The following is a 56384-nucleotide window of genomic DNA, read 5'->3' on the forward strand; positions in this document are numbered from 1 at the left end:
TTAATTGGAAAGCCCTGACTTAACGGTCAGGGCTTTTTCCATTGGTGCGAATAACGTTGGCGAAGTTGCGCAGCGCTGCCGTAAAGCCACGCCAGCGCAAATACGATCGGGCCAGTTAAGGTAATTCTGCAGTCGAACGATCCTCGATCCGCCAGGGTTGATCGGCAGTCCACTCACTGAGAAAATCGATAAACGCGCGCACCCGCTGACTCACGCCAGTGTCTCTGTAATAAACGGCATTAAACGGCATCTCGACCGGCAAACGCTGTTCTGCCAGCAACTCAATCAATTTCCCCTCGGCAATTTCCCGATCGATCATATAATCAGACAGGCAGGCAATACCGTTACCGTTCAGGCACAATTGCTTGATGGTTTCGCCGCTATTAGACGAAATTTCCCACCGGATATCGTAAAGTTCACCATTTTCCTGAGAGACAGGCCAGCGGTTGAGTCGTGAGGGATCAGCGAAGCCGAGACAGTGATGTTGAGCCAGATCCGCTACCGTTTTCGGTATGCCATATTCAGCCAGATAGCCTGGCGACGCAACCAGCTTACGGAAGCTATTGAACAGCAGTCGCGCGCGCAGCGTTGAGTCCGTCAGATTGCCTGCGCGAATGGCCACATCAACTTTGCGTTCAATAAGGTTGATAAAGCTCTCTGAAGAGATCAAAGAGATCGTAATTTCCGGATAGCGCGCACGGAACGGTTTGATCATCGGCATCAGTAAATGCAGGATCACCGGCGTTGCGGCATCAACACGTAACAACCCACCAGGTGCCTGCAGGCTTTCAATCAATTCGCTTTCCGCACTGGTCATCTCTTGCAAAAAGCGTTGCACATGGCGGAAATAGCGCTCGCCCTCCTGAGTCAGTGCCAGTTGACGGGTAGTCCGGGTCAGTAATGCAATGCCCAGTTTACCCTCAAGCTTTTTTATCGTCCGGCTGACAGCAGAGTTAGCCATCTGCATCTGCTCAGCAGCACGACTGAAGCTGCCACTTTCTACTACACTGACAAACACTTTCAGTTCGTCGGAAGACGCCTTCATGACTCCTCTCCGTATGGTGACGTGAATCGGTTACCGGGCCAATATACTCTGTGGCGTGAGGTCATTATTTGTCATCATTATAGGGGGTTGATGGCCCTCTGGCTGAATTGCGCGATACCTTTTACCGCGAAACTGAGTCAGACCGGATAAAAAAGGCGGATTTGCAGATGAAAAGTGGCATGGATTCCGACAATGCTCAGCATCCATTGAAACCCCGGTCTAAAATCCCTATAACAGATCAGTGTTATCTGTTTTTGAATCATCAGCCAGGCGGGAAAGTGCGCAAAAAAACTTATGCAATGCGATATGTTGCGGGACAACCAGCGGAACAGATTTTTCCGCCGGGCGCGATGCTACATCTCGGTCAGGGACTGCCACCCGGCGCGCCATTGCCCGCTCATCCCAACCTGAAAGTTCTGGTATGGAATATCTTCAAGCAGCAGCGTGCCGACTGGATGTCAGTGCTGGAAGGATTCGGCAAAGACGCTCATCTGGTGTTGTTGCAGGAGGCGCAGACCACACCGGAGCTGGTACAGTTCGCTACCAGCAATTATCTGGCTGCCGATCAGGTGCCCGCCTTTGTGCTGCCTCAGCACCCCTCAGGCGTGATGACGCTGGCCTCAGCTCACCCAGTCTACTGTTGTCCGCTGCGCGAGCGTGAGCCGCTTCTCAGGCTGGCAAAATCGGCGCTGGTCACCGCCTACCCGTTACCGACCGGCGATATGTTGATGGTAGTGAACATCCATGCGGTTAATTTCAGTTTAGGCATCGATGTCTACAGCAAGCAGCTGGGACCGATTGGCGAACAGATCATGCACCATCGCGGACCAGTGATCATGGCGGGTGATTTCAATGCCTGGAGCCGTCAGCGTATTAATGCGCTCTATCGCTTTGCCCATCGGATGAAACTGGAGGAGGTGATGTTTACCGCCGATCATCGCCGCAAAGCCTTTGGCCGCCCACTGGACTTCGTATTTTATCGCGATCTGGCGGTGAGTGAAGCCTCGGTGCTGGTCACGCGTGCGTCTGACCATAATCCGTTACTGGTGGAGTTTAACCCGAGAGGCTAATCGGCGCGGAAGAATGAGTTAACCCGGCTGGCGCGGAAGGGCAGGGGAGGGCGAAGAAGCGGGGCAAATAAAAGAAAAAGGCTGACATTTGTCAGCCTTTTCAACGTATCAGGTATCAGGATTCGCGTTATTATTCACAAACAGCGTTAAGTTATCGCCGGGCTGAATATTTTTCGCACTGTCCAGCACACTGTTCCAGCGCATCACGTCTTTAATATTGACGCCGTGATGCCGTGCAATACTGGCAAGAGAATCACCTTTACGTACGCGATAGGTGATGCTGTTGCCGTTATCAGCCAGTCGGGTGCCATTCGAACCGATAGTCAGGGTCTGACCCGGTCGGATATCAGCACCGCGCAGGTTGTTATCCTGCTTCAGTGTACTCACGCTAACGCCAAGTTTCGAGGCAATCCCTGACAGGGTATCACCCCGTCGCACTTTGTAACCGCCACTGGCGCTGGCTTTCGCCAACTGAGTCGGTTGCACCGCTGCGATATCACCGGATGCCAGTGAGTTACGCAACTTCGCGACGTTGGACTTAGGCACCATAATATAGTGCGGTCCGTTTGGCGCTGTTGCACCGCCTTTGTAACCGGTATTGAAGCTCTTGAGTTTAGTGAGCGACATACCCGCCATTTCTGCGGCCTGCGTCAGTTTAATCTGCTGACCCACTTCCACGCGTGCCAGAGCGCGGCTTTCGTTCGGGGTCGGCAGTTTGATACCGTAACGCTTGTTATTTTTGAGCAATTCACTCAGAGCTAACATTTTCGGCACATACACCGTGGTTTCGCGTGGCAGCGATAAGTGCCAGAAGTCAGTCGGCTTACCGCGCGCCTTATTCTGCTTAATCGCTTTGAGCACCCGTCCTTCACCACTGTTATAGGCGGCAATAGTCAGTAACCAGTCACCGTCAAACATTGTGTTGAGACGCTGCATCATATCCAGCGCAACCTTAGTGGATGCAACGACATCACGTCGCCCATCGTAATATTGGTTCTGTTTCAAACCATAGTTTCGACCCGTTGCCGCAACAATCTGCCAGATACCAGCGGCATTGGCGGATGAGGTTGCGCGGGGGTCAAAAGCGCTCTCCACTATGGGTAGCAGTACCAGTTCCATCGGCATTTTACGTTTCTGTATCTGCTCGACTATCCAGTACATGTACGGCTCTGCCCGTAATGTTACATCGTGGAGATAGCTCTTATGTTTTAAAAATTTACTTTTTTTGTTCGCGGATTGCCGGGTTTTCCGGAATCCCCATCTTCAACTCGTCACTAATGAAACTCCAGAGATCTGCGTCTGCTGCGAGGCCAGTTCCATCTTCCTGCCAACGCGGCGACAAAAACTCGTCTCCGTACTTTCCATTTTCACCTTGACCAGCTGAAGACAGACTCTGGGCATGCTGTTCGGGGATATTGGCGTCATTCCGTGATGCCTGACATCCCACCAGCAAGACCGAGGCGAGTAATATCGCTTTAGCCTTCATGTGTGTGTCAATAGTTCGCTTAAAAGACGAGCAACTATACGTGACGACTTTTCACAACACAACCCGAAAAATCAAAAAGCGTCTTTCTTCTCGCGTAGAACGGCAAATGTTTGCCATACCGGCTCTGCAGGCGAATTAACGCTTAAAGCCCTTTGCAAATCAGGATCTTGCGTACGGAGAAATAAATTTATTGACCGTTCGTGCGCCAGTTTTGTTGGCAAACTAATGCCATTTTCGGCGCGTAAGTCCTTAATTTTCTGATATTCAGCCGTTATTTGCGGGTCATGGGGCAGAATAGCCGCAGCAAACTTCAAATTGGATAAAGTATACTCATGTGCGCAGCAGACCAGAGTCTTCCCTGGTAACTGATTAAGCTTTTGAAAGGAATGGTACATTTGCTCAGCGGTTCCTTCAAAAAGACGTCCACAGCCGCCTGAAAACAGCGTGTCACCACAGAAAAGATAAGGTGCGCTGTAATATGAGATATGTCCTAAAGTGTGTCCCGGTGTGGCGATCACCTCAAAGGACAAACCCATTACCTCGACCCGATCACCTTCACGAACCCGGGTTTTCGCCCCTTTACTGGCGGTTTCCTCTGGACCGAAAACCTCAAGCTGCGGGAACTGCTCACACAGCGCTTTTACCCCACCGGTGTGGTCGTTATGGTGGTGGGTTAACAGAATGGCGACCGGTTGCCAGCCGTTGGCGGCCATTTTTTCTAACACCGGTTGTGCTTCGCCGGGATCGACAATCAGGCATTTCCCGTCATCATCTGTCAGTGTCCAGATGTAGTTATCCTGCAACGCAGGAATACTGGTAAGATTCATCATCACCTCTCGCAGGCCATAGGAAAAGGAAGAGGGTAAAGCATGAAGCCCGCTAAAACACGCCAGATTCTGAATGCGCCGCTCTCATGGCGCGATATGCCATGGGGAGACTATTTTCGTGACGCGCTGACGCAGCAGCTTCAGCCTTACCTCGGAAAGCTTTATGGCTTTCATATGCTTAAGCTTGGCAACCTGAGCGCAGAAATCAACACCGAAAACTGCGCTATTTCACATCAGGTTAATGTCGGCAGTGAAGGCGAGCTATTACAGGTGCTGGCAAACCCCATGCAGCTGCCGTTTGAATCGAAATCCATTGATGCCTGTTTACTGGCCCACACCCTGGCATGGAGTCAGGATCCGCATCGGGTATTACGTGAAGTCGATCGGGTCTTGATTGACGATGGCTGGATGATCATCAGCGGCTTTAATCCCTTTAGCCTGCTTGGCGTCAGTAAATTTGTGCCGGGTCTGCCACGTAAAGCGCCGTGGAGCGGCAGGATGTTCAGCCAGATGCGATTACTCGACTGGCTGGGGCTGCTCAATTATGAAGTGGTCTACCGCACCCGCTTTCAGGTGCTGCCGTGGCACCGGCAGGGCGGAAAATTGATCAGCGCCCATCTGCCGGCGCTGGGATGCCTGAATATTGTGGTGGCGCGTAAGCGAACATTCCCGCTGATTCCGACACGGGCGAGGAAAAGCCTCAGTACCAGTAAAATTCGTCAGACGGTCAACGCCACGCGCCAGTTCCGGCAGAAAGAGGATCAGGATTCGGTTTTATAACCGATATCCTCAAAGGCAGGATTCTCAGCGGCACTGCGCGCCAGTTCATCACAGCGCTCATTCTCAGGATGTCCGGCATGGCCTTTAACCCATTCCCACTCAATTTTGTGGGTGCTGAGCGCCAAATCGAGACGCTGCCAGAGATCGACATTCTTCACCGGTTTTTTATCGGCCGTTTTCCAGCCGCGTTTCTTCCAGTTGTGGATCCAGCTGGTAATACCCTGACGGACATACTGACTGTCGGTGCTGAGCACCACGTCGCACGGCTGCTTCAGCGCTTCCAGTGAGACAATCGCCGCCATCAGCTCCATCCGGTTATTAGTGGTAAGGTGATAACCGGCGCTGAAGGTTTTCTCATGCTGGCCGTAACGTAAAATGGCACCGTAACCGCCGGGGCCGGGATTTCCAAGACAGGATCCATCGGTGAATATTTCTACCTGTTTGCGCATCTCTGGTAGACTTCCTCTCAAAAACGCCAAGTCTGACATAAAACGGGTCTTATGAGCACTGCAAATAACCGCCAGATCGTACTCGATACTGAAACCACCGGCATGAACATGATCGGGGTGCATTATGAGGGGCACCGCATCATTGAGATTGGTGCGGTCGAAGTGATTAACCGCCGCCTGACCGGTAACAATTTTCATATGTATCTGAAGCCCGATCGGCTGGTGGATCCGGAAGCCTTTGGCGTGCATGGCATTGCGGATGAGTTCCTGGCCGACAAGCCTGCGTTCAGCGAGATTGCGGATGAGTTTCTTGATTACATTCGTGGTGCTGAATTAGTGATCCATAACGCCCCGTTTGATATCGGCTTTATGGACTACGAGTTTTCAAAGCTGAACCGCGGCATTGAGAAAACTGAAACCTTCTGCAAAATTACCGACAGCCTGGCCCTGGCGCGCCGGATGTTCCCGGGCAAGCGCAACAGCCTTGACGCGCTGTGTTCACGTTATGAAATCGACAACAGCAAACGAACCCTGCACGGCGCACTGCTCGATGCCGAGATCCTGGCTGACGTTTTTCTGACCATGACCGGCGGGCAGACTTCACTCTCGTTTTTATCAGAGAGTGAAAGCGCCCGCCAGGCGCAGGGCGAAAGTATTCAGCGCATCGTGCGTCCGGCGTCCGCCTTACGGGTGGTAACGGCCAGTGATGAGGAGATCGTTGCGCATGAATCACGTCTCGATCTGGTGATGAAGAAGGGCGGCAGCTGCCTGTGGCGCAGCTGAGATCGGCGATTTTGCGGGTAAAATCAACGAGAAGGTGAAAAAACCAGCAAACGATTTCCGCCACCGGAAAAAGCGTTGACGTGTTAACAGCCTGCCATTAATATTCGCCTCGTTCTCGACGGGGAACAAAGCGCGGAGCGGTAGTTCAGTTGGTTAGAATACCTGCCTGTCACGCAGGGGGTCGCGGGTTCGAGCCCCGTCCGTTCCGCCAATCTCTTTAAAGAAGCCGATTCAGAAATGAATCGGCTTTTTGCTGTCTGCGCGCCAGGTCTGTCAGCGTGCTTAATCCTTCTGCACTGCCACGTGATTGCGCCAGGCTGCAACCTCTTCTCCTTCACGCTCGTCACGGGCGATAAAGCGATAACAGCCTGCCGCCAGACCCGCACCGATAAACCAGCTAAAGTTCGCGACCTCATGCAGTGACGGAATAAAACTGATTACCAGACAGATCGCCACCGACGGTAGCAGGGCGCCAATCGCTTTCGGATTAAAGCCGCCGCGATACCAGTAACGGCCTGCCGGGGTATCATTGAACAGATCGTCGACATTGATACGTCCACGCTTAATCAGATAAAAATCGGTCAGCAGAATACCGAACAGTGGTCCGATAAAGGAGCCCAGTACGTCGAGCGTGTAGTGAATCAACTCCGGTGACTGGAATAGATTCCACGGCGTTAACAGTACCGACCCTACCGCGGCGATCATCCCGCCCGTGCGGAAGCTGATTTTTTGCGGCGAACAGTTGGAGAAGTCGAAGGCGGGTGAAACAAAGTTGGCGACGATATTGATGCCGATGGTAGCGATGATCATGGTCAGCAGGCCAATCGCCACTGCCAGGTCATTGCCGACCCGGCTGACCGTTTCGATCGGGTCGGTGATCATTTTGCCGAACAGGGACTGCGTACCCGAGACAATCACCACTGTCACAATCGAAAACAGCAGGAAGTTGAACGGTAAACCCCAGCGGTTGCCGCGACGGATCTCCGACATGCTTTTACCGTAGCGTGAGAAATCACCAAAGTTCAGTAACGGACCGGAGAAGTAGGAGACCACTAATGCGGTGGCGGTAATCATCTGCCACGTCTGCTCGCCAGCCGACAGCGACTTGCTGGCAAGGGTAAACGAGATACCATCAAAACCGGTCTTGTATACAATCCAGCCTGCCAGCGCCACCATCACCACATAGACTGCCGGTCCGGCAACATCAATAAAGCGTTTAATGGCGCTCATGCCGTGCCAGAACACCATGGCCTGCAGCAGCCACATAGTACCAAAGCAGCACCAGCCCAGCAGCGACAGTCCCAGCCAGCTGCTTTCGGTCATGGACGACAGCGATGGCACAAACTTCAGCAGGACCAGCATCAGGGCATTGGCCGCTAAATAGGTCTGAATGCCATACCACGCAAAGGCGATCAGGCCACGAATCACTGCCGGAATATTGGCGCCAAACACGCCAAACGCCTGACGGCAGATCACCGCATAAGGCACGCCCGCCATCTGACTCGGTTTCGCCACCAGATTGGCGCAGAGTTGCACAATACAGATGCCGACCAGCAGACACAGCAGCACCTGCCAGCTGGCTAACCCCAGTGTAAAGAAGCTGGCCGCCACCACATAACCGCCCATGCTATGCACATCTGACATCCAGAACGAAAAGATGTTGTACCACGACCAGTTCTGGTCGCGGGTGGGTGCCAGGTCGTCGTTACACAGCCGGGGGCTGTAGCTGGCGTTGGCTTCAGAGGCCTTGCTGGCCACCGTTGAATGATTTGGCATGAAACCTGCTCCTCTACCCGAGAGTGAAATGAATAATTGCGTGAAACGCTATTGCAGGATTCAGGCCAGATTTGTTTTCTTGTATACAAAAATTATTGTTCACGTATACGATACGTTGCGCACAGCCACCGACCGGAGCGGGTAATGAAGAGTGAAACAGGCCAGAGACAGGCTGCCGAACTGCATCAGAAAGATGAGGCTATTTACCAGGCGTTAATGAACGCTATCGTTGAACATCAGCTGCCGCCCGGCAGTAAATTACCTGAAGAGGCCCTTTCCGCGGTGTTTGGCGTCAGTCGCACCGGGATCCGAAAAGTGCTGCAACGCCTCGCGGCAGTGCAAATGGTGACGCTGACGCCCAAACGCGGTGCACAGGTCACGACCCCAGGCGTGGATGAGGCGCGCGATATTTTTCGTACCCGCAGCTTAATAGAGTGCGCCAATCTGCCTGCGGTGCTGGCGCATCTGCAGGCCCCGCATCTGGCGGCGCTGGCACAACTGATTGAGCAGGAGAATCAGGCGCACGCCGATCGTGACGGCGCAGCCGCGATTCGGTTGTCGGCGGCCTTTCATATACAGCTGCAGGCGATTTCGGGTAACCAGGTGCTGACCGGGATCGTAACCCGCCTGACACAGCGCTCATCGCTGGTGATTGCCGCCTATGGCGCCCCGTGGCAGCACGGCTGCCGCTGCGACGATCACAGCCGGTTGCTCAGCCTGCTGCGGGATCGCGCCTTAGCGCCGCTGACCCAGGCCCTGCAGCACCACTTTGATCATATCGTCTCCAGCCTGCACTTTGAGCGCAGCGGCGAGACGCTGCCCGATTTCAGCCGGCTGTTTGGCAGCGACAAAGGAAACGCATCATGAGCCTGATTCAGGTCATTAACCCGAATACCAGTCTGGCAATGACTGAAACCATCGGCCAGGCGGCCCGTGCCGTAGCGGCACCGGGCACCGACATTCTGGCCGTCTGTCCGGCGCACGGCGTACCGTCAATTGAGGGTCACTTCGACGAAGCGATAGCCGCTATCGGCGTGCTGGAGCAGATCAAACTGGGCAAAGCACAGGGTGTCAGCGGCCATGTCATCGCCTGCTTCGGCGACCCGGGCTTGCTGGCGGCGCGGGAGCTGGCCAGCGGTCCGGTCGTCGGCATCGCAGAAGCGGCGATGCACACCGCGACGCTGCTGGCGACGCGGTTCTCGATTGTCACCACGCTGCCACGCACCCTGGTGATTGCGCGTCATCTGCTGCAGCAATATGGCTTTACCCATCACTGTGCGGCGCTGCATGCCATCGATCTGCCGGTGCTGGCGCTGGAAGATGGCAGCGGTGTTGCGCAGGAGAAGGTACGCCAGCGCTGCATCCAGGCGAAGCGTGAAGATGGCAGCGGGGCGATTGTGCTGGGCTGTGGCGGCATGGCAACGCTGGCCGCTTCGCTGACGCAGGAACTCGGTTTGCCGGTGATCGATGGCGTGGGCGCGGCGGTAAAAATGGTGGAGTCGCTGGTGGCACTGGGTTTTGGCACCAGTAAACATGGCGATCTGGCCTGGCCTTTGCAGAAACCTCTCTCAGGTGCGTTTCAGCATCTAAACTAACGGAACTCTCCCGATTGATCACAGGAAGCGAGTAATGACTGACGCTGCAGAGAAGAAAGAGTACAGCTTTAACAAAAACTATCCGCGCGATTTAATCGGTTATGGCGCTAACCCGCCGCACGCCGCCTGGCCCAACAACGCCCGCGTGGCGGTGCAGTTTGTCCTGAATTACGAAGAAGGGGCGGAAAATAGCGTGCTGCACGGCGACGCTGGCTCGGAGCAATTTCTTTCCGACATCATTGGCGCGGCCAGTTACCCGGATCGCCACATGTCGATGGAGTCACTGTATGAGTACGGCTCACGCGCGGGCTTCTGGCGCATCCATAACGAATTTCAGAAGCGGGATCTGCCATTAACTGTGTTTGGCGTGGCGATGGCGCTGGCACGTCATCCGGAAATTGTTGAGGCGATCAAACAGGCGGATTATGACGTGGTGAGCCACGGCTGGCGCTGGATCCACTATCAGGGAATGGATGCAAAAACCGAACGCCAGCACATGCAGCAGGCGGTGGACGTCTTGCTCGACCTGTTTGGCAAAGCGCCCACCGGCTGGTATACCGGCCGTGACAGCCCGAATACCCGTCGTCTGGTGGTGGAGCAGGGCGGATTCAGTTACGACAGTGACTACTATGGCGACGACCTGCCATTCTGGACCCAGGTCACCTGTCAGGATGGTACGGTCAAACCGCACCTGATCATCCCTTATACTCTGGAATGCAACGACATGCGCTTTGCTTCGCCACAGGGCTTCAACACTGCCGAACAGTTCTTTACCTACCTGCGCGATACCTTTGATGTGCTGTATGAAGAGGGCGAAACCGCACCGAAAATGATGTCGGTGGGGATGCATTGCCGCCTGCTGGGACGTCCGGGGAAATTCCGTGCCCTGCAGAACTTCCTCGATCATATCCAGCAGCACGATGACGTCTGGATTTGCAGCCGTCAGCAGATTGCTGACCACTGGATCAAAACGCATCCGGCACCCGACGCGCCCTGATGACTGCAAGGCGTTTCATTCAGCCGTCAGGCCGGATGAAACGCCTCGCCAGCCCGCTTAACTCATCAGGCTTACCTGCGCCGCAACGATGCACCAGCCGTGCGGCAACCGCACCCAGGTTTGCTGCTGGCGGCCGATTTTATCGCTGCCGGCGCGGGTAAACTCGGTGCTGCACACCGCGTAATCTTCGCCAAAGGTGGTGATCACCGTGTTGCGCAGCGTCCGGTCCAGCCCGGCGGAAGGGCGGGCCGCCCGGAATGCGCGGATCTCATCAATGCCATACAAATTCTCACCGGCACCCAGCCGCACGGTACGGGGATCATGCCAGAACAGCGCATCCAGTTCGGCGATATCGTTGCCGATCAGCGCCTGCTCGTAGCGGGTAAACTGCGCCGTCACTTCACTGACTATCTGCGGTAAATTGATCTGTTGAATATCCATCAGGCTCCTGCCATGTTGATTTGCGCCACGGTGAACCCTTGCTGTTCCAGCAGCCAGGCAGCACGCAGTACGGCGGCTTCATTAAAGGGACGGGCGATTAACTGCAGGCCAATCGGCAGACCGCTTCGGGTTGCCAGCGGCACGGTACAGACCGGCAATCCCAGGAACGAGATCGGCTGCGTCAGCATACCCATGCTGGCTTTGGCGGGCAGTTCCTCCCCCTTTATCGTGATAGTTTGCTGACCAATGGTGATTGCGCTGCACGGCGTCGCCGGGGCGATCAGCAGGTCAAATTCGCTGAACAGCGGCAGTACCTGCTGCTGGAAATGGCGGCGGAAACGCTGCGCCTGCAGATACCAGACACCGGGCATCATCGCCCCCGCCAGTAATCGCTCGCGTGAGTTGGGCTCAAACTGTTCCGGCATCTGGCGCAAGGCGGGCAGGTAAGCGTTACCGCCTTCCGCCGCCGTCATGATAAAGGCCGCGGAGCGTGCCAGTTCGGCTTCCGGCATCATCACCTCGTCCTGCGCGTTGAGCGCGGCGGCGACAACCGCCACCGCAGCCCGCGCCTCCTCATCACACCATTCACTGAAAAAGCCGCCCAGTACGCCGCAGCGTAGGCCTTCCAGACCGCGGGATAAGGTTGGCAACGTTGCGGCCGCGGGACGGCTGGCCTGAAACGCATCGTTGCTGTCTGCGCCCTGTAGCTGGTCATAGACCAGCGCCAGATCGTCGACCCGACGGGCAAAGGGGCCGATGTGGTCGAGGCTGGCGACAAACGGATGGCTGCCGCTACGCGACAGGCGGCCAAAGGTGGGCTTCAGGCCAAAGGTGCCGCACAACGAGGCAGGCACCCGAATCGAGCCGTTGGTGTCGGTACCAAGCGAAAAATGGACCAGACCGGCCGCGACTGCCGCAGCCGATCCCCCCGAGGAGCCACCGGCCACGCGGCTCAGATCGCGTGGATTATGGGTGGCACCGTAATGGCTGTTTTCGGTGGTAAAGCCATAGGCGTAGGCATCCATATTCAGCATGCCCGACAGCGTTGCGCCCGCCTGTCGCAGCCGGTCGATGGCAAACGCATCGGCACGCGCAGCGGGCCGCTGGCTGAACAGACTGGCACCGGCCAGCGTGCTATAGCCTGCAACGTCAAACAGGTTTTTTACCGCGTAAGGAATACCCGCCAGTGGCGGCAGATCTTCACCGCGCTGCCGCCTGGTATCGATACTCTCTGCCTCTTTCAGCATCCGTTGCCCGGTCACCTCAGTCCATGCATTGAGCTGCGGATTGTATTGCTCAATCGCCTGCAGTGTGGTTTCAGCCACCTCTCTGGCGCTGATCTCACCGTTGTGGATCGCCAGTCGTAATGCCTGAATCGAAACGTCGCTCAGTTTCATGCCTGATACACTCCCGCGACATCCAGTCGATCGTCCAGCGGATAGGCCATCAGCGGCTCCGCCATCTGCGCAATTCGCGTTAGCTGGGTTAATAACTCTGCGCGCCGGGCATCATCCAGCTCCAGTTGCAGCATCTGCTCCATATGAGCGATGTAGTGGGTCCAGTCGGGTGGGTTCATGGTGGGCTCCTGTTAAAAACCGGCGGCGCTGCCGTTGCTGCGTGGATCGCTGGCGCCTTCAAACATGCCATTGCTGTAGCGCACGATAGCGCCCGCATGGCCGACAAATTCACTGAAGGCCGGCAGCAGCTCGACCTGATGTCCCCACTGACGCAGCTGCTCCACCGTTTCCGGTGCGAGGCGGCTCTCCAGTTTGAGCGAGTCGGAAGACTGACCCCAGGTGCGGCCCAGCAGCCAGCGCGGCGCGCTCACCGCCTGTTGCAGTGGCAGGCCCTGAATCACATGACGGGTAAAAATTGCCGCCTGGGTCTGCGGCTGACCATCGCCTCCCATCGAGCCATAGACCAGCGTGCGGCCATCTTTCAGGCGCGCGGCTGCGGGGTTAAGGGTATGGAACGGCTGCTTGCCGGGGGCCAGCGCCAGCAGGTGCTCGGGATCGAGACTGAAAGCCGCACCGCGGTTCTGCCAGGTGATGCCGGTGCCGGGCAGTACCACGCCGCTGCCAAATTCGTGATAGATACTCTGAATAAACGACACCGCAAGGCCACTGCTGTCCATTACGCCCATCCAGACGGTGTCGCCTGGCCCGCGGCCGTTGCCCCAGGGCGCCGCCTGGCGATCGTCGATCTGACTGGCGAGCGTGCAAAGATGATCGCTGTCGAGCAGCGCCTGCAAATCTTCGGTAACGTGACGCGGATCGGTGATGTATTTATCACGCAGCGCAAAGGCTTTTTTGGTTGCCTCAACGATGCGGTGGATGGTCTGCGCTTCAGTGGCGTTGCCCATCTCCAGTGCGTCGGTGATGCCCAGGATCGCCAGCGACACCATGCCCTGGGTTGGCGGCGTCATATTCCAGATATCACCTTCGCTGTGTGACAGATGCAGCGGCGTACAGCGGCGGGCGCGCTGCTGTTGCAGATCTTCAAGGGTGATTGGCATACCCAGCGCTGACAGCTCACTGGCCAGGTGGCGAGCCAGCGGACCGCGATAAAAACTGTCGAGCCCCTGTTCCGTCAGCTGGCACAGCGTTTGTGCCAGCGCCGGCTGGGTAAAGCGGCTGCCCGGCTGCGGCACGTCGCCATCAGGCATAAACGTGGCGGCAAAGCCGGGCTGATGCTGTAACTCATTGCGGAATGTCGTCGTGGCGGCCGTCTGCGAAGCGGTCACCGGAATACCATCGGCGGCGTAGCGAATGGCATCGCGCAGCAGACGCGCCAGCGGCAGCGGCGTACCGCCCAGCTCCGCGCCCAGCTGTAACGCTTCCTGCCAGCCGCTGACCGTGCCGGCGACGGTTAATGCGGCTTTCGGACCCCGGTGCGGGATCTGGTGATGATCGGCATAAAAATCGAAATGGGCCAGCGATCCGGCTGCGCCACTGGCATCAATCGCGACAGGATCGCCGCCTGGCGGCATAATCAGCCAGAAGCCATCGCCGCCAAGGCCATTCATGTGCGGATAGACCACGGCGATGGTTGAGGCTGCCGCCACCATCGCTTCAATGGCGTTGCCGCCGTCACGCAGCACCGCCAGCGCACTTTCACTGGCCAGATGGTGCGGCGTCACCGCCATCCCCTGCGGGGCCATATTGCTTTGAATCATGCTTTTCTCGTTCTGTGATCGGGTGACAGAACGGTATACAAAGCAAGAGCTGTTCCAGTTTTCATTCCGGCCGCCATTACAGCCGCGTTAACCTGGCGCAAATTATGCTAGCTTCAGCTGAAACAAAAGTTACAGGACCTGTTATGCAACAGCTTGATGAACGACTCAGAAGCCACTATTCCCAGCTCTCACCGCAAGAGCAGCGTATTGCCGACTTTGTTTTTGACCATTTTGACGATCTGATCAGCTACAACAGCGCCGAGCTGGCGCGGCTCAGCGGCGTGTCGAAAGCCACCGTCAGCCGGTTATTCAAACGTCTGGGCTATGAAAAGTACAAAGAGATGCGCGATGAGCTGCGTACTCTGCGACAGAGCGGTATGCCGCTGACCGATAACCGTGATGCGGTGCAGGGCAACACCTTGTTGTCGCGGCACTATAAGCAGGAGATGGCTAACCTGACGCAATGGGTCAATAGCCTGGATGCGCAGCATTTCGGCGAGGTGATCCAGCAGCTGGCGCAGGCAAAACGGGTGTTTATTATTGGTATGCGTAACGCCTATCCGGTAGCGCTGCACCTGCGTCAGCAGCTGATGCAGGCGCGGCCGCAGGTGCATATTCTGCCACAGCCAGGCCAGACGCTGGCCGAGGAGCTGGTGGATATCACGCCGGACGATATGGTGGTGGTGATGGCGTTCCGCCGGCGCACCCGGATGATTCGCCCGCTGATGCAGCAGCTACAAACCGCCGGCATCCCGCTGCTGGCGCTGTGTGAGCCGCAGGCGCAAACGGTGATTGCGCTGGCACGCTGGCAGCTCTGCGCGCCGCTCGACAGCGTCTCGGCCTTTGACAGCTATGCCTCGGCAATGAGCCTGATCAACCTGATCGCCAACGCGCTGCTGCATGAAATGCTGGCGCAGGGTCGCCAGCGTATCCATCAGATTGCCGACCTTTACCAGCAGTTTGACGAGCTGGAGCACCGCTAACAGGCACCGTTTTGGTGCTTTGCCCCCTTTTAGTTCAGCCTCTCCCAATAGCGAATTGCGGCGGGTAACGCCGCTTTCCTCACAATCTCATTACCGTTCACCCCTTTTCTTCCCGCTGCGCTGATTGGCACATTAGTTGCAGATTGGATTCTAAAGAATCTTTTGTTTCACACAATCTCACCGGGGTGCATAATGAAAAAAGTTTTGATGGCGGTTGCGGCAGCGGCATTACTGATGGCTCAGGCGGGCAGCGCGCTGGCCGATCAACTGCAGGACATTCAGCAGCGTGGCGTGATCCGCGTAGCCGTGCCGCAGGATTTCCCGCCGTTTGGTTCGGTCGGCACGGATCTGCAACCGCAGGGTTACGACATCGACATGGCAAAATACCTGGCGAAGCAGATGAAACTTAAGTTACAGCTGGTGCCGGTCAGCAGCGCTAACCGGGTGCCCTATCTGCAGACCGACAAGGTTGATCTGGTGATCTCCAGCATGGGCAAAAACGCCGAGCGTGAAAAAGTGATCGATTTCACCCGCGCTTATGCGCCGTTCTTCCTCGGCGTATTCGGGCCGAAAGGCGAAGAGATCAAATCGGCGGCGGCACTGAGCGGCAAATCGATTGGCGTTACGCGTGGTGCAGTGGAGGATATGGTGCTCAGCGAAGTGGCTCCCAAAGATGCACAGGTGAAGCGCTATGAAGATAACAACACCACGTTATCTGCGTATCTCTCCGGTCAGGTTCAGTATGTCGCGACCGGTAACCTGGTGGTGGCCGCTATCGCCCGTCAGAACCCAGGTAAAGCACCGGTGGCCCAGTTCATGCTGAAAGATTCGCCCTGCTTCATTGGGCTGAAGAAAGAGCAGCCGGCACTGAAAGCGAAGATCGATGCGCTGATTGAGCAGGGTATCAAAGATGGCACCCTGAATAGCCTGTCAGAACAGTGGCTGAAAGCCCCGCTGCCCGCCAGCCTCGGCGCCTGAGGAACGGATAATGATCGGGCAACTTAACTTTCCCGCCCTGTGGCCTTACTGGCCGGAGCTGCTCTCCGGCCTGTGGATCACCATCCAGTTGACGCTGCTGGCCACTGTCGGCGGTGTCAGCCTCGGCATTGTCGGCGCGGCATTGCGCAGCGGCAAACCGAACTGGATGAGCCGTCTGTGGGGCGTCTACGTCGAGCTGATCCGCAATACGCCGTTTGTGGTGCAACTGTTCTTTATCGTGTTTGGTCTGCCTAATCTGGGCCTGAAACTCACCGCCGGCGAAGCGGCGCTGCTGGCGATGCTGATCAACCTTGGCGCCTACAGCACCGAGATTATCCGCGCCGGTATTCAGGTGACGCCGAAAGGGCAGTGGGAAGCGGGCCGGGTACTGGGTTTAACCCGCAACCAGACATTTTTGCGGGTGGTGCTGCCACCGTCGTTGCAACGCATTTATCCGGCGCTGGTGAGTCAGTGCATCATCGTGATGCTCGGATCGTCGGTGGTGTCGCAGGTTTCCTACGAGGAGCTGACCTTCGCCGCTAACCTGATCCAGTCACGCACCTTTTTGAGTTTTGAGGTCTATCTGGTGACCACGTTGATATACCTGGCGTTGTCGATTGCGATGCGTCAGCTGCTGCTGGTAATTGGCCGTAAATGGTTTGGAGTGCAGGCATGATGACAACCTTCACTGAGTGGGACATCGTGCGCAACCTGCTGCTGGCGGCGCGCTGGACCCTGCTGCTCTCTCTGGTGGCGTTTGTCGGCGGCACGCTGGTAACCCTGCCGCTGCTGTTTATGCGGCTGCTGCAGCGTAAATGGCTGACGCGCTGGGTTCGCGGCTATACCGCGCTGTTCCAGGGTACGCCGCTGCTGATGCAGCTGTTTCTCGCCTTTTTTGGCGTTGGCCTGTTCGGGATTGACGTCGCGCCCTGGACGGCGGCCTCGCTGGCGCTGACCTTCTACACCAGCGCCTTTCTGGTCGATATCTGGTACGGCAGTATTCGTGCGTTGCCGAAAGGGCAGTGGGAAGCGTCACGCTGTCTTGGCCTGAGCTTCGGCCAGACCCTGGCGCGGGTAATTGCGCCGCAGGCGATCCGCATCGGCATCGCCCCGACGGTGGGCTTCGCCGTGCAGGTGATCAAAGGCACGGCGCTGGCGTCGATTATCGGTTTTATCGAGCTGACCAAAGCCGGCACCATTCTGAACAACGTCACCTACCAGCCATTCAAAGTCTTTGGGCTGGTGGCGCTGGGTTACTTCCTGATGTGTTATCCGCTGTCTCGCTACAGCCAGTATCTGGAGAAAAAATTCAATGCCGCTCATCACCATTAATCAGGTACAAAAATATTACGGCGACAACCATGTGTTGAAAGGCGTGGATCTGGATATCGACATGGGCGAGGTGATCTCGATCATCGGTCGCAGCGGATCAGGCAAAAGCACCTTGCTGCGCTGCATCAATGGGCTGGAAGGCTATCAGGAAGGCAGCATCAAACTGGGCGGAATGACGATTACCGACCGCGATTCGCAGGCCCGCGAGATCAGCCGTTCAGTCGGCATGGTATTTCAGAGTTTCAACCTGTTCCCGCACATGACCGCGCTGGAAAACGTGATGCTGGCACCGCGTCGGGTATTGAAAAAGAGTGAGGCGGAGTGCCGGGCACTGGCGGCGCAGATGCTGGAGAAGGTCGGGCTGGGTGAACGCCTCGATTACTATCCCGCCAGCCTCTCCGGCGGCCAGCAGCAGCGGGTGGCGATCGCCCGGGCGCTGGCGATGACGCCGAAAGTTTTACTCTGTGATGAGATCACCTCCGCGCTCGATCCTGAGCTGGTCGGCGAAGTGCTCAAAGTGCTGGAGCAGCTGGCAGCAGAAGGAATGACGCTGATCCTCGTCACCCATGAAATGAACTTCGCCCGCGACGTGGGCGATCGCGTGGTCTTTATGCATCAGGGGCGCGTCTGGGAGCAGGGCGACAGCAAAACGCTGTTTGCACAGCCGCAATCGCCAGAGCTGAAACAGTTTATCTCCTCGGTCCGCCTGTAAGTCTTTAACAAGGAATTTATCATGGATATCACTCGCTACCCGCAACTCAATCCACCGCAACGTCTGCTGATGGGGCCAGGACCGATCAACGCCGATCCGCGCGTGCTGCGTGCCATGTCGAGCCAGCTGCTCGGCCAGTACGATCCCGCCATGACCCACTATATGAATGAGGTGATGGCGCTCTATCGCGGCGTGTTTCGTACCGAAAACCGCTGGACTCTGCTGATTGATGGCACCTCGCGCGCCGGCATCGAAGCGATTCTGCTCTCCGCCATCCGGCCCGGTGACAAAGTGCTGGTGCCGGTGTTTGGCCGCTTTGGTCATCTGCTGTGTGAAATCGCCCGCCGCTGCCGCGCCGAGGTCCACACCATTGAGGTGCCGTGGGGCGAAGTCTTTACCCCGGATCAGATCGAAGATGCGATCAAAAAAGTGCGGCCACGACTGCTGCTGACGGTACAGGGCGACACCTCCACCACCATGCTGCAACCGCTGGCGCAGCTGGGCGCGATTTGCAAACAGTATGGCGTGCTGTTCTACACCGATGCCACCGCGTCGCTGGCCGGTAATGCGCTGGAAACCGATGCCTGGGGGCTGGATGCGGTCTCAGCCGGGATGCAGAAGTGCCTGGGCGGACCCTCTGGCACCTCGCCGATCACCCTGAGCGAACAGATGGAAGCGGTAATCCGCAAGCGTAAGTGTGTCGAGCAGGGGATCCGCACCGCCGCGCATCAGGATGGCGAAGAGGAGATGATCTACTCCAACTATTTTGATCTCGGCATGATCATGGATTACTGGGGCCCGGAGCGGCTGAATCATCATACAGAGGCGACCAGCGCGCTGTTTGGCGCCCGCGAATGTGCCCGTCTGATCCTGCAGGAAGGGCTGGATAACGGCATCGCCCGCCACAAACTGCACGGCGAGGCGCTGCTGAAAGGCATTCAGGGCATGGGGCTGGAGACCTTTGGCGACCTGCAACACAAGATGAATAACGTGCTGGGCGTGGTGATCCCGCCAGGCATCAATGGCGATCAGGTACGTCAGCTGTTGCTGAATGATTTCGGCATTGAGATTGGCACTTCGTTCGGTCCGCTGCACGGCAAGGTGTGGCGCATCGGCACTATGGGCTTTAACGCCCGCAAGGATTGCGTGATGCAGACGCTGGCGGCGCTGGAAACGGTGCTGACCTATCTGGGCTATCGCACGCCGCAGGGCGCTGCCGCGCAGGCGGCCTGGGACTACTATGGGAGCCAGGCATGATGATGAATGCCAGCGAAGCCCACGCCGCCGCACAGCGCGTCATGGCGCGCTGTGATGCGCTGGCAGCGATCAGCGAAACGGCAGAGGGACTGACGCGCGTCTACCTGTCGCCGGAGCACCTGCGCGCCAACGCCTGTGTCGGTGAGTGGATGGAGGCCGCCGGAATGCAGGTGTGGCAGGATGCGGTCGGCAACATCTGCGGACGCTATGAAGCGGCACAAGCGGGTGAGCCCGCTCTGCTGCTGGGCTCGCATCTCGACACGGTGCGTAACGCCGGGCGCTATGACGGGATGCTGGGGGTGCTGAGCGCTATCGAAACCGTGCAGTGGCTGCATCAGCACCAGCAGCGTTTGCCGCTGGCGATTGAAGTGATCGGTTTTTGCGATGAAGAGGGCACCCGCTTTGGCATTACGCTGCTCGGCAGTCGCGGCATTACCGGCAGCTGGCCGCAGAGCTGGGTAACCCATCCCGACGGCAACGGCATTACCGTGGCGCAGGCGATGGCGGATATCGGGCTCGACAGCCGCGAAATCGCGTCAGCCGCGCGTCGGGTTGAGGATATCGTCGGCTACCTTGAGTTGCACATTGAGCAGGGACCCTGCCTTGAGCAGGTTGATCTGCCACTGGGTGTGGTGACGGCGATCAACGGTGCGCGCCGGCTGAACTGCCGTTTCATCGGCGAAGCCGGTCATGCGGGCACGGTACCGATGGCCCACCGCAAAGATGCGCTGGCCGCCGCTGCCGAATGGATGGTGTTTGTTGAGCAGACCACCCGCGAGCAGGATCCCCAGCTGGTGGCGACAGTCGGCACCCTGACCTGCGCGCCGGGTGCGGTGAACGTCATCCCTGGCGAGGTATCGCTGTCGCTGGACGTGCGCGGGCCGCAGGACAATCCGCTGGAAGCGCTACTCTCCAGCCTGTTAACCCAGGCAGAGGCGATTGCGCTGCGTCGCGGTCTCCACTTTGAGGCGAACGAATATTACCGCATCGGGGCCACCGCCTGTGACTCCGCGCTGCAACAGGCGCTGAGTCACGCGGTGGAAACGGTACAGGGACGCAGCCTGTCGCTGCCGAGTGGCGCCGGCCATGATGCGATCGCGATTGCTGAACGCTGGCCGGTCGGGATGCTGTTTGTGCGTAATCACCGCGGCATCAGCCATCATCCGGCGGAGTCGGTGGCGGTGAACGACGTCGCCCCGGCGCTGCAGGCCTATCTGCAGGCGGTCTGCCTGATTGCTGAACGGAGCTGAGCATGGAATTAACCCCCTTTAATCAGTTACCGGCGGAGCAGGCGCTGGCGGCGATTGCCCACTGTGTGGCGATCCCACACTGGCAGCAGGCGCTGGTGGCGGCGCGGCCCTATCCTTCAGTGGCGGCGCTACTCGCCACCGGCGACAGGCTGGCGCGTCAGTGGCAGAGCGAAGATTTACAGGCGGCGCTGGCTGCCCATCCGCGTATCGGCGAGCGGGCCAGCGGCAGCGACAAACAGGCCACCCTGTCGCGCGGTGAACAGTCCGCTATGCAGCAGGCCGATCGGCCGCTGCAGCAGGCGATGCAGCAGGGCAATCAGGCTTATGAGGCGCGCTTTGGCCGGGTGTTTTTAATCCGCGCCAAAGGACGGAGTGCAGAGCAGATGCTGGCGGAATTGCAGCGTCGGTTACAGAATGATCAACAGGCTGAGCAGCAGGAAGCGCTGGATCAGCTGCGTGAAATTACCCTGTTACGCCTGGAGGAGAGTATTGAATGAGCACCGTCACCACCCATATTCTTGATACGGCGCTAGGCAAACCGGCCAGCGGCGTGGCGATTTCGCTGGAGCAGAACAGCCCGGAAGGGTGGTTCCCGGTTTCTCAGGGCGAGACCGACAGCGACGGTCGTCTGAAAACCCTGACCCCTGAACCGCTGGCGCCAGGCCACTATCGTTTAACGGCGGAGATTGGCGACTATTTTGCCGCCGCCGGACGGGATGCGCTCTACGTCAGCGCCCAGATCGATTTTGTCATTGCCGAAGCGGGCAGCCATTTTCATCTGCCGTTCCTGATCTCGCCGTGGTCGTGGTCAACCTATCGCGGCAGCTGATCGCTGCCGGCCAGACTTCAGCGACAAACTACAGCGTAAACGGATCCGCATCCTGCCAGGCCGGGAAGCGTTCACGGTATGCATTGAGCGCCTCCAGCGACAGCTCCGCATCCAGCCGGGCGCGCTGAAACGGCTCGGCGGCACTGAGGATCTCACCCTGTGGTGAAATAATCTGGCTGTCGCCGCGGTACTGATGCTGGTTGCCGTCACTGCCGACCCGGTTACAGCCCGCCACGTAAGTCTGATTTTCAATCGCGCGTGCCAACAGCAGCGCCTGCCAGTGCAACGCCCGCGGCGCTGGCCAGTTGGCGACGTACAGCGCCAGATCGTAGTCGTTGCGGTTACGCGAAAAGACCGGGAAACGCAGGTCGTAACAGATTTGCGGCAGAATGCGCCAGCCGCGCCATTCCACTATCTGACGCTGCTCGCCAGGCAGATAGTGATGATGCTCGTCCGCCATGCGAAACAGATGCCGCTTGTCATACTGATGCAGCGTGCCGTCCGGCTCGACCAGTAAAAAGCGATTTACCGCGCCGTTTTCGGTCTGGATCGCCGCACTGCCGCCGATCAGGGCGTCAGCCTGCCGGGCGTGCTGCTGCAGCCACTCCACCACTTGTGCCTGCGGCAGCGAGCTTTTTGCCGCCTCCATCGCAAAGCCGGTGGTAAACATTTCCGGCAGCAGAATTAAATCGCGTCCGGTGATGCCAGCCAGTTGCTGATCAAAATGGCGCAGATTGGCTTCGCCATCCATCCAGCTCAGTGTCTCCTGCAATACGGTAATGTTTAAAGCTGACATAGGCGCTTCGCGGCGGCATCTAACGTCGCCGGCTGTTTAGCGAAACAGAGGCGAATCAGTTTATGAGGGAAAGGGTCGGCGCAGAACACCGACAGCGGTATCGCTGCCACACCCACCTCTTTGGTCAGCCACTGGCAAAAGCTGACATCGTCCAGATCGGAGATCGCGCTGTAGTCCACCAGTAAAAAATAGGTGCCTTCGCACGGCAGCACGTTAAAGCGGCTGTGCTGCAATCCGGCAATCAGCCGGTCGCGGCGCGCCTGATAAAACGCCGGCAGCTCGCGATAATGTTCCGGCTGGTGGCGCAGCATATCGGCAATCGCCAGCTGCGCCGGGGTATTGACCGAAAAGGTCAGATACTGATGTACCTTGCGCACTTCAGCGCTGATCGCTGCAGGCGCAACGCAGTAACCCACTTTCCAGCCGGTCATATGGAAGGTTTTACCAAACGAAGAGACGGCAATGGCGCGCTGACGCAGTTCAGGATGGGCCAGCACGCTGGCGTGACCGGCCGGATCGAAGCAGATATGCTCATACACTTCGTCGCTCAGCACATAGACCGGTAGTGCAGCGATCGCCTGCCACAGCGCAGCATAGTCCTCGCGCCGCCAGACGGTGGCCGACGGGTTGTGCGGCGTATTCAGAATCACCAGCCGGGTTTTCTCACTCAGCAGCGCACTAAAAGCCGTCCAGTCAACGCGGAAAGCCGGTGGCTGCAGGGCGATGCGCTTCAGCACGCCACCCGACAGTTCAACCGCCGGCGCATAACTGTCATAGCTGGGGTCGAAACAGATCACCTCATCGCCCGGCCTGATCAGCGCAGTAATCGCCGCGTACAGCGCTTCCGTCGCCCCGGCCGTGACCGTAATCTCCTGCTCCACGTCCGGACGATAGTCATAAAGCTCAGCCGTTTTCTCCGCGATCGCCTCGCGTAACGGCAACGCACCGGCCATCGGCGCATACTGGTTTGCGCCCTGGCTAACGTGATACGCCAGCCGCTGCTGCAAATAGTCCGGTCCGTTAAAATCAGGGAAGCCCTGAGAAAGGTTGATGGCATTGTGCTGCTGTGCCAGCGCACTCATCTGGCTAAAAATAGTGGTCCCAAGCGCCGGAAGTTTGCTCTCAGGAATCAGGTTGTGCTGCGTCATGGTTATCTGGCCTTCAGCGCGAATGTCGAAGTGGAGTCACCCGGTGTTTGTGCCACTATAAACAGGATGGTAGTATTTGGCAATCGAGACGCTTAGACGGCTAAATGCGTCATGCTCCGCATCTCAGCGGTGTTGGCTGCGCTTGCTTACCCCGGTCACTGACTGATGTCAGCTCCCGGGGATGCGCGCACTTGCCGCCTTGCTGAGATGCGGATCATTTAGCATTTGCATGCGTCATGCTTCATATGGCAGCGGCGTTGGCTGCGTTTGCTTACCCCGGTCACTGACTGATGTCAGCTCCCGGGGATGCGCGCACTTGCCGCCTTGCTCCTGCCGTCATGCTCCGCGCGTCAGCGGCGTTGGCTGCGTTTACTTACCCCGGTCACTGACTGATGTCAGCTCCCGGGGATGCGCGCACTTGCCGCCTTGCTGACACACGGATCATTTGGCAGGGGGCGTGAGTCTTACTCATTAAGAATGTAGCAAACATAACCTGTTGTATTTTAGAGGCCGTTACCGTTATCTGAGTCACCAGACATCACATTCCACCGCAAGGAAACTCTATGTCGGATATTCACCCGTTAGATCAACTGGTCGCCGCCTGTCACTGGATTGGCGCGAAGGGCTGGGCACCCGCGACCGGCGGTAATATGTCAGTGCGTCAGGATGCGCAGATCTGTCTGCTGAGCGAATCAGGCAAAGATAAAGGCACGCTGACGCGTGATGACTTTATCCAGGTCGATATTGCCACCGGTCAGGCGTTGTCAGGGCGTAAGCCGTCGGCGGAAACCGGGCTGCATACCCTGATCTATCGGCTCTTCCCCGAGGCAGGCGCGGTGCTGCACACCCATACGGTCAATGCGACGGTATTGTCACGGGTCGAGCAGGGCGCAGCGCTATTGCTGCACGGCTATGAGATGCAGAAAACCCTCACCGGTCAGCATAATCATCTCGATACGGTGGCCATTCCGGTGTTCGACAACAGCCAGGACATTCCGGCGCTGGCATCGGAAATTGAAGATTACGCCGCCCGGTTTCCACTGCGCTATGGCTTCCTGCTGCGCGGTCACGGCTTAACCTGCTGGGGCCGGGATGTCAGCGAAGCGCGTCGCCAGCTGGAAGGGCTGGAATTTTTATTTGAATGTGAACGTCAACGTCGCCTGCTGGAGAACGCATGATCCGCGCCATTGTTACCGATATTGAAGGCACCACCAGCGATATCCGCTTTGTCCATAACATCCTGTTTCCGTACGCGCGTCAGCATCTGGCGACCTTCCTGCGCGACCAGCAGCAGCAGCCAGAGGTGCAGGCTGCGCTTCAGGCGGTGCGGGATGAGGTCGATCAGCCGCAGGCCGATCTCTCTACCCTGACGCAGATCCTCTTCAGCTTTATGGATCAGGATCGCAAATCTACCGGTCTGAAAGCGCTACAGGGGATGATCTGGCGCGACGGCTATCTCAACGGCAGTTTTACCGGTCATCTCTATCCCGATGTGCTGCCTGCACTGACCGCCTGGCAGGCGCAAGGCCTTAAACTCTATGTATATTCCTCTGGTTCGGTGGCGGCGCAGAAATTGTTATTTGGCTACAGCGACGAAGGTGATATTACTGGCTTATTCAGCGGCTATTTCGATACCCATGTCGGCGCGAAGCGTGACGTCGCGGCGTATCACGCGATCGCCGCACAGACTGGCCTGCCAGCCGAACAGCTGCTGTTTCTGTCAGATATCCATCAGGAACTGGATGCGGCTGCTCAGGCCGGCTGGCATACCCTGCAGTTGATACGTGGTGAGGCGGATGGCGAAAGCCGCCACCGTCAGGTCACTGATTTTTCTGAGATTAAACCGGAGTCGATTTAGAATGAGTGCACTGACTATTTTTACCGACAGCGAAGCCAGCCAGCCGATATGGCACAGCACCGATGCAGAAGCGATTCGTGAGCGACTGAATGCCAAAGGCGTTCGCTTTGAACGCTGGGAAGCCGATCGCGATTTGGGTGAAAATCCGGATCCCGAAACGGTGATCAACGCCTATCAGCACGCCATCGATCGGCTGGTGGCGGAGAAGGGCTATCAGAGCTGGGACGTGATCAGCATGCGGGCCGATAATCCGCAGAAAAACGTGCTGCGCGAAAAGTTTCTTTCCGAGCATACTCACGGCGAAGATGAAGTCCGTTTCTTTGTTGAGGGTGCCGGACTCTTCTGCCTGCATCTGGATGGCGAGATCCTGCAGATCCTGTGCGAAAAGAACGATCTGATCTCAGTGCCGGCCGGCACGCCACACTGGTTTGATATGGGATCGTCGCCGCATTTCACCGCGATCCGGATTTTTGATAATCAGGAAGGCTGGGTGGCGAACTTCACCGGCGATAAGATTGCGGATGCCTATCCGCGTCTGGCGTAATCGGTCAGATCCTATCGGTGACCCCGCTGAGCACAGCAGGGTCACCGGCTGACTTACTGTGGCTGGAAGATCCCCGCCTGAACCTGCTCAGGTGTCACCACGCCGGTGTCCAGCACCCAGCCGCTGATCAGAGCAGCTGGCGTCACATCAAACGCCGGGTTATAGACGTTCGCCGCTTCAGGCGCCCACTGTACGCTGCCAAAACTGCCCGCCACGCCGGTCACTTCGCTGGCGGCGCGCTGCTCGATCGGGATCGCTTCGCCATTCGGGCACCCGCGATCCAGCGTGGTGTGCGGTGCGGCAACGTAAAACGGGATCTGATGGTAGTGTGCCAGCACCGCCAGGCTGTAAGTGCCGATCTTATTGGCGACGTCGCCGTTGGCGGCAATCCGGTCTGCGCCGACCCACACCGCGTCCACCTGTTTAGTGGCCATCAGGCTGGCGGCCATGCTGTCGGTAATCAGGGTATAAGGAACCGCCAGTTCGCCCAGCTCCCACGCAGTTAACCGGCCACCCTGTAACAGCGGACGGGTTTCATCGACCCAGACGTTGTTAATCCGGCCCTGCTGATGGGCGCGAACAATCACCCCCAGCGCGGTGCCGACGCCCGCTGTGGCTAGCCCGCCGGTATTGCAGTGGGTCAGCAACTGGCTACCAGGTTTCACCAGCGCGCTGCCTGCGGTGGCAATTGCTTCGCACAGCTGTTTATCTTCTTCGACCAGCCGCCAGGCCTCTTCTGCCAGTGCGGTCGCGAACGCCGGCTGCGCCAGCGCCTGTTTCATCCGATCAAGATTGTTCATCAGATTGACGGCGGTAGGGCGGGCGGCACGCAGGATCGCCAGCGACTCTGCCAGTTGCCTCTGGGTCTGACCCTGTTCTGCCAGCAACGCCAGCAGCAACGAGGCGGAAAGGCCAATCAGCGGTGCACCGCGTACCCGCAACGCGTGAATATGCTCAACCAGCTGCGCGACGCTGTGCGCCGGCAGCCAGTTCTTTTGTTGCGGCAGCGCCTGCTGATCGAGTATCCAGAGCTGATTGTCACGAACCTGTAAGCTGGTGGTCTGAAGAGTCTGCATGGTGGGTTAAATCCCTGTTGCGTTAATGTCGGGTATTGTGCCAACATGCTCGGCGGATGTATAGACGTCTGAACGGCTTTTACACCGGGATTATTCCGCCTTTGAATGATGAGGAACAGGCAATGTCGCAATACCGTACCTTCACCGCTGCTGATGCGGTGGACTATGCCCGACAATTTGGCGGTCTGGACGATCCCTCCGCCCTGAGCCGTGCCGAAGAGATTGGTGACGGCAACCTCAACCTGGTGTTTAAAATTTATGATAACCGGGGCAACAGCCGGGTGGTGGTTAAGCAGGCGCTGCCCTACGTGCGCTGTGTCGGTGAATCCTGGCCTCTGACGCTGGATCGGGCCCGGCTTGAAGCGCAGACCCTGGTCGAGCATTACAAATATTGCCCGCAGCACACGGTACAGATTACCCATTACGACGCGGATCTGGCGGTGATGGTGATGGAAGATCTCTCCAGCCACCGTATCTGGCGTAGCGAGTTAGTGAAGGGCGTCTACTATCCTGACGCGCCACGGCAGCTGGGTGAGTATCTGGCACAGACCCTATTCCACACTTCCGATTTCGTGCTGCACCCGCATCAGAAAAAAGCGGAAGTGGCGCGCTTCATTAATCCGGAAATGTGCGAAATCACCGAAGATCTCTTCTTTAATGATCCCTACACCGATCATCCTCGCAACAGCTATCCCGAAGCGCTGGAGTCGCTGGTTGACAGCCTGCGGCACGACGATGCGCTGCGTATTGCGGTGGCTGGCCTCAAGCACCGTTTCTTTGCCCACGCCGAAGCCCTGCTGCATGGCGATATTCACAGCGGATCGATTTTCGTCGCAGACGGCAGTCTGAAGGCGATAGATGCGGAATTTGGCTATTTCGGACCAATAGGCTTTGACGTCGGCACCGCGCTCGGCAACCTGCTAATCAATTACTGTGGCTTGCCGGGCCTGCTGCCACCACGTGAAGCGGCTGATGGGCGCGAACAACGCCTCAGCGATGTGCATAGCGTCTGGACGACCTTCTCCAGCCGTTTCCGGGCGCTGGCCACGGAGAAAACCACTGACGTGGCGCTGGCCTATCCCGGCTATGTCGAGGCGTTTCTGCGCAAAGTGTGGGCGGATACTATCGGTTACTGCGGAACCGAACTGATTCGCCGCACGGTGGGCATGTCACACGTGGCGGATATGAAGCTGATTGCCGATCCGGCGATGCGCACTGACTGTCTCCGTAACGCGATTAACCTGGGACGCACGCTGATTCTGGCGGCCGATCACGTTGAAGATGCCGATGCGCTGATTGCCCGCATTCGCCAGGCAGGATAAAAAAAGACCGACGTGAAGTCGTAATGCTCGTCAGTTAAGCGGCAGGTGATAACGCAGTCTGGTGCCGCTCAGGGGCTGGCGGTCCTCGCGCCGCTGCGCGGTACCTTCACTTCATTCGCCTGCCTGACGGACCGCCGGGGATGGCACATCCTGTGCCGCCCCGCCTTTCGCCCGCGTCCTGCGGGCTCTCCTGGCTGACTGATTCTGTTCAGCGCTGCGGATTACCTGCCCCTGATCGGCCCCCGCCTGCTCTGAAACTTCAGTGCGTGCAGTTTTAAAGGGCACGAGAGCAGAGGCCTGAGCGCCTCTGCTGCTGAGAGGGCTATCCGCAGCGCTGAGGCGTGACGGTGGGCGAGAACTCCACGCCGGGAAGCGTGGAGAGTTCGGGGCCGGCCAGGGAGGGCCGATCCCCGAACGGTTCGTCGGCCCGACGTCAAAGCCGAAGGTACAGCGTGAGCGGCGCGAGGACGGCCCGGCAGCAGCAGAGGTGCGCTGGCCCGCACTCCGGCACGCCTGTCCAGACAAAAAAGCTGCCACGTTTGACCGTGACAGCCTTTGCAAATTTAACCTTAACTGACGAGCATTACGACGTGATGTCGGCCTTTAGATAAAACAAAGATTTTGTCGGCGATGAGGGGGTGCCAGCGCCGGAAACACGATCAGATTAAACGTTAAAGCCATCCCTGACTCGCGCTGAGCGTGCCGGGGATAGCATTTTTGCCTCTTTACGGAGGGCGTATGCTCCCTGAGCCTGCGCTGAATTAACGGGCCGACATTACATCGGCCCTGAGCCTTATGCCGCCTCGCTGGCGCGTGGCGAAGCGGGTTGAGGTTTTTTCTCCGGCACCGGCACTGCCAGCGCATCCGCTTCAAACTCATCCACATTGATAGAACGCAGGCGGCTGGTTTCGGCGCGGCGCAATATCTCTGCTTCTTTATCGTCAATCCAGCCCTGCTCCAGCGCCCGTTTTGCCAGCTCATCCAGACGGGTAAAGGAGAGATGCTGCTTGTTCTGTTTGCTCAGCCTGTCGTGAATCACCTCTGCAGCCATCACATCCTGCAACGCCTGTTCCAGCTGACCGGCCGGATTGTTTTCCACCGGCGCCAGATACTGTCCGCGTCCCAGACGCGTGCGAGTGGCAGACGGCAGTTGCAGGATTTTTGCCAGTTGATGATCCAGACGATCGGATGGCGCCGGGCAGTGGTGGCCACCGGCAAAAATCACCAGACGTAACGCACCCGCCACCATCCGATTAGGGAAATTGCGCAGCAGGTCATCGATCGCCACTTCCGCCTGATGCAGCGCATCCTGAACGCCCCAGTGCACCAGTGGCAGGTCAGCTTCATTGCGGCCTTCGTCGTCGTAGCGTTTCAGGGTGGCAGAGGCCAGATAGAGCTGACTCAGCACATCACCCAGTCGCGCCGAAATGCGTTCACGGCGTTTCAGGCTGCCGCCCAGCACCGCCATTGAAACATCCGACAGCAACGCGAGGTTAGCACTGATGCGGTTGAGCTGTTGATAATAACGGCGCGTCGCATCGCGGGTTGGGGTCGCGCTGGTGCGTCCGCCGGTTAAGCCGAGCCACAGGCTGCGCACCTGATTACTGCCGACGTGGCCGATATGGCTGAACAGCGCCCGATCAAAGGCGTTAACGTCGTTACTCGCCGCGGCCGCCATCTCCTGCAGCACATAAGGATGGCAACGAATAGCCCCCTGACCGAAGATGATCATGCTGCGGGTTAAGATGTTGGCCCCTTCAACGGTAATGGCGATCGGTGCACCCTGATAGGTGCGCGCCAGGAAGTTGCTGTTGCCGAGCATAATGCCTTTTCCCCCGGCAATATCCATCGCGTCGATGATCGCCCGCTGACCACGATGGGTGCAGTGATATTTCACAATCGCCGACAGCACCGCCGGTTTTTCGCCCTGCATAATGCCGGCGGTGATCAGCGTCGCCGCTGCATCCATCACGTAGGCGTTACCGGCGATACGTGCCAGCGGCTCTTCGATCCCTTCCATTTTACCGATCGACAGTCTGAACTGACGGCGGATATGGGCATAGGCACCGATCGCCAGCGCCGCACTTTTCAGGCTGCCGGTCGAGTTAGACGGCAGGGTAATGCCGCGGCCCACTGACAGACATTCAACCAGCATACGCCAGCCCTGACCGGCCATCTCCGGTCCGCCGATGATGTAATCGATCGGCACGAAAATATCCTTGCCGCGCGTCGGGCCGTTCTGGAACGGCACGTTGAGCGGGAAGTGGCGATGGCCGATCTCGACGCCGGGGGTGTTAGTCGGGATCAGCGCGCAGGTAATGCCCGGATTGGTGTTGTCACTGAGCAGATGATCGGGATCGGAGAGTTTAAATGCCAGACCCAGCACGGTGGCGATCGGTGCCAGTGTAATATAGCGTTTGTTCCAGGTCAGCCGCATACCCAGTACCTGCTGACCCTGCCATTCACCCATGCAGACCACGCCGGTATCGGGAATCGCACCGGCATCTGAGCCCGCTTCCGGGCTGGTCAGGGCGAAGCAGGGTATCTCTTCACCCCGCGCCAGCCGCGGTAAATAGTGGTTTTTCTGTTTTTCTGTACCGTAGTGCTGCAACAGTTCGCCCGGACCGAGTGAGTTCGGTACGCCGACGGTAATCGCCAGAATGCCCGATACGCCCGCCAGTTTCTGCAACACGCGCGCCTGAGCGTAGGCGGAAAACTCCAGCCCGCCATACTCTTTTTTGATAATCATCGCGAAGAAGCGATGCTGTTTCAGATAAGCCCACAGTTCCGGCGGCAGATCGGCCAATTCATGGGTAATCTGGAAATCATTCGCCAGCCGGCACGCTTCTTCAACCGGGCCATCCAGGAAGGCCTGCTCATCTGGCGTCAGATGTGGCTGCGGATAGTTATGCAGCTTCTGCCAGTCTGGCTTGCCCTGAAACAGATCGCCTTCCCACCAGGTGGTGCCGGCATCGATCGCCTCTTTCTCGGTGCGTGACATCGGCGGCATCACCTGCTGAAAACGCTGCAGCATCGGTTTTGAGAACAGGTTGCGGCGCAGCGAGGGCAGGTTAAACGGCAGCAGAATAATCGCCAGCGGCAGCAGCAGCCACGGCGTCCAGAGATGTGCGGCCGCCATCGCCGCGGTCCACAGCAGCAGAATCAGGCTGCTCAGCCGCATCGACAGGCGGTGATAGAACAGGGCGCCAATCAGCACCACCGTGGCAAGTATCGAAACAACCATCATAATGAACCACTCCATAAGAAGTAAGAGGTCTGACCTGTTATGAGTAGAGGTTTAGAATAGTTGGCTGTTTTTATCAATTCGTTTACATCGCAATTACAACCTGACTCACAAAATCAATTTTTCGACCCGTTTCGCTTCCTGCTGTGCAGAGATAATACCAGTGGCAGAGGGGTGAGGATGGCGTGATGCTTTGCGCTGCCCGGCCATTCCGTTAAACTTGCTGCGATTAACCTCTCCTAAAAAAGGACATCCCTATGTACCAGGACATCATCCGCTCTGAGCTTAATGAAGCCGCCGATACGCTAAATAAATTCCTTAGCGATGACGCTAATATCCATGCGATCCAGCGTGCTGCGGTGCTGCTGGCAGACAGCTTTAAGGCGGGCGGCAAGGTGCTCTCCTGTGGCAACGGTGGATCGCACTGCGACGCGATGCATTTCGCCGAAGAGCTGACCGGCCGCTACCGTGAAAATCGTCCTGGCTATCCGGCGATTGCCATTTCAGACGTCAGCCATCTCTCCTGCGTCAGTAACGACTTCGGCTACGATTATGTTTTCTCACGCTACATTGAAGCGGTAGGCCGTCCGGGCGACGTGCTGCTGGGGCTCTCCACCTCGGGTAACTCTGCCAACATTATCAAGGCGATTGAGGCGGCGCGGGCGCAGGGGATGAAAGTGATCACCCTGACCGGCAAAGATGGCGGTAAGATGGCGGACAGTGCCGATATTGAAATCCGGGTGCCGCACTTTGGCTATGCCGATCGTATTCAGGAGATCCACATTAAAGTGATCCATATCCTGATGCTGCTGATCGAAAAAGAGATGGTGAAGTAACACGTTAGCCTCTCGCCTGGCGGGAGGCGTCTGACTCTAAGGCGGTGGCTATGTGCGAATTGCTCGGGATGAGCGCCAATGTCCCCACGGATATCTGTTTCAGCTTTACCGGCCTGGTGCAGCGTGGCGGCGGAACCGGCCCACATAAAGATGGCTGGGGCATTACCTTTTACGAAGATAAAGGCTGTCGTACCTTTAAAGATCCACTGCCGAGCTTCAACTCACCCATCGCGCGGCTGGTGCAGGAGTATCCGATCAAATCGCATTCAGTGGTGGCGCACATCCGCCAGGCGAATCGTGGTCAGGTCTCGCTGGAGAATACCCATCCGTTTACCCGCGAACTGTGGGGCCGTAACTGGACCTATGCCCATAACGGACAGTTAAAAGGCTACCGTCAGCTTGAGACCGGCACCTTTCGCCCGGTCGGCGAGACCGACAGCGAAAAGGCGTTCTGCTGGATTCTGCATCAGCTGGCGACGCGTTATCCGCGCACGCCGGGCAACTGGCCCGCGGTGTTTCGCTTTATCGGCGAGCTGGCGGGCAGCCTGCGGCAGAAAGGAGTGTTTAACATGCTGCTGTCGGACGGGCGTTATCTGATGGCCTTCTGCTCCACCAACCTGTTCTGGATCACCCGGCGTGCGCCGTTTGGCCGCGCGCAGCTGCTCGATCAGGATGTCGAAGTTGATTTCCAGCAGCACACCACGCCACATGACGTGGTGACGGTGATTGCGACGCAGCCGCTGACGGCCAATGAAACCTGGCAGCGGATTGTGCCAGGTGAATGGGCGTTATTCTGCCTTGGAGAGCGCCAGGAATGAGCGAGAAGCAGCTTCGGGATTGGTCACGACCGGGCTGCTGTTCATCACATACTTACCGCTGGCGACATTCACCGTCGGTGGCTGGTGATACTTCGCAAAATAAGCGTAACCCGGCTGCAACTGCTGCCAGAAACTGGCGTAGGTGGAGTAACGGTGACGCTGCATATTGCTGTCTGTCATGCGGAATGGATAGATACTGATGCTGATATCCTGCTGGCCATTACGCAGCGCCGCATTCACATAAGTAAAGATCTCATCCATATAGGCGTTGGTCATGGCATAGCAGCCAATCGACTTGCAGTCGCCATGAATCATCAGGTAGTTACCGCTGTAGCCCTGATTGCGATCGTACTGATTCGGAAAGCCGATATTGATCGCGCGATAAAACCGGCTATCCGGTTTCAGCTGGTTCAGCCTGACGTTATAAAATCCTTCCGGGCTTTTGAAATCGCCTTCACGACGTTTCGGGCCGAGGCCGCCAGAAAAATTACAGATGCGGTAGGTATCCAGCAGGCGGTATTCGTTACCAATTTTGCCGTACAGTTCGAGGGTACGCTCTTCCTTGAAAATCTGGATATAGACCGGCGTGCCGAGTAACTGTTTCTTTAATTCTTTACTGACCGGTGCCGCTTGCTGGGCGGGTTCGGGGGTCATTGCCATGCTGAGGGCTGGCAGTAAAATCATCGCAAACAGGAGTGCGATTTTGCCCATGCTGTGTGTACCTTGAGGTGAAGAGAACAATGACGCGAATCGTGCGTCTCTGCTTGCATTATCGGAACTATCCGCTACCGCAGCGCAACATTAAACACTGTCTGTTTTTTTAGCAAGACAGCACGCCAGAAATTCGCAATTTCCTGAACAGAATACGGCCAGAAATTTGTAAACTTTAATGCCGGTCGCGACAAATATTGCAGTTACCTTCGCCAACTGTATACTTATCCAGTGCTGGAGGGGGTATGCGTAAAATCATTCATGTCGATATGGACTGCTTCTATGCGGCGGTGGAGATGCGCGATAATCCCCTGTTGCGTGACATCCCGATTGCCATCGGTGGCAGTCGCGAACGTCGCGGTGTCATCAGTACCGCTAACTATCCGGCGCGCAAATATGGCGTGCGCAGCGCCATGCCGACCGGGATGGCGCTGAAGTTATGCCCCCATCTGCGGCTGCTGCCCGGACGCTTTGATGCCTATAAAGAAGCCTCGGCGCAGATCCGTGAGATCTTCTCCCGCTACACACCGCTGATTGAACCGCTGTCGCTGGATGAAGCCTATCTGGATGTGACAGACAGTCCGCACTGTCACGGCTCCGCCACCCTGATCGCCCAGGAGATTCGCGCCACCATCCTGCGTGAAACCCGGCTTACCGCCTCGGCCGGTATCGCCCCGATTAAGTTTCTGGCGAAAATCGCCTCCGATCTGAATAAGCCGGACGGGCAGTTTGTAATCACGCCGGCGGAGATGTCCGGTTTTTTACTGACGCTGCCGCTGGCGAAGATCCCTGGCGTGGGCAAGGTGTCGGCAAAAAAGCTGGAAGAGATGGGGCTGGTCACCTGTGGTGATGTGCAGAAGGCGGATTTAGCCCAGTTGCTGAAGCGCTTTGGTAAGTTTGGCCGGGTGCTGTGGGAACGCAGCAACGGTATCGACGAGCGTGGCGTGGTGGTTGAGCGCGAACGCAAATCACTTGGGGTGGAGCGAACGCTGGCAGAAGACATTAACGACTGGGACGCCTGCCTGGAGATCATCGATTTTCTCTATGCCGAACTGGATCGCCGGCTGGGCCAGATTCGTCCCGATAAGCAGGTCGCGCGGCAGGGGGTGAAACTCAAGTTCAGCGATTTTCAGCAGACCACGCAGGAGCATATCTGGCCGGTGCTGAATAAAGAGGACATGATTGCGATTGCCAGAAAAACCTGGGATGAACGTCGGGCCGGACGGGGCGTCAGGCTGGTGGGCTTGCACGTCACGATGCTCGATCCGCAGCTGGAACGGCAGCTGCTGCTGGGGTTATAGCGCGGCGTCTGATGGCGGTCAGCCCGGCATGTGCGCCAGGCTGGCCTCCAGCCGTTACTTGTGGTTTTTCGCCGCCAGCGTGGCAAACCACGGCGCGACGAAATCTTCATTACCGCCCCAGCCGGGCACGATTTTATTCAGCGAGGCAACGTTCACCGCACCGGGCTGGCTGCTGAGCTGCTGCTGAGAGATCGACGCAGCCTTAAACTGATATGTGGCTGGCGTCGCTTCACCGGCAATCTTTTTCGCCACCAGACGCATGTTCACCGCGCCAATGGTTTTCGGGTCTACCGCCACGGTCTGGACCCACGGACTGTTCTTCTCACGCATCAGCTGCAGATCCTGGTTCGACACATCGATGCTGTAGAGCTTGATCTCGGTACGGCCATTCTCCTGCAGCGCTTTATAGGCACCCTGGCTGAAAGCATCCCACGCGCCCCAGATCGCATCGATTTTGCCTTTCGGGTATTTGGCCAGAATGGCGCCAATCTTGTTGGCGGTATCGCCCTGTACATCGGTGGAGACGGCGCCAATCGACTCCAGCTGATGAATGCCTGGATTCTCCTTCAGCAGTTTCTCGTACACCACCTGACGGCGTTCCATTGGCGGGAAACCAGCGACCCACAGTTTGACGATATTGGCTTTGCCGTTGAAATCCTTGATTAACTGGCCCAGCGACAGCTGCGCCAGGGAGGCATCATCCTGCGCGGTGACGGTCACACCCTCAATCGGGCTATCAACCGGGGTATCAAACACCGACACTTTAATGCCTGCGTCGGCGATGCGTTTCACCAGGCCGCTGGCGTAGGGCGCTTTGCCGTGCGACAGCACGATACCGTCATACTTCTGGCTGATCGCCTGGTTCACGAAATCCTGGAAACGGGCATCATCACCGTTGCTCAGAAAGGTGCTGACCTTAAAGCCCAGCTGTCGGCCCTGCTGAATCGCACCGGCGACAAACTGGGTGGTGTTATCGTCAGAACCGAGGTTACGGATCACCGCGATGCGGATCGGGCCGTCGTGGCTGGCGATGGCAGCCGGTACCGGGGTGACGGTATCCGCGAAAGCGGCGCTGGCGTTCAGCAGGCTCAGGGCCAGCAGCGAGAGCGTTATTTTTTGCATTATTATCAACTCCGGGTAATGCGCCTTAGCGGCGCTGGATATAGGTCATGGCCAGTGCAAGAGCCAGCACCAGTCCTTTAATAATGTCCATGGCGTAATAGGGGACAGAGAGCATCACCAGGCCGTTCTGTAACACCCCGAGGATCACCGCGCCGACCAGCGTGCCGAGCGCATTCGGTTTACCCGATCCCGCCAGCGAGAAACCAATCCACGCCGCTGCCACCGCGTCCATCAGATAGCCGCCGCCAGCGTTAACCTGCGAAGAACCGATACGCGAGGCGAGCAGAATGCCACCCAGCCCCGCCAGCAGCGAGGCGATCACATAGGCCAGCACGCGATAGCGGGTGGTGCGGATACCGGAGAGCCGCGCCGCTTCAGGATTGCCGCCCAGCGCATACATCCGGCGGCCATGTTTGGTCAGCGACAGCGCCAGCTGCGCCACCACCGTGACCACCAGCATAATAATGACAATGGTCGGCACCTGACCCAGCAGGCCAAACGCTGCCGGAATGGTGCCTTCCGCCATATCGCCGCTCGGCAGCACCATGTTTTCGGTGATGGAGCCGCCAAAGCTGTAGGTCATCGCCACGCCCTGAATCACAAACAGCGTTGCCAGCGTCGCCAGCATGTCGGGTATCCGCAGGATCACAATCAGGAAGGCGTTAAACAACCCGACCAGGGTGCAGAGCGCCAGGGTGATCAGGATCGCCTGGGTGGTGTCCATGCCGTACCAGACAAACAACGAAATCACCAGCGCGTTGGCCAGCGAAGCGGTCGAGCCGACCGACAAATCGAAGCCGCCGACGGTGAGTGAAATCGATACGCCAACCGCGATCACCGTGACAATCGCAATCGATCGCAAAATATTGATGATGTTGTTGGGTTCGAGAAAACTGTCTGAGGCCAGGCCAAAGGCAGCGATCAGGATCACCACCGTCAGCAACATGCCCCATTTATAGAGGAAATCGAACAGTTGATGACGCCACGACGTGGACGGCAGATTCAGGCTGGTTTCTTTGCTGCTCACGCAGGGGTTCCTCCGGTGGAATAAAGCAAAAGCGTCTCTTCGGTGACGTCGCGCGCGGCCAGTTCGGCCACGATGCGTCCATCCCACAGCACGCAAATCCGGTCGCATAAGCCGACCAGTTCAGAAAATTCACCTGACGCGTAGATAATGCCTTTGCCTTCACGCGCCAGGCTGTCGATCAGGGTGAAGAGTTCGGTTTTGGCTTTGATATCGACGCCTTTGGTCGGCTCATCGAAAATCAGGACATCGGCGTTGTTGCGCAGCCATTTCCCAATTGCCACTTTCTGCTGATTACCGCCGGAGAGGCGACGCAGTGGCTGGGCCGGACCGGTGGTGCGCACCTGAAGTCGCTGAATGACCTGTTCAGCCCAGCGCCACGCCTGGCGATGCCCGAACAGGCTCCAGCGTGAAAAACTGTCGTCCGCGCTGACGCTGAGGTTCATCGCTACTGACTCATCAATAAAAATGCCCTCTTTACGACGCTCTTCCGGCACCAGCGCCATGCGCCGACTGACCGAATCGTGCGGGGATTTCGGTCGCCATGGCTGGCCGTGCAGCTCGCCTTTAGTGATGCGGCTTTTACTGGCACCAAACAGCGCTTTACACAGTTCGGTTTTGCCGGCACCGGCCAGTCCGGCGATGCCGAGAATCTCCCCTTTGTGCAGCCGCAGCGAGATATCCTGCAGCAGATGTTCATCATGCAGCCCGTCAACCGCCAGCAGCAGCGGCTGCGATTGCGATTGCGGTTCACGCCGGGCGGGATAGATATCGGTGAGCTGATGCCCAAGCATTTTTTCCACGATCTGCTCGCCACTCAGCGCCGCCATCGGGCCGCTCTCAATCAGCCGGCCGTCGCGCAGCACCGTCAGGCGATCGCAAATCGCTTTCAGTTCGTGAATACGGTGCGAGATAAAAATCACGCCGATGCCGCTGGCCTGCAGGCGACGCACCACGGTGAACAAGCGTTCGCTCTCATGCTGATCCAGCGGGGCGGTCGGCTCATCCAGAATCAGAAAGCGGCAATGATGCGACAGCGCACGCGCCAGCAGAATCTGTTGCTTTTCAGCCAGGGTGCAGCGCTCGACCAGCCGGTTAACGTCCAGCGTCACCTCCAGCTGTGCCAGCAGAGCGCGCGCCTGGCGACGGATCTCGCCCCAGTGATAGCGGTGGCCCGGCTCCGCCAGCCGATCCAGCAGAATGTTTTCCGCCACGCTGAGCTGCGGCACCAGTGCCACGTCTACTTCCTGCTGAACCAGATGGATACCGAGCTGTTTAGCATCACGCGGCGTGCGGATGGAGACCGGCTCACCATCCAGCAGGATCTCGCCGCTGTAGTGGCTGTGCGCACCGGACAGTATCGCCATCAGGGTCGATTTTCCTGCGCCATTCGCGCCGGTCAGCGCGTGAACAGAGTGGCCTTCGCTGACAAAATCGACCGAGGTGAGCGCGGCGAACCCGCCAAAAGCGATAGAGATGTTACGCATCTCAAGGCGTTTTAACGCAGCCATGTCACCATTCTCCTGAAGAATCACTGGCCGCATTTTTTCCTGAAGCTTCAGGTGCGGCAACGACCGAAAGCGCATAAGCTAGCACGAAACGGTATTAGCCATCCAGACATCTGGACATAACGGCGGCTAAAACCAGCGAAGCGCAAAAGCGTGGCGGTTTCAGGTGGAGAAGGGCGTTTACGGTGGTGAATTATGCTGTTGGGGTACGGCAGGTATAAAAAAACCAGGCCGGGGCCTGGTTTACTTTTTTGTGACAGAATTACTTTTCTGGCACCACATTCAGCAAGGTGGTCAGCAATTTCCAGTAAAGGCCAACGCTTTCAATATGCACCTGCTCATCCGGTGAGTGTGGACCGGTGATGGTCGGACCGATCGACACCATATCCATCTGCGGATAAGGTTTTTTGAACAGACCGCACTCCAGACCGGCGTGAATCACCTGAATGTTTGGCGTTTTGTCGAACAGCGCGATATAGGTCTGACGGGTCAGCGCCATGATCGGCGAATCCGCGTCTGGCTGCCAGCCTGGGTAGCCGCCTTTCGCTTTGGTCTGCGCGCCTGCCAGCTGGCCCAGCGAGGTCAGCATCTGCACCACATAATCGCGTCCGGTGTCGATCAGCGAACGGATCAGGCAGTTGATTTCGGCTTTATCCGCGTCCATCGTCACTACGCCGATATTCAGCGAGGTTTCGACCACGCCTTTTGCCACATCCGAGTTGCGGATCACGCCGTTCGGCGTGCTGTTCAGCAGATTCAGGAAGCGATCGCGGCTGTCAGGGGTTAATGCCTCACCCTGATGGGCCAGCGGTTCGGTGACCAGCGCGATGTTCGGCTCTTTAATGCCGTGCTCGTTCTGGATGGCGGTCAGGAAATGCGCCGCAGCAGATTTCAGCGCATCGGCCTTGTGGCTCTCGACGGCAACGGTCGCAAAGGCCTCACGCGGAATGGCGTTACGCAGCGTACCGCCGCTGAAGGCCAGCAGACGCAGGTCCAGTTCAGCAGCGTGTGCCGCCAGGAAACGCGCCAGCAGTTTGTTGGCGTTGCCGAGGCCCATATGAATGTCGGCACCGGAGTGACCGCCACGCAGCCCTTTCAGCGTCAGCTTCAGGGTCTCGAACGCAGCAGGCACCGCTTCACGGGTCAGTGGCAGGGTGGTGACGAAGTCGATACCGCCCGCGCATCCCATGTAGATCTCACCTTCTTCTTCCGAATCGGTGTTGATCAGGATGTCAGCCTGCAGCCAGTTCGGTTGCAGACCAAAAGCCCCGTCCATGCCGGTTTCTTCGGTCATGGTCAGCAGCACTTCCAGCGGACCGTGGGTCAGGCTATTGTCAGCCAGCACGGCCAGCGCCGAGGCCATACCGATGCCGTTGTCAGCACCCAGTGTGGTGCCGCGCGCTTTCACCCACTCGCCATCAATCCACGGCTGAATCGGATCTTTGGTGAAGTCGTGTACGGTATCGTTATTCTTCTGCGGCACCATATCCAGGTGCGCCTGCAGCGCGACCGGCTTGCGGTTTTCCATCCCGGCGGTGGCGGGTTTACGAATCAGGATATTGCCGACCTGATCGCGCTCACACCAGAAGCCTTGCTCTTTGGCCCAGCCGACGATGTAACTCGCCAGCGCTTCTTCATGAAAAGAGGGGTGAGGAATGGAGCAAATCTTAGCGAAAATATCCCACAGTGGCTGTGGAGAGAGTTGAGACAATTCAGACACGACAAGTCTCCTGTGTCAGTGCGCCGGACCAGCCGGACATCGCGAGTTTCCAGTGAAAGATCGCCGCCAGAGAATCTGGCGAGATGGCCTGAGAATATCACTGTTTTTCGTCGGGTGCGCATTCAGACGCGCTAAAAAACCGCAACCGACGCGCGGGTGCTGGTTTTTAGCGCGTCAACTCCTTATAATCTCGCGCAACCTTTTCCCCGTTGCACATTTTTAAGCCACTCCGGTTGGCTGGGATTCCTATTCTATGAGCGAAAAATACGTCGTTACCTGGGACATGCTACAGATTCATGCCCGTAAACTGGCTCAGCGCCTGCTTCCTGTTGAACAATGGAAAGACATTATTGCAGTCAGCCGCGGCGGTCTGGTACCGGCTTCGCTGCTGGCGCGTGAACTGGGGATTCGCTACGTCGATACCGTCTGCATCTCCAGCTATGACCACGATCATCAGCGAGAAATGAAAGTGCTGAAGCGCGCCGAAGGCGATGGCGAAGGCTTCATCGTGATCGATGACCTCGTCGATACCGGCGGCACTGCGCAGGCGATCCGCGAGATGTACCCGAAAGCCCGCTTCTGCACCATTTTGCGAAGCCGGCCGGACGCCAGCTGGTGGACGATTACATCGTCGACATCCCGCAGAACACCTGGATCGAGCAGCCGTGGGACATGGGCGTGGTTTACATTCCGCCAATCGTTAAAAACTGATTGATGCGCCTCAAACAACGCCCGGTTTTCCGGGCGTTGTGCTTTCTGCACCTCGCACCCAGAACTGGCGTACAGTAGACTTAGCCATCGCCGTTTCTGCTGCAGGAGAAGTGAGTATGTCGAGCAAAAATCTCAGCGAGGAGTTGTTCAAACCCCGCTTTAAACATCCTGAAACCTCTTCTTTGGTTCGTCGCCAGCACCACGCGACGCCCGATCTGCACTCCGCCCTTGATGGCGACAGCCAGCGCGGCTGGTATCGCATGCTGAATAAGCTGATGTGGACCTGGCGCGGTCTCACGCCGCAGGAGATCAGCGAAGTGCTGGCGCGCATCGCCATCAGCAACGTAGAGCATACCGACGAGACGTTGCTGGATACAGTGATCGGTTTCCGTGGCGGCAACTGGAATTTTGAATGGTGTCGCCAGGCGGGCATCTGGCAGCAGAAAGCGCTGGAGTGCAGTGACGACAACGAAGCGGGTGAGTACTGGCTGCATGCAGCCCATCTCTACAGCGTGGCCGCCTATCCCTATATCAAAGGCGATGAGCTGGCCGACCAGGCGCAAACGCTGGCGAATCGCGCTTATGAAGAGGCGACGCAGCGGCTGCCGGGTGAGCTGAAACCACTCACTTTCGCCATCAGCGGCGGCAGTCCGGTCAGCGGTTTCCTGCATATGCCCGCGGACGTCGAGGCGCCTTATCCCACCGTGCTGTTCTGCGGTGCGCTCGATTCCCTTCAGAGTGACCACTATCGGCTGTTCCACGATTACCTCGCGCCGCGCGGTATCGCGATGCTGACCATTGATGTGCCCTCCGTCGGCAACTCGGTGAAGTGGACCCTGAATCAGGACACCAGCTTCTTGCACCAGCAGGTGCTGCGTCAGCTGGAAACCGTACCGTGGATTGATCACACCCGCGTGGCGGCCTTTGGCTATCGCTTTGGCGCCAACGTGGCGGTGCGGCTGGCTTACCTGGAGTCGCAGCGGCTGCGAGCGGTGGCCTGTCTCGGCCCGATTGTGCATGCGTTGCTGACCCAGACGGCACTGCAGGATGAGATTCCGGATATGTACATGGATATGCTGGCGAGCCGGCTGGGAATGGCTTCCTCGTCTGACCGTTCCCTGCGTACCGAACTCAACCGCTATTCGCTGAAAACCCAGGGACTGCTGGGCCGTCGCACGCCGACGCCGATGCTGTCGGGCTACTGGCAGAACGACCTGTTCAGCCCGGAAGAGGAGAGCAAGCTGATTGCCAACTCCTCGGCAGAGGGCAAGGCGTTACTGATCCCGGTGAAACCGATGATGGCCAGTTTTGACCGGGCGCTAAATGAAATTTGCGACTGGCTGGAGAAGCGTTTAAAAAGGTAACTGGCAAAATTTACAGTATTTGCTACAACTATTACCTGAATTATTCCGACTGCGGTGCCGCACTTCACTCACCTCAGGCTGTGATGCCGACGACATGGCGTGGAGCAGACGGCGACAGTCCGGATGATTGAGGATCGATATCGGTCAAAACCTATGGAGAATTAGCATGACGTTACCGAGTGGTCATCCCCGCAGTCGCCTGCTTAAGCGCTTCACTGAGCTGGGGCCGTATATTCGCGATGGGAAATGTGGTGAAACCCGTTTCTTTTTCGACTGCCTGGCTGCCTGCGTCAATGTGAAACCGGCACCGGAGCTGCGTGAGTTCTGGGGCTGGTGGATGGAGCTGGAAGCGCAGGCCGATCACTTTACCTACGTCTACCATATCGGTCTGTTCGATAAAGAGGGCGACTGGTCGGTGGCAACCGTAAAAGGCAAAGAGAACACGGCGCGCGTGGAAGAGACCTTACGGAATTTCCATACCCGTCTGAAAGCGATGCTGCAGGAATTTGAGCTTGGTCTGATTCCGGCCAGCGATTTCGATGAGAAACCGGTGAAGCTCAGTGCCTGATCGGCGGGTTAAATAACAGAAAAAGGGCGAGTTGAAAAACTCGCCTTTTTTTATGCAGACACATTCAGATTAAGGGTAACGCACTGCGTACCCGCGTCCGCCACAGCAATCAACAGGGACGGCGCGGGTACGACAGAGATCAGAACTGGTAGGTCATACCCACGGCAACCACGTCATCGTTGTTGATTGACAGGGCGTTATCGTCATCCAGCTGGTTGATTTTGTAATCCACAAAGGCGGACATGTTTTTGTTGAAGTAGTAGGTGGCACCCACATCGATATATTTCACCAGATCCGCATCGCCGATGCCGTTCTCGATGTCTTTGCCTTTGGTCTGGACGTAGCCGATAGACGGACGCAGGCCGAAATCAAACTGATATTGCGCCACCAGTTCGATGTTCTGTGCTTTGTTAGCGGCACCGGCCACGGCAGCACCGGTGTTGCGGTTGGTGCCGCTGATTGGCGTCATGTTACGGGTGTCAGTATAAATCGCCGCCAGGTAAACGCTGTTGGCATCATACTTCACGCCTGCGCCCCAGGAATCTGCCCGGTCACCGCCGCCGTAAGCACGCGCCTGCTGCTGGTTGGTGCGGTCAGAGGAGGTAATGGCACTCATCAGACTCACGCCGGTATCGCCCAGGGTATAACCGAGTGACGCACCATAGCCATCGCCGTTCTGGCGGTTGATGTCGGTACGGCTGTTGGCGCTGCTGGCGTCATTTTTGCCCTGATACTGCAGCGCAAATTTCAGACCATCCACCAGGCCGAAGAAGTTATTGTTACGGTAAGTCGCCACGCCTGTCGCACGCTGGGTCATAAAGTTATCGGAACGTGCCGTACCGTCACCGCCAAACTCCGGGAACACATCGGTCCAGGCTTCAACGTCATACAGCACGCCATAGTTACGGCCGTAGTCGACAGATCCATACTGCGAGAATTTCAGACCGGCAAAGCCGAGGCGGGTTTTGTTACCGTTGTTGGCATCGCTGCCTTCGGAGTTGTTGACGTTGTACTGATATTCCCACTGACCGTAACCGGTCATCAGGTCGTTGATCTGCGTCTGGCCTTTGAAGCCGATACGCACGTAGGATTTGTCGCCATCTGAGCCGGCATTATCGCTGAAGTAATGTTCAGCTTTCACTTTGCCGTAAAGATCCAGTTTGTTGCCATCTTTGTTATAGACTTCGGCAGCCTGTGCGGTAGACGCCAGCGCCAGAGCGGAGATGATCATTGCCAGTGTGCTTTTCTTCATTTGCTATCAATCCCAATGTGTACGTCAAAAAGTTGTGAAAGTTTTTGTAAAACACCGACTTTTTACCGGCTGGTGATGAACTTTTTATGACACTTTCCGTGATTTCTTGTTAACCGTGAACTTTTGGTCTACACCCTTGTCCGCGTAAAATCGTGCTTTTCCCCCGCTGGCTGTTGGCTTCCTTATCCACTCCTGTTAAAACGTCCTTTCGTAAAAATTTTTACTACGGCAGGAAATATGAGTGGCAGTCAGACCTTAGTGGTCAAATTGGGTACCAGCGTTCTCACCGGCGGGTCACGCCGGTTGAATCGGGCGCACATGGTGGAGCTGGTGCGTCAGTGTGCTCAGCAGCATGCTGCAGGCCACCGTATTGTGATCGTCACCTCCGGCGCGATGGCGGCCGGACGCGAACATCTGGGTTACCCCGAACTGCCGCCGACCATCGCCTCAAAGCAGCTGCTGGCTGCGGTGGGGCAGAGCCGTCTGATCCAGCTGTGGGAGCAATTGTTCTCCATCTATGGCATTCACATCGGTCAGATGCTACTGACCCGCGCCGACATGGAAGATCGCGAGCGTTTCCTGAATGCCCGCGACACGCTGCGCGCACTGCTCGATAACCACATTGTGCCGGTGATCAACGAAAACGATGCGGTGGCAACCGCCGAGATTAAAGTCGGTGACAATGACAATCTGTCGGCGCTGGCGGCGATGCTTGGCGGCGCGGACAAACTGCTGCTGCTGACCGATCAGCAGGGCCTGTTTACCGCCGATCCGCGCAGTAATCCCGACGCTGAGCTGATCAGTGACGTGCATGTGATTGACGATGCGTTACGCTCATTAGCGGGCGGCAGCGTCTCCGGGCTGGGCACCGGTGGGATGTCGACCAAGCTGCAGGCAGCCGATGTCGCCTGTCGTGCCGGTATCGATGTGATCATCGCTTCAGGTAGCCGCAGCGGTGTGATCAGCGATGTGATCGACGGCAAGCCGGTCGGCACCCTGTTTCACGCTCAGCAGTCGCCACTGGAAAACCGCAAACGCTGGATTTTCGGGGCGCCGCCGGCCGGTGAACTGACGGTGGATGACGGCGCGCTGGCGGCGATTATCGAACGGGGCAGCTCGCTGCTGCCGAAAGGGATCCGCGCCATCCAGGGTAATTTCTCCCGCGGTGAAGTGATCCGTATCCGCAGCCTGCAGGGGCGGGATATCGCTCACGGCGTGTCGCGCTACAACAGCGACGCGATGCGAATGATTGCCGGACACCACAGCCAGCAGATCAGTGAAATTCTCGGCTATGAATATGGTCCGGTGGCGGTTCACCGCGACGACATGATCGTCAGTTAAGGAGCAGACAATGCTTGAAGAGATGGGAAAGGCAGCCCGCGCAGCAGCCTATCGCGTGGCCGATCTGTCGACCGCAGAGAAAAACCGGGTCCTGATGACCATTGCCGATCGTCTGGAAGCCGAAAGCGCCGATATCCTGGCCGCCAATGAACTGGATTTAGCCGATGCGCGCCAGAATGGCATGAGCGCGGCCCTGTTAGATCGGCTGACGCTGAACCCGCAGCGGCTGAGCGGCATCGCCAGTGACGTGCGCCAGGTTTGTCAGCTGGCCGATCCGGTCGGGCAGCTAATTGATGGTGGTCTGCTCGACAGCGGGCTGCGTATCGAACGCCGCCGTGTGCCGCTCGGCGTGGTGGCGGTGATTTATGAAGCGCGCCCCAATGTAACGGTAGATGTCGCCAGCCTGTGCCTGAAAACCGGCAACGCGGCGATTTTGCGCGGCGGGAAAGAGACGTGGCGCACCAACGCCGCCACGGTGCGCGTTATCCAGAACGCCCTGCAGCAGCACGGTCTGCCGGCGGCGATTATCCAGGCAATTGAAAATCCCGATCGTGAACTGGTGAATCAGTTGCTGAAGCTGGATCGCTACGTCGATATGCTGATTCCACGTGGCGGTGCCGCGCTACATAAACTGTGCCGCGAAAACTCCACCATTCCGGTGATCACCGGCGGTATCGGCGTCTGTCATATCTACATCGACGAAACGATGGAGATTGAACCGGCGCTTGAGGTGATCGTTAATGCCAAGAAACAGCGTCCCAGCGCCTGTAATTCGCTGGAGACCTTGCTGGTGGATCAGGCGATTGCCGACCGGTTCCTGCCCGCCTTCTGCGCCCGGATGGCACAGGAGAATATTGTGCTGCACGCTGACAGCAACCTGCTGGCGCAGTTGCAATCGGGCCCGGCCCAGGTGATGCCGGTTAACCCATCACAGTATAATGATGAGTGGCTGTCGCTCGATCTTAATGTGAAGCAGGTGGCCAATATGGATGAAGCGATCGACCACATCCGGACCCACGGCACCCAGCATTCCGATGCCATTCTGACCCGCAGCACCCGCAATGCCACCCGCTTTGTTCGCCAGGTCGACTCGTCAGCCGTCTACGTTAACGCCAGTACCCGTTTTACCGATGGCGGACAGTTTGGTCTGGGAGCGGAAGTCGCCGTCAGTACCCAGAAGCTGCACGCACGCGGCCCGATGGGATTAGAGGCGCTGACCACCTACAAATGGATTGCCTGGGGCGACGACACGCTGCGTCCATAACCCCCTATTTTTTTAACAAAACGGGAGTCTTTCACAGACTCCCGTTTTTTTTACCGGCCGCTTTCGGTCCAGTCATAGATAGAGTTTCTCGCCTGTAAGATAATTTTCCGTTACTGTCGGAGCGCTTCAGCGAATAAAGCTGACTGAATTTCACGCAATTCCTTACGGAAGATTCCTGAAAGCCGGGGCTATGCGCGGCCTGAGGCAATATTTTTTGTTCAGGTGCAAACGGCAGAGGATAATGATAATTAGAAATGCTTGATAAAGCGGTTAGGTAGTAAACGGACGGTAATATAAAATGAACTGGTAGCAATAATGAAAATAACATCCAGTACCTCCTCTATGGCTGATTATTAACTAATGGTTAAAAAAGAAAGTACAAGACAAGCTTTCACCGCCAGGCTGATCGCGGCCTGTGAGAGTGCTGGCATTGTCGGACATGGACGAAACAAACAGGTTGCTAAAGCCCTGCAGCAGCAAGGCTGTAAGATTTCAACGCCGGGGGTGTGGAAGTGGTTTAACGCCCAGTCAGTGCCTGATGGTGGCAATTTACTGGCGCTCAGTCAGCTGCTTGGCGTGCGCGTCGAGTGGCTGCAGTACGGTATGGATCGTCCGGCTGAGCCGGTGACGTTAAGCACGCTGACCAGCCATAAAAACGTATTTCGCGTTGATAGCCTCGATATCGGCCAGAAAAGCGCGGCGGGCGTGCCTGCGCGCGATGAGTTTGTCGAAACCATCCAGGCGATCGAATATGGTCAGGATGAGGCGCGGGTGCTGTTCAACGGCCGCCCGGCAGAAAATATCCGATTAATTGCGATCAACAGCGATTCAATGGCGGACACCTTCGCTCCGCGTGACCAGCTGTTTGTCGATATCAGCGTGCGGATGTTTGACGGTGACGGCATCTACATTTTCACACTGGACGAGCAACTCTACCTGAAACGCCTGCAACTGCAGCATAAGAAAATTGCTGTCATATCAGACAACAAGCGCTACGAAACCTGGTATCTCAACCACGATGACGTAGCCAGCCTCAAGGTACTCGCCAAAGTCATCATGAGCCAGGCACGACACTATCAGATCCTCGGCTAAGCCCGTTATCAGCGGTCCGGATCAGATTGCCTGCAAAAAAATAATCGACATAAATTCAAAAATTTAACCAGTGGTAAATAAAAAATTAACCAACAGTGTTTGATAATGCATAAGAACCTGTTAATAATTTGAACATGGATGAACGAAGCAGTTCTTTCAGGGATGAGCCGCTCTTAAACAATTGAGGCGCTGCACAAGCGCGAATCAAACCACCCAAAAGTCAGTGAACTTTGGGATGGGGTGGATGCGCAAAATGCAGCGTCGTCAGATGCCGTTTATTCCCCTTCGCCTACTTTCCACCTGGCTGCTCACGCAGCCGGGCGGTGAGTGTGCGAGCGTGAATCGCGACATTCGGGCCCGTTCGGTTCGCCGAAAGCTCGCGCCTGCCACCCCATCGCCAAAGACTCATTCACAGGAGGAGTTATGGCGATAATTCACTATGGCAAAAGCGTTTTCATGGGCAACGCACGTACTCGTCGCCATCGGCGGCGCCAACCTCTCAGCAGCCTGAAACAGAGCATCGACCAGGCCCTGAACTTCCCACCAGAAACACTCACCCTGCGGCGAGCGGAACAAATCTGCCAGCGTCAGGTTACCCCGCGCGTCGATCGCGCTATCACAGCACCACGCGCTAAAAATCAGGAGGCGCCCAGCTTTGACAACTGCTGTCTGCCGCATGTGCATCTCTACGCAGTGCGCTGAATAGCATCAGTAATCCCCCTGTTTTATCCGCCGTTCCCTGTCTGCCACCTCTATTTTTAACTGGTCGTAATCCGGTTAATTACTGTTCAGTTTTGCTGCAGGGTTAACCCTGCCTGCGGCGGGCGTGGTGGTGGCCATTGATCAGCGGGCGTTATGTATTTCTTTTCACAGGACTGAGTCGCTCTGACCCGTCATTGAGGAATCGTTATGAGCCAGATAATTGCAATGCTGAATTTTGAAGAGGGGTATGCCGACGTGCCTTATCTCGACACGCTGGGCTTCCCGACCGTCGCGGGCGGGATCCGCATCGGCCCGAAAGGGGCCTCGCTGAGTAACTACGCGTTTCGGGTGCCGCGACGCGTCGGGGATGTCTGGAAGCAGTGCATTGTGGAAGGCAAGGTGCAGGAGATGCAGAGCCGCGAGCTGCTGCGCAATGCGCTGGCGAAATGTAATGACGCCCGCACTGATGTGCTGCTGAGCATGGCTTATCAGCTGGGCGTCGATGGCGTCATGCAGTTCAGAAATATGCTCAGCGCCATCACCAGTGAAAATTTTAATGAGGCGGCTGACGCCATGATGAACAGCCTGTGGGCACGTCAGACGCCGGGCCGGGCCAGACGTCATGCTGAAGTGATGCGCAGCGGCACCTATGCCGTTTATCGGGGGCTGCTATGAGATGGCTCATGTTTCTCATCGCCGTGCTGACGGCGATCATTATTCTGCTGCTGCTTCAGCGCTTTACCACACTGCAATTTGTCTCCCATGCCCGTCTGTTATTCAAAACCTGGTCAGTCTGGCTCGCGTCGCTGGGGTCGATGCTCAGCGCCTGGGCGCAATCCTTTCCCTCTGCGGCGGTGGATGCCTGGAACGTGCTGCCGGAGGACGTCAAATCGATACTGCCGCACAACTACCTCGGACTGGTCGGCGCTTTCATGGTGGCGATGGGTGTCATTGCCCAGTTTGTTCGTCAAAAAAACCTGCTGAATGAAAAGCAGCAGGTGGAGGTAACCAAACCATGACCCTGTTAACCACCTTACTCGGCGGCAGCTGGCACTGGATCGCGGCGCTGGCTGCGGTAATTGCGGCACTGGGCGCCAGTTATTTTGGCGGAAAGAAAATCGGCAAAGTGCAGCAAAAAGCCCGTTCTGACGTCGATAACGCGCAACAACAGGCGTCCCGCGTCGAAGCGGTCGCACAGCAACAACAACATAATCGTGAGGAGGCCAATCGTGTGGCGACTGACAATCACAACCTTGATGACGCTGCTGCTCGCGACAAGTTGCAGCAGTCGAAATACCACAAACCCTGAACCGGTGGCGATAACCGATTCAGCCTGCGTGCTGTTTTCCCCTCTTTATACCTACGGCGATGACGCACAAAAGATGGACGTTCGCACCGTGCGTGCCATCAACACCCACAACGACATGTGGGACACCCTCTGCGGCCACCCGGCCATTACAAAGTAACCTGCTGATAATCAGCGCCTTAACTAAGTCATCCTGAGGAGGATACTATGATCGAAGTTAACTCTTTTGCTGAACTGCGCACCACAGTCCCGTCAAAATCAGGTGAAGTTGCGATTCTGAAACGCTACTACGATAAAGACTCCAGCTTCCGTGGCGGTGCTGACTTTGTTGGTTTTCTCAGCAGCACCGTCCTGAAAGACGATGGCGGTACGGTGGCAGTGGGCAACGGTTTTTACTGGAAACGCACCATTAACGATCCCACTGAAGTGAATATTCTGCACTTCGGTGCGAAAGGGGATGGCGTCACTGATGATACGGATGCGTTTAAGCGGATGCTGGCGTGGACCCAGACTTACAACACCTACGTCAAAGCCCTGCCGGTACGTTTTCCTGGTGGTCGCTTCCGGATTTCACCTATCGATCTTAGCGCCACAGAAATCCCGTTCTTTGGCCTGTTAGGCGACGATCTGGAGCTGGGCTCGCTGCCGCGCACCACCATTATTTCCGATAAAAGCCCCAATACCGTGTTTAAAGTAAAGGCTCGCCGTACCGCGATCAAAGGCATCGTCTGGAACGGGCAGGCCAGCGCCGATACCACTGCCAAAGTCACCATTTTACCCGAGCAGTGCAGCAACAATCAGCCGTTCTTCGAAAATACCTGTATCGAAGGACAAACCGTCAATATCAGCTGCTTCCGGGCGCAAAGCACCGGTGGCACGGTATTTAAACTGCAGGATACGCTCGACAGTAAGTTCGACCAGATCTACACCACCAGCACCTTCTCGCGGGTGTTTGATGTCGGCTGGTCTAACTCACCGAATGGCGTCTGGGATCACTCGACTGCCATTGAGTTAAGCAATGCCAACTTCCAATCCGGTTATGGTGACGCCACGCTTTATATGCCGCGTATGACCCAGGGGATCCTGCGTAACGTCTGGATTGAGCATACCCGCAATCCTGGGGATCTGTCGGACGGTGGCTGGACCATTGATACGCTGAACATTGAAGATTGCGGTACGCCGCTCAACCTCAACAATGCCCGCGTCATCATGCGTCAGATTAACCTGCAGGCCGGGGCGAAAATTACTAACGATCTGGCCGCCGGGAAGTGGTTATCGACCTTTGAATATGGTTACCGTCGTGATGAAAACCACGGCAGCTATTCAACCGGTTCGATGCGCGTCGGCTATTTCAGCGGATATAAGGTGGTGAACAACACCGATACCGATAACTGGTACCGGCTGGGTCAGCTCTACTTCCCGGCGCCTAACCAGGCGTGGGTCATGGAACTGATCGGGAAAGCGGATACCACGACGCCCTCCGGCACCGCAGGGTCGCCGGTTAACCTGCCGGGCACCGGTAAAACCCTGATCAACCTGCAGCGCCTGGAGACGGTGTGGGCGGATGCGCATCACATGGGTCAATCCTCGGTGCTCGATATCCGTTATAACCGGGTCGGCACCACCTATGCGGTGGTATGGGTCAAGCTGAGGGCTAACAGCGGCGAAACCATGTTTAACCTCAAGACCACCGGTCCGACCCGTTTCGATACCGGTTCCTGCTCGCTGTTTCAGTCCGATATGTCGGTGGTGACTGATATCACCAAAGTCGGGACGCTGAAACCAGCTGCGCGCTTTGGCATGCATAACGGACTGGCGGGTATTGGTGCCAATGAAAAAGGGGTGGTGACGCTCGCAACGGCGGCGGGAACCCCGGCTAACAAAACGGCGCCGACCGGTTTTGTGCTGATCAATATCAACGGCGTTGACCGTAAGGTCCCTTACTACGATTGATGATCGGCACTTTTTGGGCGAGGCAGCTGCCTCGCCCTTTTTTTGTCTGAGACTTGTATTGCGGCAGTCTCATTCTGGCATGAGGCGCTGCGAAAATCCGCAGTTGAATGGCCGCTCTCTTGACGCATTTCCGCTTTTTTCTAAGGTATTTCCCCGCTAATCCCCCCCGTTTGCCGGTATAGCTCAGTTGGCAGAGCAGCGCATTCGTAATGCGAAGGTTGGAGGTTCGACTCCTCTTACCGGCACCAGTTATCTCAGGCAATTACCTTCCACGCGTACCTTCACTTTTTATCCTGTACAACCGATCCTCAACAGCTGTTTTCCCGCTTCTGTTAAGGGTGCCGTGAACATTGCAGCCAGACTTCGTCGGCTGATATATTCAGCCCAACCGCGCGTGCTGGCTCTCAGCCCGTAGCGCTGATGGAGTGATGCAGTGATGTACCGGACGACCATCGTCCGACGTCTTAAGCATCCGAAACGAGGAAACGGAGATGAAAAAAATCCTGCTGGTCGTTGCCCTGACGATGGGGTCATTTATTGCGAATGCAGCTGACAAGCCTTACCTGTTTGATTTTATTCAGGCTAAAGAGAGTGGGGCGGCTTATAACAGGCTGGTTGAGCGCTACAGGTTACCTTCATGGGTCAGAAATGGCGGGACCAGTTTTCCGGCCGATGAGGTCGTGATTAAAGGCGTGAAGTATCAGGTTCTTTCAGGTTGCAAGCCTCATCACTGCCCGGTGCAATCTATCGCCATCCTTTATTCACCTGATAACGGGGCGATTCATGGTCTCTTCTCTGAGTACGATATGAAAAGCGACCGCCAGACGCTCAGCTGGATGAACCTTAATCCGACCGATTCTGCAGAGATGCGCAGCATTCTGTTTAACCGATTGAATGGTGGCGCTTCACACTGAGGCGCCTGCGGGCCCTTTGCGACCACGGTGACGGCGATTCAATTAAGGGTTACTGACGATTAATTTAAATTGCTGCTTGCGTCACCCGGCGAAGTGTGGCTTAATGAATCGTCGGTTTGATTAACAGACACTATCAAAGTAAGTATCCAAAGCAGTTCTCATCTCTAAGTTTGTCGCGAGACATCCCTTCTTTTTGAGTCTTCTCTTACGTTCTGATTAAAATCTGTTCTCAGGCCATTATGCCGGAAGGCTCGATATATTAAGGATTTAAGCATGTCTAACAAAATTCGCGGTACCGTTAAGTGGTTTAACGCAGAGAAAGGCTTCGGTTTCATCTCTCCTCAGGACGGCAGCAAAGATGTATTCGTACATTTCTCTGCAATCCAGGGCACTGATTTCCGTTCATTAGATGAAGGTCAACAAGTTGAGTTTACAGTAGAAAATGGCGCCAAAGGCCCAGCTGCTGCAAACGTTGTTGGTCTCTAAGGACTGAAAATTACATTTAAATGTCCTCACTGTAATGGCTCACAGTTTCGTACATCACACTTTGATGTTACAAGAGCCAATCCGCATGGAGCGAAATGCATTTTCTGCAAATCTGTCGTTGTTCAGGTGAACGCGGCGAGGATTGCACTTCAGAACCAGCCTCGCGCTTTCTGATTTAAGGCTAACTGAGCTTTATAGCGTTGTTGCATTGACTGTAATGAAAGGCTGCCCCCGGTAGCCTTTTTTGTTTCTGTCATTCTGCTTCTGCTTCTGCTTCTGCTTCTGCTTCTGCTTCCTCTGATGTTCCCGCCATTGCGTTCCTTATCCATGGATGCGCCTGTCGCTGGCGAACGTTCTGACGTCATCGCTTCTCAATTCACCAGAGATTAACGCAGGCTCAGACGCTAACTCGTCCGTCATACCAGCAGGACTACACCGTTACGGCCCGCCGTAGCAGGCCGCTGGAGCCACTTCGCTACTGATCAGATACGCTATCAGGCATTGTGCGCGGCGTTCAGCGAAAGCTGTCCTACCTTAAACACGCTCATCGCCTGCGCCATCCGTTCAGCCTGATCCTGCAACGCCTGTGAGGCCGCTGACGCTTCCTGCACCAGCGCGGCGTTCTGCTGCGTCACCGCTTCCATCTGGGTAATCGCCATATTGATCTCACTGATGCCGCTGCTCTGCTCGCTGCTGGCGATAGTGATTTCACTCATGATGTTCGCCACACTTTGTACGCTGTTGACCACTTCGCCAATGGTTGATCCCGCATGGGTCACCAGTTTGCTGCCTTCATCCACCTTCGCCACTGAATCCTCAATCAGCACTTTGATCTCTTTGGCGGCAGACGCAGAACGCTGCGCCAGATTACGCACCTCAGAGGCAACTACCGCAAAGCCGCGGCCCTGCTCACCGGCACGCGCCGCTTCGACCGCCGCATTGAGTGACAGAATGTTGGTCTGGAAGGCGATAGAGTCGATCACGCTGATAATATCGACAATTTTCTTCGACGACAGGGCAATGGCCTCCATCTTCTCGATCACCTGCTCCATGACCACGCCACCTTCGCGCGCCACGCTGGAGGTGCTCGCCACCAGCTGGTTAGCTTCACGGGCGTTATCGGCGTTGTGCTTAACCGTTGAGGTCATCTGCTCCATCGCCGAGGCGGTCTCTTCCAGCGAACTGGCCTGCTGCTCGGTGCGGGTTGAGAGATCAAGGTTGCCGCTGGAAATCTGGTTCGACGCCACCGCAATGGTATCGGAACCGGTACGCACTTCGGTCACAATAGAGAGCAGGTTATCGTTCATTCGTTGCAGTGCCTGCATCAGCACACCGGTCTCATCGCGTGACGTCATCTGAATTTTTGAACTCAGATCGCCAGCAGCAACGCGTTCGGCCACATCCACCGCAGCCACCAGCGGGCGCACAATCGAGCGCGTCAGGAAAATGCCCAGCAAAATGGAGGCCAGAATCGCCAGCGCAGAGAAAATCAGCGTGATGGAAATCGCTGACTGACCATTCGCCACAATGCTCTGTCCTTCGCTGCGCAGTTGTGAATCCTGAGAATTGGCAAACGCGACAGCATCATCGAGGAATTTGTTCTGAGTCGCGGTCATCGACTTGAGTACATAGGTGCTGGCAGCATTAAAATCACCGGTTTTCACCAGGGTGATCAGCTCCGCTTTGACCTTTTCGAACGCGTCGGCAGAGGCCAGCAGACCGGCAATTTTTTTCTTACCGACCGCGGTAACCTGAATATCAGCGATCTTTTTCATGGCGGCGTTAGTCTGCTGAGTCGCTTCGTCCAGCTGACCGTAACGTTTCACGTTCATTTCCGGTCGATTGGTGTCGATCACAATGCCGCGCAGGTATTTGATCTGATCGTTGACACCATCGCGCACATCAAATGCCAGTCGCACTTTTACGTAACGATCGTCCACGATCGACGCAATAGCGGTGTTAATGCTGTTAATTTTCGTTATGGATGTCACACCAATAACAATCAGTAACGTCACAACAATACCGAAGGCTGCGGCGAGCCGCATACCCACCTTCATATTCTTGATACTGACCATATTCTTTCCCCGTTTTATTATTTTTCACTGTGTTATCAGCAATCAGGTTCCTTGCTGTTGTGCGCGTTGCACATCCTTTAACCCGCATTGTGTCGCGGGAAAAAAGATGATCTCGCGCACACTGTTATCGGAGCGTTAAGCTTTACCTTTAATTTTTTTGAAGTAACAGGCAGGGGAAAGCGCACAATTAATCGCATCGATTAATTGTGTTTAACGAAACGGCTCCGATAAAAGCGGAAAGCCGGATGTGCCTGGCCGGGCTGACAGTCACAAAACTGGCAGCCTGAACCCTACGGGATGAATGAAATTAAAAGACTAAAAAGTAGAGGCCGACCCAGAACATCAGGCTGAGGATCACGGCGGAAACCCAGGCAAGCTGACGCAGTCGGCCACGCAGCATATTGTGACGGGAAGTAACGGGTAAGGTTTCGCTGTGCATGGATAAGATTCCTGGCTAAGTAAAAACACAGTGCGAAACAGGCAAGGGCAGCAGACCGACCGTAAACGCGTCGGCCTGCATTCGCTTAGCGGGCTGCTTCGAGAACGTTAAAAATCACGTCAGA

56 protein-coding genes, 2 tRNA genes and 2 pseudogenes (1 of these 60 running past the window's edge) are annotated in these 56384 nt (G+C 56.9%); 38 read left to right on the forward strand and 22 right to left on the reverse strand.

The features are described from left to right. Window positions 1–115 precede the first annotated feature (115 nt). Entirely contained in the window at window positions 116–1045 is a 930-nt protein-coding gene (gene yafC, locus HA41_RS08600) for a DNA-binding transcriptional regulator YafC (protein WP_094120426.1), read from the reverse strand. Window positions 1046–1323: 278 nt separating this feature from the next. Between yafC and HA41_RS08605 the strand changes: the two genes are divergently transcribed. Then, window positions 1324–2115 carry an endonuclease/exonuclease/phosphatase family protein gene (locus HA41_RS08605; protein WP_094120479.1) on the forward strand — a complete coding sequence of 264 codons (792 nt, stop codon included), beginning with the start codon at window positions 1324–1326 and terminating at the stop codon, window positions 2113–2115. A 108-nt stretch (window positions 2116–2223) separates the two neighbouring features. Here the strand turns inward: HA41_RS08605 and mltD are convergent. Together mltD and gloB are read right to left on the reverse strand one after the other, a co-directional pair. Continuing rightward, a pseudogene (gene mltD, locus HA41_RS08610) lies at window positions 2224–3601 on the reverse strand (murein transglycosylase D). Window positions 3602–3672: 71 nt separating this feature from the next. Next, window positions 3673–4428: a hydroxyacylglutathione hydrolase gene (gene gloB, locus HA41_RS08615; protein ID WP_094120480.1), complete on the reverse strand. Its 756-nt coding sequence runs from the start codon at window positions 4426–4428 to the stop codon at window positions 3673–3675. Between the two features lie 42 nt (window positions 4429–4470). Between gloB and HA41_RS08620 the strand changes: the two genes are divergently transcribed. Continuing rightward, window positions 4471–5208 (forward strand): class I SAM-dependent methyltransferase, encoded by a 738-nt coding sequence (locus HA41_RS08620; RefSeq protein ID WP_094120428.1) that lies wholly within the window; start codon window positions 4471–4473, stop codon window positions 5206–5208. Here the strand turns inward: HA41_RS08620 and rnhA are convergent. After that, window positions 5190–5657, reverse strand: a complete 468-nt coding sequence (gene rnhA, locus HA41_RS08625; protein ID WP_094120429.1) for a ribonuclease HI — start codon at window positions 5655–5657, stop codon at window positions 5190–5192. The two genes, HA41_RS08620 and rnhA, sit on opposite strands and share 19 nt — an antisense overlap. 51 nt (window positions 5658–5708) lie before the next feature. Here rnhA and dnaQ point away from each other — a divergent pair, with 51 nt between their 5' ends. After that, window positions 5709–6440: a DNA polymerase III subunit epsilon gene (gene dnaQ / locus HA41_RS08630; protein WP_094120430.1), complete on the forward strand. Its 732-nt coding sequence runs from the start codon at window positions 5709–5711 to the stop codon at window positions 6438–6440. A gap of 134 nt (window positions 6441–6574) precedes the next feature. After that, a tRNA-Asp gene (locus tag HA41_RS08635) sits at window positions 6575–6651 on the forward strand. A 71-nt stretch (window positions 6652–6722) separates the two neighbouring features. On the opposite strand, the gene HA41_RS08640 is transcribed toward HA41_RS08635, so the two are convergent. Further along, window positions 6723–8216 carry an NCS1 family nucleobase:cation symporter-1 gene (locus tag HA41_RS08640; RefSeq protein ID WP_094120431.1) on the reverse strand — a complete coding sequence of 498 codons (1494 nt, stop codon included), beginning with the start codon at window positions 8214–8216 and terminating at the stop codon, window positions 6723–6725. A gap of 144 nt (window positions 8217–8360) precedes the next feature. On the opposite strand from HA41_RS08640, the gene HA41_RS08645 reads away from it, so the two are divergent. Genes HA41_RS08645 through puuE form a run of 3 tightly spaced genes read left to right on the forward strand, consistent with a single transcriptional unit; the run spans window position 8361 to window position 10808 of the window. Then, window positions 8361–9083, forward strand: coding sequence for a GntR family transcriptional regulator (locus HA41_RS08645; RefSeq protein WP_094120432.1), 723 nt, complete (start codon window positions 8361–8363; stop codon window positions 9081–9083). Then, a complete protein-coding gene (gene hpxA / locus HA41_RS08650; protein WP_094120433.1) occupies window positions 9080–9811 on the forward strand; it encodes an allantoin racemase in 732 nt (243 codons plus the stop codon). Before HA41_RS08645 ends, hpxA begins: the two co-directional genes overlap by 4 nt. 34 nt (window positions 9812–9845) lie before the next feature. Continuing rightward, window positions 9846–10808: an allantoinase PuuE gene (puuE, locus tag HA41_RS08655; protein WP_094120434.1), complete on the forward strand. Its 963-nt coding sequence runs from the start codon at window positions 9846–9848 to the stop codon at window positions 10806–10808. Between the two features lie 57 nt (window positions 10809–10865). Here the strand turns inward: puuE and hpxZ are convergent, their stop codons facing one another. Genes hpxZ through HA41_RS08675 form a run of 4 tightly spaced genes read right to left on the reverse strand, consistent with a single transcriptional unit; the run spans window position 10866 to window position 14424 of the window. Next, complete coding sequence (gene hpxZ, locus HA41_RS08660; RefSeq protein WP_094120435.1) at window positions 10866–11249, reverse strand: oxalurate catabolism protein HpxZ; 384 nt, start codon at window positions 11247–11249, stop codon at window positions 10866–10868. Next, complete coding sequence (locus tag HA41_RS08665) at window positions 11249–12646, reverse strand: AtzE family amidohydrolase (protein ID WP_094120436.1); 1398 nt, start codon at window positions 12644–12646, stop codon at window positions 11249–11251. Before HA41_RS08665 ends, hpxZ begins: the two co-directional genes overlap by 1 nt. Further along, window positions 12643–12825 (reverse strand): oxalurate catabolism protein HpxX, encoded by a 183-nt coding sequence (hpxX, locus tag HA41_RS08670; protein ID WP_094120437.1) that lies wholly within the window; start codon window positions 12823–12825, stop codon window positions 12643–12645. The genes HA41_RS08665 and hpxX overlap by 4 nt, the downstream gene beginning before the upstream one ends. 12 nt (window positions 12826–12837) lie before the next feature. Further along, the gene (locus tag HA41_RS08675) at window positions 12838–14424 is read right to left on the reverse strand and encodes a gamma-glutamyltransferase family protein (protein ID WP_094120438.1); all 1587 of its coding nucleotides are present in this window, start codon (window positions 14422–14424) and stop codon (window positions 12838–12840) included. 143 nt (window positions 14425–14567) lie between these two features. Here HA41_RS08675 and hpxU point away from each other — a divergent pair, with 143 nt between their 5' ends. The 9 genes from hpxU to uraH all read left to right on the forward strand — a co-directional run bounded on the left by hpxU (window position 14568) and on the right by uraH (window position 21765). Next, window positions 14568–15407 carry a MurR/RpiR family transcriptional regulator HpxU gene (gene hpxU / locus HA41_RS08680; protein WP_031374964.1) on the forward strand — a complete coding sequence of 280 codons (840 nt, stop codon included), beginning with the start codon at window positions 14568–14570 and terminating at the stop codon, window positions 15405–15407. A 192-nt stretch (window positions 15408–15599) separates the two neighbouring features. Next, window positions 15600–16385 carry a transporter substrate-binding domain-containing protein gene (locus tag HA41_RS08685; protein ID WP_094120439.1) on the forward strand — a complete coding sequence of 262 codons (786 nt, stop codon included), beginning with the start codon at window positions 15600–15602 and terminating at the stop codon, window positions 16383–16385. A gap of 10 nt (window positions 16386–16395) precedes the next feature. Next, on the forward strand, window positions 16396–17061 hold the full coding sequence (locus HA41_RS08690) for an amino acid ABC transporter permease (protein ID WP_094120440.1): 666 nt from the start codon (window positions 16396–16398) through the stop codon (window positions 17059–17061). Further along, window positions 17061–17717, forward strand: a complete 657-nt coding sequence (locus tag HA41_RS08695) for an amino acid ABC transporter permease (protein ID WP_094120441.1) — start codon at window positions 17061–17063, stop codon at window positions 17715–17717. Before HA41_RS08690 ends, HA41_RS08695 begins: the two co-directional genes overlap by 1 nt. Beyond that, entirely contained in the window at window positions 17698–18429 is a 732-nt protein-coding gene (locus HA41_RS08700) for an amino acid ABC transporter ATP-binding protein (RefSeq protein ID WP_094120442.1), read from the forward strand. Before HA41_RS08695 ends, HA41_RS08700 begins: the two co-directional genes overlap by 20 nt. A gap of 21 nt (window positions 18430–18450) precedes the next feature. Continuing rightward, window positions 18451–19686 carry a pyridoxal-phosphate-dependent aminotransferase family protein gene (locus HA41_RS08705; protein ID WP_094120443.1) on the forward strand — a complete coding sequence of 412 codons (1236 nt, stop codon included), beginning with the start codon at window positions 18451–18453 and terminating at the stop codon, window positions 19684–19686. Then, entirely contained in the window at window positions 19683–20936 is a 1254-nt protein-coding gene (gene hpxK, locus HA41_RS08710) for an allantoate amidohydrolase (RefSeq protein WP_094120444.1), read from the forward strand. Before HA41_RS08705 ends, hpxK begins: the two co-directional genes overlap by 4 nt. A gap of 2 nt (window positions 20937–20938) precedes the next feature. Further along, window positions 20939–21433, forward strand: coding sequence for a 2-oxo-4-hydroxy-4-carboxy-5-ureidoimidazoline decarboxylase (uraD, locus tag HA41_RS08715; RefSeq protein ID WP_094120445.1), 495 nt, complete (start codon window positions 20939–20941; stop codon window positions 21431–21433). Then, window positions 21430–21765 (forward strand): hydroxyisourate hydrolase, encoded by a 336-nt coding sequence (uraH, locus tag HA41_RS08720; protein WP_094120446.1) that lies wholly within the window; start codon window positions 21430–21432, stop codon window positions 21763–21765. The genes uraD and uraH overlap by 4 nt, the downstream gene beginning before the upstream one ends. Window positions 21766–21793: 28 nt before the next feature. On the opposite strand, the gene HA41_RS08725 is transcribed toward uraH, so the two are convergent. Continuing rightward, window positions 21794–22561 (reverse strand): amidohydrolase, encoded by a 768-nt coding sequence (locus HA41_RS08725; protein WP_094120447.1) that lies wholly within the window; start codon window positions 22559–22561, stop codon window positions 21794–21796. Then, on the reverse strand, window positions 22549–23694 hold the full coding sequence (locus HA41_RS08730) for a pyridoxal phosphate-dependent aminotransferase (protein WP_208612753.1): 1146 nt from the start codon (window positions 23692–23694) through the stop codon (window positions 22549–22551). Before HA41_RS08730 ends, HA41_RS08725 begins: the two co-directional genes overlap by 13 nt. Window positions 23695–24272: 578 nt before the next feature. Between HA41_RS08730 and HA41_RS08735 the strand changes: the two genes are divergently transcribed. The 3 genes from HA41_RS08735 to HA41_RS08745 are packed head-to-tail and all read left to right on the forward strand — an operon-like array spanning window position 24273 to window position 26111. Continuing rightward, window positions 24273–24887 (forward strand): methylthioribulose 1-phosphate dehydratase, encoded by a 615-nt coding sequence (locus HA41_RS08735; RefSeq protein WP_094120449.1) that lies wholly within the window; start codon window positions 24273–24275, stop codon window positions 24885–24887. After that, window positions 24884–25567: an acireductone synthase gene (mtnC, locus tag HA41_RS08740; protein ID WP_094120450.1), complete on the forward strand. Its 684-nt coding sequence runs from the start codon at window positions 24884–24886 to the stop codon at window positions 25565–25567. The genes HA41_RS08735 and mtnC overlap by 4 nt, the downstream gene beginning before the upstream one ends. Before the next feature lies 1 nt (window position 25568). Then, window positions 25569–26111, forward strand: coding sequence for a 1,2-dihydroxy-3-keto-5-methylthiopentene dioxygenase (locus tag HA41_RS08745; RefSeq protein WP_094120451.1), 543 nt, complete (start codon window positions 25569–25571; stop codon window positions 26109–26111). 53 nt (window positions 26112–26164) lie between these two features. On the opposite strand, the gene mtnA is transcribed toward HA41_RS08745, so the two are convergent. Then, the gene (gene mtnA / locus HA41_RS08750; protein ID WP_094120452.1) at window positions 26165–27187 is read right to left on the reverse strand and encodes an S-methyl-5-thioribose-1-phosphate isomerase; all 1023 of its coding nucleotides are present in this window, start codon (window positions 27185–27187) and stop codon (window positions 26165–26167) included. Window positions 27188–27309: 122 nt separating this feature from the next. Between mtnA and mtnK the strand changes: the two genes are divergently transcribed. After that, window positions 27310–28509 carry an S-methyl-5-thioribose kinase gene (mtnK, locus tag HA41_RS08755; protein WP_094120481.1) on the forward strand — a complete coding sequence of 400 codons (1200 nt, stop codon included), beginning with the start codon at window positions 27310–27312 and terminating at the stop codon, window positions 28507–28509. A gap of 793 nt (window positions 28510–29302) precedes the next feature. Here the strand turns inward: mtnK and fadE are convergent. Next, on the reverse strand, window positions 29303–31756 hold the full coding sequence (gene fadE / locus HA41_RS08760) for an acyl-CoA dehydrogenase FadE (protein WP_094120453.1): 2454 nt from the start codon (window positions 31754–31756) through the stop codon (window positions 29303–29305). Between the two features lie 254 nt (window positions 31757–32010). On the opposite strand from fadE, the gene lpcA reads away from it, so the two are divergent. Together lpcA and HA41_RS08770 are read left to right on the forward strand one after the other, a co-directional pair. Further along, the gene (lpcA, locus tag HA41_RS08765; protein WP_094120454.1) at window positions 32011–32589 is read left to right on the forward strand and encodes a D-sedoheptulose 7-phosphate isomerase; all 579 of its coding nucleotides are present in this window, start codon (window positions 32011–32013) and stop codon (window positions 32587–32589) included. Window positions 32590–32639: 50 nt separating this feature from the next. Beyond that, the gene (locus HA41_RS08770) at window positions 32640–33407 is read left to right on the forward strand and encodes a class II glutamine amidotransferase (protein WP_031374981.1); all 768 of its coding nucleotides are present in this window, start codon (window positions 32640–32642) and stop codon (window positions 33405–33407) included. Here HA41_RS08770 and dpaA read toward each other — a convergent pair. Further along, window positions 33378–34118 (reverse strand): peptidoglycan meso-diaminopimelic acid protein amidase, encoded by a 741-nt coding sequence (gene dpaA, locus HA41_RS08775; RefSeq protein ID WP_031374982.1) that lies wholly within the window; start codon window positions 34116–34118, stop codon window positions 33378–33380. The two genes, HA41_RS08770 and dpaA, sit on opposite strands and share 30 nt — an antisense overlap. 245 nt (window positions 34119–34363) lie before the next feature. Here dpaA and dinB point away from each other — a divergent pair, with 245 nt between their 5' ends. After that, window positions 34364–35419: a DNA polymerase IV gene (gene dinB / locus HA41_RS08780; protein WP_094120455.1), complete on the forward strand. Its 1056-nt coding sequence runs from the start codon at window positions 34364–34366 to the stop codon at window positions 35417–35419. Between the two features lie 54 nt (window positions 35420–35473). Here dinB and HA41_RS08785 read toward each other — a convergent pair whose 3' ends face one another. The 4 genes from HA41_RS08785 to pepD all read right to left on the reverse strand — a co-directional run bounded on the left by HA41_RS08785 (window position 35474) and on the right by pepD (window position 40793). Further along, window positions 35474–36541 carry a sugar ABC transporter substrate-binding protein gene (locus HA41_RS08785; RefSeq protein WP_094120456.1) on the reverse strand — a complete coding sequence of 356 codons (1068 nt, stop codon included), beginning with the start codon at window positions 36539–36541 and terminating at the stop codon, window positions 35474–35476. A gap of 25 nt (window positions 36542–36566) precedes the next feature. Continuing rightward, window positions 36567–37568 (reverse strand): ABC transporter permease, encoded by a 1002-nt coding sequence (locus HA41_RS08790; RefSeq protein ID WP_094120457.1) that lies wholly within the window; start codon window positions 37566–37568, stop codon window positions 36567–36569. Next, a complete protein-coding gene (locus HA41_RS08795) occupies window positions 37565–39076 on the reverse strand; it encodes a sugar ABC transporter ATP-binding protein (RefSeq protein ID WP_094120458.1) in 1512 nt (503 codons plus the stop codon). The genes HA41_RS08790 and HA41_RS08795 overlap by 4 nt, the downstream gene beginning before the upstream one ends. Window positions 39077–39335: 259 nt before the next feature. After that, complete coding sequence (pepD, locus tag HA41_RS08800; protein WP_094120459.1) at window positions 39336–40793, reverse strand: beta-Ala-His dipeptidase; 1458 nt, start codon at window positions 40791–40793, stop codon at window positions 39336–39338. 253 nt (window positions 40794–41046) lie between these two features. Between pepD and gpt the strand changes: the two are divergent. The 3 genes and pseudogenes from gpt to crl all read left to right on the forward strand — a co-directional run bounded on the left by gpt (window position 41047) and on the right by crl (window position 43436). Continuing rightward, window positions 41047–41504: pseudogene (gene gpt, locus HA41_RS08805) on the forward strand (xanthine phosphoribosyltransferase). 116 nt (window positions 41505–41620) lie between these two features. Then, the gene (gene frsA / locus HA41_RS08810) at window positions 41621–42868 is read left to right on the forward strand and encodes an esterase FrsA (protein ID WP_094120460.1); all 1248 of its coding nucleotides are present in this window, start codon (window positions 41621–41623) and stop codon (window positions 42866–42868) included. Window positions 42869–43034: 166 nt separating this feature from the next. Further along, window positions 43035–43436, forward strand: coding sequence for a sigma factor-binding protein Crl (gene crl, locus HA41_RS08815; RefSeq protein WP_094120461.1), 402 nt, complete (start codon window positions 43035–43037; stop codon window positions 43434–43436). A 139-nt stretch (window positions 43437–43575) separates the two neighbouring features. Here crl and ompC read toward each other — a convergent pair whose 3' ends face one another. Then, window positions 43576–44688, reverse strand: a complete 1113-nt coding sequence (gene ompC, locus HA41_RS08820; protein ID WP_094120462.1) for a porin OmpC — start codon at window positions 44686–44688, stop codon at window positions 43576–43578. A gap of 237 nt (window positions 44689–44925) precedes the next feature. Here ompC and proB point away from each other — a divergent pair, with 237 nt between their 5' ends. From proB to ymcF, 12 genes are all read left to right on the forward strand, one after another. Continuing rightward, a complete protein-coding gene (gene proB, locus HA41_RS08825) occupies window positions 44926–46029 on the forward strand; it encodes a glutamate 5-kinase (protein WP_094120463.1) in 1104 nt (367 codons plus the stop codon). Between the two features lie 10 nt (window positions 46030–46039). Then, window positions 46040–47293 carry a glutamate-5-semialdehyde dehydrogenase gene (proA, locus tag HA41_RS08830; RefSeq protein ID WP_094120464.1) on the forward strand — a complete coding sequence of 418 codons (1254 nt, stop codon included), beginning with the start codon at window positions 46040–46042 and terminating at the stop codon, window positions 47291–47293. A 360-nt stretch (window positions 47294–47653) separates the two neighbouring features. Next, window positions 47654–48385: a S24 family peptidase gene (locus tag HA41_RS08835; RefSeq protein WP_094120465.1), complete on the forward strand. Its 732-nt coding sequence runs from the start codon at window positions 47654–47656 to the stop codon at window positions 48383–48385. Between the two features lie 423 nt (window positions 48386–48808). Then, window positions 48809–49087, forward strand: coding sequence for a transcriptional antitermination N peptide (locus tag HA41_RS08840; RefSeq protein WP_094120466.1), 279 nt, complete (start codon window positions 48809–48811; stop codon window positions 49085–49087). A 207-nt stretch (window positions 49088–49294) separates the two neighbouring features. Continuing rightward, the gene (locus HA41_RS08845; RefSeq protein ID WP_094120467.1) at window positions 49295–49762 is read left to right on the forward strand and encodes a lysozyme family protein; all 468 of its coding nucleotides are present in this window, start codon (window positions 49295–49297) and stop codon (window positions 49760–49762) included. After that, window positions 49759–50106, forward strand: a complete 348-nt coding sequence (locus HA41_RS08850) for a DUF7940 domain-containing protein (RefSeq protein WP_094120468.1) — start codon at window positions 49759–49761, stop codon at window positions 50104–50106. Before HA41_RS08845 ends, HA41_RS08850 begins: the two co-directional genes overlap by 4 nt. Further along, a complete protein-coding gene (locus HA41_RS08855) occupies window positions 50103–50396 on the forward strand; it encodes a hypothetical protein (protein ID WP_094120469.1) in 294 nt (97 codons plus the stop codon). Before HA41_RS08850 ends, HA41_RS08855 begins: the two co-directional genes overlap by 4 nt. A 204-nt stretch (window positions 50397–50600) precedes the next feature. After that, a complete protein-coding gene (locus HA41_RS08860; protein ID WP_094120470.1) occupies window positions 50601–52346 on the forward strand; it encodes a glycosyl hydrolase family 28-related protein in 1746 nt (581 codons plus the stop codon). 172 nt (window positions 52347–52518) lie between these two features. After that, window positions 52519–52594, forward strand: a tRNA-Thr gene (locus HA41_RS08865). A 243-nt stretch (window positions 52595–52837) separates the two neighbouring features. After that, window positions 52838–53260 carry an Ivy family c-type lysozyme inhibitor gene (locus tag HA41_RS08870; protein ID WP_094120471.1) on the forward strand — a complete coding sequence of 141 codons (423 nt, stop codon included), beginning with the start codon at window positions 52838–52840 and terminating at the stop codon, window positions 53258–53260. Window positions 53261–53533: 273 nt separating this feature from the next. Then, on the forward strand, window positions 53534–53746 hold the full coding sequence (cspE, locus tag HA41_RS08875) for a transcription antiterminator/RNA stability regulator CspE (protein ID WP_009091867.1): 213 nt from the start codon (window positions 53534–53536) through the stop codon (window positions 53744–53746). Between the two features lie 3 nt (window positions 53747–53749). Then, window positions 53750–53920 carry a cold shock small protein YmcF gene (gene ymcF / locus HA41_RS21345; RefSeq protein ID WP_143807302.1) on the forward strand — a complete coding sequence of 57 codons (171 nt, stop codon included), beginning with the start codon at window positions 53750–53752 and terminating at the stop codon, window positions 53918–53920. 320 nt (window positions 53921–54240) lie between these two features. On the opposite strand, the gene HA41_RS08880 is transcribed toward ymcF, so the two are convergent. The 3 genes from HA41_RS08880 to HA41_RS08885 all read right to left on the reverse strand — a co-directional run. Beyond that, window positions 54241–55821: a methyl-accepting chemotaxis protein gene (locus tag HA41_RS08880; RefSeq protein ID WP_094120472.1), complete on the reverse strand. Its 1581-nt coding sequence runs from the start codon at window positions 55819–55821 to the stop codon at window positions 54241–54243. Window positions 55822–56128: 307 nt separating this feature from the next. After that, window positions 56129–56260, reverse strand: a complete 132-nt coding sequence (locus HA41_RS21530; RefSeq protein WP_279627061.1) for a hypothetical protein — start codon at window positions 56258–56260, stop codon at window positions 56129–56131. An 85-nt stretch (window positions 56261–56345) separates the two neighbouring features. Continuing rightward, window positions 56346–56384, reverse strand: the 3' end of a protein-coding gene (locus tag HA41_RS08885) for a chemotaxis protein (protein ID WP_094120473.1). Its footprint extends 924 nt past the window's final position; 39 of the gene's 963 nt are visible here — the last part of the coding sequence; its start codon lies off the right edge, out of view; it ends in the stop codon at window positions 56346–56348.

This window comes from Pantoea conspicua (assembly GCF_002095315.1).
GTDB lineage: Bacteria > Pseudomonadota > Gammaproteobacteria > Enterobacterales > Enterobacteriaceae > Pantoea > Pantoea conspicua.

Bases quoted from the DNA above. Each gene is read 5' to 3' on its own strand.
- HA41_RS08770 (WP_031374981.1), top strand. From the start codon at position 32,640: ATGTGCGAATTGCTCGGGATGAGCGCCAATGTCCCCACGGATATCTGT.
- HA41_RS08690 (WP_094120440.1), top strand. From the start codon at position 16,396: ATGATCGGGCAACTTAACTTTCCCGCCCTGTGGCCTTACTGGCCGGAG.
- HA41_RS08620 (WP_094120428.1), top strand. From the start codon at position 4,471: ATGAAGCCCGCTAAAACACGCCAGATTCTGAATGCGCCGCTCTCATGG.
- HA41_RS08860 (WP_094120470.1), top strand. From the start codon at position 50,601: ATGATCGAAGTTAACTCTTTTGCTGAACTGCGCACCACAGTCCCGTCA.
- cspE (WP_009091867.1), top strand. From the start codon at position 53,534: ATGTCTAACAAAATTCGCGGTACCGTTAAGTGGTTTAACGCAGAGAAA.
- uraD (WP_094120445.1), top strand. From the start codon at position 20,939: ATGGAATTAACCCCCTTTAATCAGTTACCGGCGGAGCAGGCGCTGGCG.
- HA41_RS08855 (WP_094120469.1), top strand. From the start codon at position 50,103: ATGACCCTGTTAACCACCTTACTCGGCGGCAGCTGGCACTGGATCGCG.
- gloB (WP_094120480.1), bottom strand. From the start codon at position 4,428: ATGAATCTTACCAGTATTCCTGCGTTGCAGGATAACTACATCTGGACA.
- proA (WP_094120464.1), top strand. From the start codon at position 46,040: ATGCTTGAAGAGATGGGAAAGGCAGCCCGCGCAGCAGCCTATCGCGTG.
- HA41_RS08695 (WP_094120441.1), top strand. From the start codon at position 17,061: ATGACAACCTTCACTGAGTGGGACATCGTGCGCAACCTGCTGCTGGCG.
- puuE (WP_094120434.1), top strand. From the start codon at position 9,846: ATGACTGACGCTGCAGAGAAGAAAGAGTACAGCTTTAACAAAAACTAT.
- HA41_RS08700 (WP_094120442.1), top strand. From the start codon at position 17,698: ATGCCGCTCATCACCATTAATCAGGTACAAAAATATTACGGCGACAAC.
- HA41_RS08785 (WP_094120456.1), bottom strand. From the start codon at position 36,541: ATGCAAAAAATAACGCTCTCGCTGCTGGCCCTGAGCCTGCTGAACGCC.
- ompC (WP_094120462.1), bottom strand. From the start codon at position 44,688: ATGAAGAAAAGCACACTGGCAATGATCATCTCCGCTCTGGCGCTGGCG.
- hpxZ (WP_094120435.1), bottom strand. From the start codon at position 11,249: ATGGATATTCAACAGATCAATTTACCGCAGATAGTCAGTGAAGTGACG.
- HA41_RS08665 (WP_094120436.1), bottom strand. From the start codon at position 12,646: ATGAAACTGAGCGACGTTTCGATTCAGGCATTACGACTGGCGATCCAC.
- HA41_RS21530 (WP_279627061.1), bottom strand. From the start codon at position 56,260: ATGCACAGCGAAACCTTACCCGTTACTTCCCGTCACAATATGCTGCGT.
- HA41_RS08795 (WP_094120458.1), bottom strand. From the start codon at position 39,076: ATGGCTGCGTTAAAACGCCTTGAGATGCGTAACATCTCTATCGCTTTT.
- HA41_RS08735 (WP_094120449.1), top strand. From the start codon at position 24,273: ATGTCGGATATTCACCCGTTAGATCAACTGGTCGCCGCCTGTCACTGG.
- HA41_RS08870 (WP_094120471.1), top strand. From the start codon at position 52,838: ATGAAAAAAATCCTGCTGGTCGTTGCCCTGACGATGGGGTCATTTATT.
- dinB (WP_094120455.1), top strand. From the start codon at position 34,364: ATGCGTAAAATCATTCATGTCGATATGGACTGCTTCTATGCGGCGGTG.
- HA41_RS08880 (WP_094120472.1), bottom strand. From the start codon at position 55,821: ATGGTCAGTATCAAGAATATGAAGGTGGGTATGCGGCTCGCCGCAGCC.
- HA41_RS08640 (WP_094120431.1), bottom strand. From the start codon at position 8,216: ATGCCAAATCATTCAACGGTGGCCAGCAAGGCCTCTGAAGCCAACGCC.
- hpxA (WP_094120433.1), top strand. From the start codon at position 9,080: ATGAGCCTGATTCAGGTCATTAACCCGAATACCAGTCTGGCAATGACT.
- mtnC (WP_094120450.1), top strand. From the start codon at position 24,884: ATGATCCGCGCCATTGTTACCGATATTGAAGGCACCACCAGCGATATC.
- yafC (WP_094120426.1), bottom strand. From the start codon at position 1,045: ATGAAGGCGTCTTCCGACGAACTGAAAGTGTTTGTCAGTGTAGTAGAA.
- HA41_RS08845 (WP_094120467.1), top strand. From the start codon at position 49,295: ATGAGCCAGATAATTGCAATGCTGAATTTTGAAGAGGGGTATGCCGAC.
- rnhA (WP_094120429.1), bottom strand. From the start codon at position 5,657: ATGCGCAAACAGGTAGAAATATTCACCGATGGATCCTGTCTTGGAAAT.
- mtnK (WP_094120481.1), top strand. From the start codon at position 27,310: ATGTCGCAATACCGTACCTTCACCGCTGCTGATGCGGTGGACTATGCC.
- HA41_RS08745 (WP_094120451.1), top strand. From the start codon at position 25,569: ATGAGTGCACTGACTATTTTTACCGACAGCGAAGCCAGCCAGCCGATA.
- HA41_RS08850 (WP_094120468.1), top strand. From the start codon at position 49,759: ATGAGATGGCTCATGTTTCTCATCGCCGTGCTGACGGCGATCATTATT.
- HA41_RS08840 (WP_094120466.1), top strand. From the start codon at position 48,809: ATGGCGATAATTCACTATGGCAAAAGCGTTTTCATGGGCAACGCACGT.
- hpxK (WP_094120444.1), top strand. From the start codon at position 19,683: ATGATGATGAATGCCAGCGAAGCCCACGCCGCCGCACAGCGCGTCATG.
- mtnA (WP_094120452.1), bottom strand. From the start codon at position 27,187: ATGCAGACTCTTCAGACCACCAGCTTACAGGTTCGTGACAATCAGCTC.
- frsA (WP_094120460.1), top strand. From the start codon at position 41,621: ATGTCGAGCAAAAATCTCAGCGAGGAGTTGTTCAAACCCCGCTTTAAA.
- hpxU (WP_031374964.1), top strand. From the start codon at position 14,568: ATGCAACAGCTTGATGAACGACTCAGAAGCCACTATTCCCAGCTCTCA.
- lpcA (WP_094120454.1), top strand. From the start codon at position 32,011: ATGTACCAGGACATCATCCGCTCTGAGCTTAATGAAGCCGCCGATACG.
- HA41_RS08835 (WP_094120465.1), top strand. From the start codon at position 47,654: ATGGTTAAAAAAGAAAGTACAAGACAAGCTTTCACCGCCAGGCTGATC.
- dpaA (WP_031374982.1), bottom strand. From the start codon at position 34,118: ATGGGCAAAATCGCACTCCTGTTTGCGATGATTTTACTGCCAGCCCTC.
- fadE (WP_094120453.1), bottom strand. From the start codon at position 31,756: ATGATGGTTGTTTCGATACTTGCCACGGTGGTGCTGATTGGCGCCCTG.
- hpxX (WP_094120437.1), bottom strand. From the start codon at position 12,825: ATGAACCCACCCGACTGGACCCACTACATCGCTCATATGGAGCAGATG.
- HA41_RS08705 (WP_094120443.1), top strand. From the start codon at position 18,451: ATGGATATCACTCGCTACCCGCAACTCAATCCACCGCAACGTCTGCTG.
- proB (WP_094120463.1), top strand. From the start codon at position 44,926: ATGAGTGGCAGTCAGACCTTAGTGGTCAAATTGGGTACCAGCGTTCTC.
- crl (WP_094120461.1), top strand. From the start codon at position 43,035: ATGACGTTACCGAGTGGTCATCCCCGCAGTCGCCTGCTTAAGCGCTTC.
- uraH (WP_094120446.1), top strand. From the start codon at position 21,430: ATGAGCACCGTCACCACCCATATTCTTGATACGGCGCTAGGCAAACCG.
- HA41_RS08685 (WP_094120439.1), top strand. From the start codon at position 15,600: ATGAAAAAAGTTTTGATGGCGGTTGCGGCAGCGGCATTACTGATGGCT.
- HA41_RS08645 (WP_094120432.1), top strand. From the start codon at position 8,361: ATGAAGAGTGAAACAGGCCAGAGACAGGCTGCCGAACTGCATCAGAAA.
- dnaQ (WP_094120430.1), top strand. From the start codon at position 5,709: ATGAGCACTGCAAATAACCGCCAGATCGTACTCGATACTGAAACCACC.
- HA41_RS08675 (WP_094120438.1), bottom strand. From the start codon at position 14,424: ATGATTCAAAGCAATATGGCCCCGCAGGGGATGGCGGTGACGCCGCAC.
- HA41_RS08725 (WP_094120447.1), bottom strand. From the start codon at position 22,561: ATGTCAGCTTTAAACATTACCGTATTGCAGGAGACACTGAGCTGGATG.